This window comes from Flammeovirga pacifica (assembly GCF_000807855.2).
Classification (GTDB): domain Bacteria; phylum Bacteroidota; class Bacteroidia; order Cytophagales; family Flammeovirgaceae; genus Flammeovirga; species Flammeovirga pacifica.
The window spans coordinates 3,389,837-3,447,507 of record NZ_JRYR02000001.1; the positions used below are offsets into that span (position 1 = coordinate 3,389,837).

The 57,671-nt window shown below is 32.3% G+C and carries 42 protein-coding genes and 1 tRNA gene (1 of these 43 cut by a window edge); 20 read left to right on the forward strand and 23 right to left on the reverse strand.

All coding sequences use genetic code 11. The annotated features are described in order from the left end of the window. Window positions 1-803: 803 nt before the first annotated feature. Window positions 804-3,230, reverse strand: a complete 2,427-nt coding sequence (locus NH26_RS13250) for a M14 family zinc carboxypeptidase (protein WP_044226210.1) — start codon at window positions 3,228-3,230, stop codon at window positions 804-806. 329 nt (window positions 3,231-3,559) lie between these two features. On the opposite strand from NH26_RS13250, the gene NH26_RS13255 reads away from it, so the two are divergent. Beyond that, window positions 3,560-3,916 carry a hypothetical protein gene (locus NH26_RS13255; RefSeq protein ID WP_044226208.1) on the forward strand — a complete coding sequence of 119 codons (357 nt, stop codon included), beginning with the start codon at window positions 3,560-3,562 and terminating at the stop codon, window positions 3,914-3,916. Window positions 3,917-3,968: 52 nt separating this feature from the next. Here the strand turns inward: NH26_RS13255 and clpB are convergent, their stop codons facing one another. Both clpB and NH26_RS13265 read right to left on the reverse strand, forming a co-directional pair. Next, window positions 3,969-6,584: an ATP-dependent chaperone ClpB gene (gene clpB / locus NH26_RS13260; protein ID WP_044226206.1), complete on the reverse strand. Its 2,616-nt coding sequence runs from the start codon at window positions 6,582-6,584 to the stop codon at window positions 3,969-3,971. A 417-nt stretch (window positions 6,585-7,001) separates the two neighbouring features. Beyond that, window positions 7,002-8,789, reverse strand: coding sequence for a glycoside hydrolase family 15 protein (locus NH26_RS13265; RefSeq protein ID WP_044226203.1), 1,788 nt, complete (start codon window positions 8,787-8,789; stop codon window positions 7,002-7,004). A 345-nt stretch (window positions 8,790-9,134) separates the two neighbouring features. On the opposite strand from NH26_RS13265, the gene NH26_RS13270 reads away from it, so the two are divergent. Further along, window positions 9,135-9,521, forward strand: coding sequence for a DUF1573 domain-containing protein (locus NH26_RS13270; RefSeq protein WP_044226201.1), 387 nt, complete (start codon window positions 9,135-9,137; stop codon window positions 9,519-9,521). A 201-nt stretch (window positions 9,522-9,722) separates the two neighbouring features. Next, the gene (locus NH26_RS13275) at window positions 9,723-11,003 is read left to right on the forward strand and encodes a hypothetical protein (RefSeq protein WP_139263051.1); all 1,281 of its coding nucleotides are present in this window, start codon (window positions 9,723-9,725) and stop codon (window positions 11,001-11,003) included. A gap of 101 nt (window positions 11,004-11,104) precedes the next feature. Here NH26_RS13275 and NH26_RS13280 read toward each other — a convergent pair whose 3' ends face one another. After that, window positions 11,105-11,587 carry a tetratricopeptide repeat protein gene (locus NH26_RS13280; RefSeq protein ID WP_044226197.1) on the reverse strand — a complete coding sequence of 161 codons (483 nt, stop codon included), beginning with the start codon at window positions 11,585-11,587 and terminating at the stop codon, window positions 11,105-11,107. Further along, window positions 11,587-12,042: a nucleoside deaminase gene (locus tag NH26_RS13285; protein ID WP_044226195.1), complete on the reverse strand. Its 456-nt coding sequence runs from the start codon at window positions 12,040-12,042 to the stop codon at window positions 11,587-11,589. The genes NH26_RS13280 and NH26_RS13285 overlap by 1 nt, the downstream gene beginning before the upstream one ends. A 344-nt stretch (window positions 12,043-12,386) precedes the next feature. Between NH26_RS13285 and NH26_RS13290 the strand changes: the two genes are divergently transcribed. Further along, entirely contained in the window at window positions 12,387-13,007 is a 621-nt protein-coding gene (locus NH26_RS13290; RefSeq protein WP_044226193.1) for an RNA polymerase sigma factor, read from the forward strand. After that, window positions 12,967-13,227 (forward strand): hypothetical protein, encoded by a 261-nt coding sequence (locus tag NH26_RS13295; RefSeq protein ID WP_044226191.1) that lies wholly within the window; start codon window positions 12,967-12,969, stop codon window positions 13,225-13,227. The genes NH26_RS13290 and NH26_RS13295 overlap by 41 nt, the downstream gene beginning before the upstream one ends. Window positions 13,228-13,324: 97 nt before the next feature. Here NH26_RS13295 and NH26_RS13300 read toward each other — a convergent pair whose 3' ends face one another. From NH26_RS13300 to NH26_RS13325, 6 genes are all read right to left on the reverse strand, one after another. Continuing rightward, entirely contained in the window at window positions 13,325-14,440 is a 1,116-nt protein-coding gene (locus NH26_RS13300) for an outer membrane beta-barrel protein (protein ID WP_044226189.1), read from the reverse strand. After that, window positions 14,421-14,981: an RNA polymerase sigma factor gene (locus NH26_RS13305; RefSeq protein ID WP_044226187.1), complete on the reverse strand. Its 561-nt coding sequence runs from the start codon at window positions 14,979-14,981 to the stop codon at window positions 14,421-14,423. Before NH26_RS13305 ends, NH26_RS13300 begins: the two co-directional genes overlap by 20 nt. A gap of 344 nt (window positions 14,982-15,325) precedes the next feature. Next, complete coding sequence (locus tag NH26_RS13310) at window positions 15,326-17,059, reverse strand: BamA/TamA family outer membrane protein (protein ID WP_084812177.1); 1,734 nt, start codon at window positions 17,057-17,059, stop codon at window positions 15,326-15,328. 19 nt (window positions 17,060-17,078) lie between these two features. Then, window positions 17,079-22,460 carry an alpha-2-macroglobulin family protein gene (locus NH26_RS13315; RefSeq protein WP_052432144.1) on the reverse strand — a complete coding sequence of 1,794 codons (5,382 nt, stop codon included), beginning with the start codon at window positions 22,458-22,460 and terminating at the stop codon, window positions 17,079-17,081. A 101-nt stretch (window positions 22,461-22,561) separates the two neighbouring features. Next, the gene (gene porN, locus NH26_RS13320; RefSeq protein ID WP_158021939.1) at window positions 22,562-23,395 is read right to left on the reverse strand and encodes a type IX secretion system ring subunit PorN/GldN; all 834 of its coding nucleotides are present in this window, start codon (window positions 23,393-23,395) and stop codon (window positions 22,562-22,564) included. A gap of 233 nt (window positions 23,396-23,628) precedes the next feature. After that, the gene (locus NH26_RS13325) at window positions 23,629-25,446 is read right to left on the reverse strand and encodes a DUF349 domain-containing protein (RefSeq protein ID WP_052432143.1); all 1,818 of its coding nucleotides are present in this window, start codon (window positions 25,444-25,446) and stop codon (window positions 23,629-23,631) included. Between the two features lie 489 nt (window positions 25,447-25,935). Between NH26_RS13325 and ettA the strand changes: the two genes are divergently transcribed. Together ettA and mutL are read left to right on the forward strand one after the other, a co-directional pair. After that, the gene (gene ettA / locus NH26_RS13330) at window positions 25,936-27,624 is read left to right on the forward strand and encodes an energy-dependent translational throttle protein EttA (RefSeq protein ID WP_044226181.1); all 1,689 of its coding nucleotides are present in this window, start codon (window positions 25,936-25,938) and stop codon (window positions 27,622-27,624) included. 119 nt (window positions 27,625-27,743) lie between these two features. Next, complete coding sequence (mutL, locus tag NH26_RS13335; RefSeq protein ID WP_044226179.1) at window positions 27,744-29,753, forward strand: DNA mismatch repair endonuclease MutL; 2,010 nt, start codon at window positions 27,744-27,746, stop codon at window positions 29,751-29,753. Here the strand turns inward: mutL and NH26_RS13340 are convergent. The 11 genes from NH26_RS13340 to NH26_RS13390 form a co-directional block, all read right to left on the reverse strand. After that, the gene (locus tag NH26_RS13340) at window positions 29,745-29,978 is read right to left on the reverse strand and encodes a 4a-hydroxytetrahydrobiopterin dehydratase (RefSeq protein ID WP_044226178.1); all 234 of its coding nucleotides are present in this window, start codon (window positions 29,976-29,978) and stop codon (window positions 29,745-29,747) included. The two genes, mutL and NH26_RS13340, sit on opposite strands and share 9 nt — an antisense overlap. Before the next feature lie 44 nt (window positions 29,979-30,022). Further along, window positions 30,023-30,475, reverse strand: coding sequence for a GNAT family N-acetyltransferase (locus NH26_RS13345; RefSeq protein ID WP_044226176.1), 453 nt, complete (start codon window positions 30,473-30,475; stop codon window positions 30,023-30,025). A gap of 78 nt (window positions 30,476-30,553) precedes the next feature. Continuing rightward, window positions 30,554-32,095 (reverse strand): bifunctional phosphoribosylaminoimidazolecarboxamide formyltransferase/IMP cyclohydrolase, encoded by a 1,542-nt coding sequence (gene purH / locus NH26_RS13350; RefSeq protein WP_044226174.1) that lies wholly within the window; start codon window positions 32,093-32,095, stop codon window positions 30,554-30,556. 141 nt (window positions 32,096-32,236) lie between these two features. Beyond that, window positions 32,237-32,845, reverse strand: coding sequence for a dephospho-CoA kinase (gene coaE / locus NH26_RS13355; protein ID WP_052432142.1), 609 nt, complete (start codon window positions 32,843-32,845; stop codon window positions 32,237-32,239). 6 nt (window positions 32,846-32,851) lie between these two features. Continuing rightward, complete coding sequence (locus NH26_RS13360; protein ID WP_044226170.1) at window positions 32,852-33,898, reverse strand: YbbR-like domain-containing protein; 1,047 nt, start codon at window positions 33,896-33,898, stop codon at window positions 32,852-32,854. 93 nt (window positions 33,899-33,991) lie between these two features. Continuing rightward, on the reverse strand, window positions 33,992-34,324 hold the full coding sequence (gene yajC, locus NH26_RS13365; protein WP_044226168.1) for a preprotein translocase subunit YajC: 333 nt from the start codon (window positions 34,322-34,324) through the stop codon (window positions 33,992-33,994). Window positions 34,325-34,442: 118 nt separating this feature from the next. Next, window positions 34,443-34,907: a DUF1573 domain-containing protein gene (locus tag NH26_RS13370; protein ID WP_044226166.1), complete on the reverse strand. Its 465-nt coding sequence runs from the start codon at window positions 34,905-34,907 to the stop codon at window positions 34,443-34,445. 218 nt (window positions 34,908-35,125) lie between these two features. Further along, window positions 35,126-35,446, reverse strand: a complete 321-nt coding sequence (locus tag NH26_RS13375) for a YtxH domain-containing protein (RefSeq protein WP_044226164.1) — start codon at window positions 35,444-35,446, stop codon at window positions 35,126-35,128. 15 nt (window positions 35,447-35,461) lie between these two features. Further along, window positions 35,462-36,616, reverse strand: coding sequence for a transcription antitermination factor NusB (gene nusB, locus NH26_RS13380; RefSeq protein WP_052432141.1), 1,155 nt, complete (start codon window positions 36,614-36,616; stop codon window positions 35,462-35,464). A 223-nt stretch (window positions 36,617-36,839) separates the two neighbouring features. Further along, a tRNA-Met gene (locus NH26_RS13385) sits at window positions 36,840-36,915 on the reverse strand. Window positions 36,916-37,001: 86 nt separating this feature from the next. After that, on the reverse strand, window positions 37,002-37,706 hold the full coding sequence (locus NH26_RS13390; protein ID WP_084812179.1) for a ComF family protein: 705 nt from the start codon (window positions 37,704-37,706) through the stop codon (window positions 37,002-37,004). Between the two features lie 131 nt (window positions 37,707-37,837). Here NH26_RS13390 and NH26_RS13395 point away from each other — a divergent pair, with 131 nt between their 5' ends. The 11 genes from NH26_RS13395 to yiaA all read left to right on the forward strand — a co-directional run bounded on the left by NH26_RS13395 (window position 37,838) and on the right by yiaA (window position 54,206). Further along, on the forward strand, window positions 37,838-38,197 hold the full coding sequence (locus tag NH26_RS13395; protein WP_044226162.1) for a hypothetical protein: 360 nt from the start codon (window positions 37,838-37,840) through the stop codon (window positions 38,195-38,197). A 1-nt stretch (window position 38,198) separates the two neighbouring features. Next, complete coding sequence (locus tag NH26_RS13400) at window positions 38,199-38,966, forward strand: exodeoxyribonuclease III (RefSeq protein ID WP_044226160.1); 768 nt, start codon at window positions 38,199-38,201, stop codon at window positions 38,964-38,966. Between the two features lie 140 nt (window positions 38,967-39,106). Next, the gene (locus NH26_RS13405) at window positions 39,107-40,867 is read left to right on the forward strand and encodes an ABC transporter substrate-binding protein (RefSeq protein ID WP_044226158.1); all 1,761 of its coding nucleotides are present in this window, start codon (window positions 39,107-39,109) and stop codon (window positions 40,865-40,867) included. A 170-nt stretch (window positions 40,868-41,037) separates the two neighbouring features. Then, complete coding sequence (locus NH26_RS13410) at window positions 41,038-44,415, forward strand: DUF4175 family protein (protein WP_044226156.1); 3,378 nt, start codon at window positions 41,038-41,040, stop codon at window positions 44,413-44,415. Between the two features lies 1 nt (window position 44,416). Continuing rightward, window positions 44,417-44,833, forward strand: a complete 417-nt coding sequence (locus NH26_RS13415; protein WP_242427329.1) for an ATP-binding protein — start codon at window positions 44,417-44,419, stop codon at window positions 44,831-44,833. Continuing rightward, entirely contained in the window at window positions 44,833-45,267 is a 435-nt protein-coding gene (ybeY, locus tag NH26_RS13420) for an rRNA maturation RNase YbeY (protein WP_044226155.1), read from the forward strand. The genes NH26_RS13415 and ybeY overlap by 1 nt, the downstream gene beginning before the upstream one ends. Before the next feature lie 366 nt (window positions 45,268-45,633). Beyond that, entirely contained in the window at window positions 45,634-47,508 is a 1,875-nt protein-coding gene (gene mnmG, locus NH26_RS13425; protein ID WP_044226153.1) for a tRNA uridine-5-carboxymethylaminomethyl(34) synthesis enzyme MnmG, read from the forward strand. A gap of 133 nt (window positions 47,509-47,641) precedes the next feature. Continuing rightward, entirely contained in the window at window positions 47,642-49,402 is a 1,761-nt protein-coding gene (locus tag NH26_RS13430; protein ID WP_044226151.1) for an Ig-like domain-containing protein, read from the forward strand. A gap of 95 nt (window positions 49,403-49,497) precedes the next feature. After that, the gene (locus NH26_RS13435; RefSeq protein WP_044226149.1) at window positions 49,498-50,577 is read left to right on the forward strand and encodes a hypothetical protein; all 1,080 of its coding nucleotides are present in this window, start codon (window positions 49,498-49,500) and stop codon (window positions 50,575-50,577) included. A gap of 1,163 nt (window positions 50,578-51,740) precedes the next feature. Continuing rightward, window positions 51,741-53,588 (forward strand): tetratricopeptide repeat protein, encoded by a 1,848-nt coding sequence (locus tag NH26_RS13440; RefSeq protein WP_044226147.1) that lies wholly within the window; start codon window positions 51,741-51,743, stop codon window positions 53,586-53,588. Window positions 53,589-53,807: 219 nt separating this feature from the next. Further along, window positions 53,808-54,206: an inner membrane protein YiaA gene (gene yiaA, locus NH26_RS13445; RefSeq protein WP_044226145.1), complete on the forward strand. Its 399-nt coding sequence runs from the start codon at window positions 53,808-53,810 to the stop codon at window positions 54,204-54,206. Between the two features lie 54 nt (window positions 54,207-54,260). Here the strand turns inward: yiaA and NH26_RS13450 are convergent, their stop codons facing one another. After that, the gene (locus NH26_RS13450) at window positions 54,261-54,998 is read right to left on the reverse strand and encodes an SAM-dependent methyltransferase (protein WP_044226230.1); all 738 of its coding nucleotides are present in this window, start codon (window positions 54,996-54,998) and stop codon (window positions 54,261-54,263) included. A gap of 327 nt (window positions 54,999-55,325) precedes the next feature. Between NH26_RS13450 and metG the strand changes: the two genes are divergently transcribed. Next, the gene (metG, locus tag NH26_RS13455; protein ID WP_044226228.1) at window positions 55,326-57,389 is read left to right on the forward strand and encodes a methionine--tRNA ligase; all 2,064 of its coding nucleotides are present in this window, start codon (window positions 55,326-55,328) and stop codon (window positions 57,387-57,389) included. 142 nt (window positions 57,390-57,531) lie between these two features. Then, window positions 57,532-57,671 carry the 5' portion of a hypothetical protein gene (locus NH26_RS13460; protein WP_044226143.1) on the forward strand. It continues 85 nt past the right edge of the window, so 140 of the gene's 225 nt are visible here — the first part of the coding sequence; the start codon lies at window positions 57,532-57,534; its stop codon lies off the right edge, out of view.

The following is a 57,671-nucleotide window of genomic DNA, read 5'->3' on the forward strand; positions in this document are numbered from 1 at the left end:
CACCAACTAGCTAATGGGACGCATATCCATCTCGTACCGATAAATCTTTAATCATTAAACAATGCTGTCTTATGATACCATGGAGCATTAATCCGAATTTCTTCGGGCTATTCTCCAGTACGAGGCAAGTTATATACGCGTTACGCACCCGTGCGCCGGTCGTCATCAATTTGCAAGCAAATCATGTTACCCCTCGACTTGCATGTATTAGGCCTGCCGCTAGCGTTCATCCTGAGCCAGGATCAAACTCTCCGTTGTAAAAATCTTTAGATCTACAATCAGATCAATGTTGTTAAATACCTGTCTCTACGAATAAAAGAAATTTTCTTTTTTGGGATCCGCTTTCGCTGATCTTGTAATTACTTTTCAATACATCAAAAGAACGTCTGAGATTTTACTCTCAATGAACTATGTTTCAAGTTTTTAAAACTCCCATTCAGAGTTTTTGTGTACCTCTGTTTTCCAGAAGCGAGTGCAAAGGTAAGAACTTTTAATTTAAACTTCCAAATGTTTTTGAGAAAAAATTTGAAGTTTTTTTGAAGCGTTTTAAAATCAATCACTTAACTCTAAAACTGTATTTTTAAGTATCTTTTGACCACTTTAAAATAACATCTATCTCCTTTAATCAGCACTTTTCAAAAGCCCTTCCGTTGAAAGGCGAGTGCAAAGGTAATAATAGAAATTTAATCTGCAATAGCTATTAAAATTTATTTAGATCTTTATACAGATAATTTTAAAAACGGGCTAAACAATAGTAAAAATAGGGTTTAATAAAATGAAACAGTACAACTCTAAACGATATATTAGTTATAAGGGAAGAAAATGGCATTACTCAATAAATGCATTCCACTCCACCAAAAACCTCTGAATACTGGAGATTCTACAAAATAGATCACAGTACCACTTTTTACTTGTTCAGCAGTAATCATAGATGTATTAGGCATTTTAGACTGTAGGTCGCTTCCCATAAATCCAGAAACAAGAGCATCTTTTTGCAAAACACCCAAATTCTTTCCCTGATCTATTAAAGGAAGAAAGGTTTTATTCTGCTTTAAACTAAAATATACAGGAATCCCATTTGATATATGACTTGATGAATCTATACTAACTTGTAGCACACAACCCGCGGCTCTAGTTACTGTGGCTTTTCTTCCGGATACTCTAGACGATCTTGTTTCTTGAATAACTGATTTATGCAATGATTCATACAAAGATGTCAAAGCATTTTCTGACATAATCTTAATAGCATTTTCAAACAAGATTACTTTACCACCCGATTTCACAAAGTTATCCACTACCTTTTTTGTACTAGGACTGTATATACCATCACTTATTATCAATATATCTGACTTCAATACTTTTGATGTAGTCAGGTTTTGCGTATCAATGATGTTTACAGGTAAATGAAGTATCTCATCAAAATAATACCATAATGCACCGAAATCTAATGCACTTGTTTCATCTCCTCCGAGGATACTAATCTTGGGTTTCTTAAATACACTTAAGCTATTATTAAAGTCTGCTTCAGTAATCGATAACCATTTATAATTACAACTTTTTAGTCTTTCCTTAATAAGGTTTTTATTGGTTTGAAAAATAAGAGCATCTCCTCTTTTGAATTCTTCTTTACCTATCGTTGTATCTCTTTCTAAATAATAGACTGACTGTTCACTCATTAATTGCGTCACCACCTTAATATTATCAACACTTGACCAAGGAATAAATAATGTAGAATTACTTGTAGGTTCAATTTCTTTTTCTTCAACCTCGTCCACTAATAGATGATGATTAATTTTATTTTTAACTGCAATTGCATCTAAACCATATGCATAAGGTAAAGCCCATGCAGTTAGATCATACGTTAAGGAATCAGTTCTTTCTGCAAATGGTTCTAATAATACTTGTAATGCTCGACCTTTTGGTTGATCTATATTAAAAATTATATCTCCCTTATCTACTTTATACTTTCCGGATTTGTTAGTAGGATAATGATATCCATTTACATGAAAATCTTCAGCTGTATATTGATGTTTGATTTGATGACGATCCATTAAATCTAATAATCTATCAATGTCCTTCTCTTTTCTAAATGATTTTTTAATAATAAAATATTGGTATTCCCCTTTAGGTTGATCTTCAAAAAAGTTTTGAAATTGATTTAATAGATCTTTTTTGTTTTCATCAGCAGAGTATATGGTCACTAAAGATGTTTCAAAGTGTTTTTCAATTCTGTTTTTCAACGTTAGTGGTTGATCTAAATTCGAACTCTTAAGCTCTAAACCGGCTACTCCATGACCTCCCTGTTCAAAAGTAAAACCTACAGCTCCATTAAAAGAGGTCCAACTATCTCCGTAAGACGGATAAAGTAAATCAAAAATCTCTTCAGTAAAATAATCCCACTGATTTTCATTAAACAGGGTTTCATAGTTATCAGAAGCAATTTTTTGATATTTTCTTTGCCAAGCTGTAATGGATTGATGTACTGGTTCTGCAGGAGGACCAAAGAAATAGGAATATTGAGGCATCATTTCATGAAAATCAACATATATATGAGGCATATACTCTTTATATACCTCATACCTTAATTGAGATTCTTTTTGTGTTTGCCAAGCCCAATCTCTATTCAAGTCAAACAAATAATGATTGTATCTACCCGAAGGCCATTTTTCTTTATGTGTCCAATGACTTAATGAAGAATTAATGAACCTCCCTTTTTTCATTCTATAATCATTGACATAACGATCCCTGCCGTCGGGATTTAAGCAAGGGTCAATAACAATCACAAGGTTTTCTAATGCTTTTTTTAATTTGATTTCATCAGAAGATAAAAGGTGATGTATTACTTTTAAAGCTACTTCTGTTCCTGAAGCTTCATTTCCATGAACGTTATAGCCTAACCAAACTATTGGGATGTTTGTATTGATTTTTCCTGATGTCAATTTAGTTCTTACTAAATTATCAGATTTGATCTTTTCTAGGTTATTTATATTGCTTTCTGATGAAATGACCATCAAAGTCAATCTTCTCCCTTCTGTAGTTTTTCCATACTCATGTATTAAAGTATTCTTTGGAAATACTCTATGAGCTTCTTCTATATAATCAATCATTTGATGATGGTAGGTAAAATTACTACCTAACTCATAGCCTAAAAATCGACTTGGAGATGATAATTGAGCAAAAGAAGAAAAATTGAAAAAAAATAAAACGAAAAGAAGCGAAAGACTCCTCATGTGAAAAAGCTTAATCCTTGAATTATAATTAATTATAGTTCAAGTTATGAATTTTGTTTAGAATGAGGATTAATTTATTGTAAAAAAAGAAGAATACATATGAAACAACTAACGCTCATAACACAACTATCTGATAAGTAATCAGTTAGTTATACTATAAAAATCGTAAAATATACACTTAGAAATTTTATATAATAAATATAAATGGCTATAATTGTGTATAAGGTATCCCCCTTAGAACCAAATAATTTCATTTACTACTATTTTATTTTTTCATGCGACTATTCAAAATGTTTTTTACCCTATGTTTTGCTCTATTAATGATCAGCATGGGGTCATCATTTGCAAATGACAACAATGGACCTACTTCAAAGTCTAATGTTAGTACCACTTCAAAAGCAACAACTAGATACATCTTTTTAAAAGCTGTAAGAAAGGATTGTTTAGATGGTGATACTGAAATTCTCTCTTCTATTGTAGAAATTGATATCACAAAATTCTCTAAGGAAAAATTTCAACTTCTAGCAGAATTTCAACAAGAAATTCAACAGAAGTATCCTAAGAATGTGATTCATGTAAATTTAGGTTGTATTGAAGGTGTTTATACTAACCTTCGTGAAGCAACAAGTGCTAAAAAGGATATTATTGACAACGTCAGAGAAGTTCGTTCAATAGTTCTTAAGTAAAAAGAAAGCGATGTAACCTTTAGGATACATCGCTTTTTTATTTCTAATAAGATTATCTGTTTTTGAATATCAATTGATCAGAAGCAGCATTGTAATCTATTAAAACAATACTGTCTTTTTCGATATCACCACTTAAGATAGATTTTGATAAATCATTCAAAATATACCTTTGAATAACTCTCTTTAATGGTCTAGCTCCAAATTCAGGTTCATAACCTAAATCTGCTACTTTACTTAAAGCTTCTTCAGTTATTTCTAACTCTACACCATTATTTCTAATTCTTTGTTTAATATCCTTAAACTGAATTGAAGCAATCTTTGTCATGTTCTCTCTTGTTAGAGGTTGGAACATCATAATTTCATCTATTCTATTTAAGAACTCCGGACGAACGGTTTGTTTTAACAACTGAAGTGCTTTGTCTTTACTCTCTTCAAGAATTGCCTCTTTCTCAATTGTTGTTGTCGCATTTTCCAAATCACCAATTTTATCCATCATGAAATGAGCCCCCATATTTGAGGTCATAATCACAATTGTATTCTTAAAATCAGCAAGTCTTCCTTTATTATCTGTTAAACGACCGTCATCTAGAACTTGTAGTAAGATATTAAACACATCGGGGTGTGCTTTTTCTATCTCATCTAGTAAAATAACAGAATAAGGTCTTCTTCTTACTTCTTCAGTTAGTTGACCACCTTCATCGTAACCAACATAGCCCGGAGGCGCTCCAATTAAACGACTTACGGCATGTCTTTCTTGATATTCTGACATATCAATTCTTACCATTGCCTTTTCGTCATCAAAAAGGTATTCTGCTAATGCTTTAGCTAATTCTGTCTTACCAACACCTGTTGTTCCTAAGAATAAGAATGAACCAATAGGTCTCCTTGGGTCTTGTAAACCTGCTCTACTTCTACGAACAGCATCAGATATTGCGGTGATTGCTTCGTCTTGGCCAGCTACCCTTTTTCCTAATTCAGATTCTAAATGAAGTAGTTTTTCTCTTTCACCCTTCATCATTTTAGTAACAGGTATTCCAGTCCAACGTGCTACTACTTCAGCAATATCATCAGAAGTCACTTCTTGTTTTAGCATTAAATTTCCGCCTTCTGCTTCTTTTTCTGCTTCAGCTTGAAATTTTTCTAACTGTTTTTCCGATTCGACAATCTTACCATAGCGAATTTCAGCAACTCTACCATAATCTCCGCCTCTTTCTGCTTGATCAGCTTCAATCTTATATTTATCGATATCTACTTTTAACTGTTTAATGGTATCAAGAGTTTGTTTTTCTCTTTTCCACTCATCTTCAAGTTCGTTTAATTTACTTGTTAGCAAACGAATTTGATCAGTTATTATATTTTCTTTCTCTTTATCATTTTCTCTTCGAATGGCTTCCCTTTCAATTTCAAGTTGCATCACTTTACGTTTGATCTCATCGACTTCTTCAGGCATTGAGTTCATTTGTATACGCATTCTTGCAGCAGCTTCATCCATTAAATCAATGGCTTTATCAGGAAGAAAACGATCAGAAATATATCTATTGGATAATTCTACTGACGCTATAATTGCATCATCTTTAATTCTTACTCCGTGATGTACTTCGTATTTTTCTTTGATACCTCTTAAAATAGAAATCGCATCATCTACAGTAGGTTCACCAATTGTTACCGGCTGAAACCTTCTTTCAAGAGCTTTATCTTTTTCGATGTATTTTTGATACTCTTTTAATGTAGTTGCACCAATTGATCTTAATTCCCCTCTCGCTAAAGCAGGTTTTAATAAATTAGCTGCATCCATAGCACTATCACCTCCGGCACCCGCACCAATTAATGTATGGATTTCGTCGATGAATAAGATGATTTTTCCTTCCGCACTTTGTACTTCTTTGATTACTGCTTTGAGTCTTTCTTCGAACTCTCCTTTATACTTTGCTCCAGCAACCAACGCCCCCATATCTAAAGACGCAATCGAAATATCTTCTAAATTTTCAGGTATATCCCCTGCCACTATCCTTTGTGCTAACCCTTCGGCAATAGCTGTTTTTCCTACTCCAGGCTCACCAATTAACATTGGATTGTTTTTAGTTCTTCGTGAAAGTATTTGAAGTACTCTACGAATTTCCTCATCTCTGCCTATAACAGGATCAAGCTTACCATCTCTAGCTAGTTGAGTAAGGTCTACTGCATATCGTTCTAAAGATTGATATTGTCCTTCAGCATTTTGGTCTGTGACTTTACCTCCTTTACGAAGTTCAGTAATCGCCTTTTTCAAATAGTCATTGGTAAAACCCGATTGCTTTAAAAGTTGAGCAACTTTATCATTTCCTTGTAAAAGACCTATTAATATATGTTCTACAGCGACAAACTCGTCACCCATTTCTGACATATATCTTTCCGCATCCTGAAGCGTTTTTGCTGCTTCGTTGGATAAGTACGGATTATCTCCAGAAGATTTTGGATAAGTAGAAACAATACTATCCAATTGTTGATCTAAGGCTATTTTATCTGCTTTTATCTTATTAGTCAAGAAAGTAATCATATTATCTTCTTGTTCGATAATTGCTTTTAAAATGTGTCCTTTTTCAATAATTTGTTGTTGATATCCCTTCGCAATAGTTTGTGCTTTTTGCAATGCCTCTTGAGAACGGATTGTATATTTTTCAAAATTCATATTCTTTGATTATTAATTTAAGTTATAGAGACTCAATTAAATTTTACATATACCCATTGACCAATAACCGTTCAAAAATGCTTTTTAAGACATAATTTCCACATCGCATCAATTATTTAATAAAACTTAAGACAAAAAGTCACTAACTCACTTAAAAACAACTCATTACACTGACATCTAGACAGATTAAATAGCACAAAAGAAAATAATACTACTATTTCCTGTCCACCTGCTTCATTCATTTGTCAATTAAACATAGCACTACTTAAAATAATTACCCTCATCTCATGAAAATAATCGAATATATCGGATTAACTGTTTTAGCTGTTGTTGTAATATTTAAATCCATCCTCCTCGGAAAATAAAAAAGGCAATTGTATTGCTACAACTGCCCTTAACTTTAAGTCCCCCTATTTATTACAAGAAATTAGGAAGGTCTAATTTCTTCGAAATTCTGTAAGCGGCATTCATCAAACCTACATGACTGTATGTTTGAGGGAAATTACCCCACTGGCTTCCATCATTAGAATCTACATCTTCTGATAACAAACCAACATGGTTAGCATAGCTACTTACTTTTTCAAAGTATTCAATTGCTTCTTTCACTCTTCCTACGCAAGCTAAAGCTTCAATGTACCAATAAGCACATATTAAGAAAGTAGTTTCAGGAGCTCCAAAATCATCAACGTGACGGTAACGATAGAATAATCCATCTTTGGCCATCAATTCTTTTTCCATTCCAGCAAGATGTCTTTTTGCTCTTTCTGAATTAGGATCAAGATAGTTCATAGTAATCAATTGCAAACAAGAAGCATCCATATCTTTAGAGTTTGCTGCTTGCATATATACTCCCGTTTCTTCATCATAACAACGTTCGATCATTTCTGCAGCTCTTTCCTTAATTTTTAAGGCTTTGTCTGCCATCTTTACGTCGTCAAAATATTGAGCCATTTTATAGGCAGCTGATGCCCCTGCCCAGTGGAATAAGAAAGTATAACAGTAATGTCCAGGTCTATCTCTAAATTCCCAAAGTCCTGCATCTTTCTCCTCCATAGTATCAGCAATTTTCTGTAAAGTATGCTCTACCAAATTCTTTGTGTGCATACGATACTTATTTGTAAATCGCTTATCGGCATAAAGAGGTAATAATGATGTTAATACCTGTCCATATACATCATTTTGAATATGAGTATAAGCATCATTACCAATTCTTACTGGTTTATTTTCTCCCAAATACCCTTTTAAAGGCATTTCAATTTCTGTAATCTGCTTTTGAGCAGTAATAGTATATAGTGGCTGGTAACGGTCTTCCTCTTGTCGAGTAACATTCTCGATATATTTGAAGTAAGCTTCTACTTCTTCAAAGTGACCAATATTGTTAAAGGCATTCAGTGTATAGAAAGAATCCCTCATCCAACAATATCTATAATCCCAATTTCGAGTACTCTTATGGTATTCAGGTAATGAAGTTGTTCCTGAGGCGATAATAGCTCCAGTATCTTCATATTGATGAATTTTAAGAATTAGAGAAGAACGAATTAATTTTTCTTGATGGAAGAAACTAATAGATGTTGATTTCACCCAATTTCTCCAATATCTTTTGGTTTTAGTAAAGAAAGCCTCCGATGTTGCTTCAATAGCAGCTTCTAATGGTGCTCCATAAGTTAAAACCGTATAAACTGCTCCACTCAACACAAATGGATTTTCTTCCATTACATAAGAAAGCGGAATATTTGTAGTTAAGCGCATATGTTGATCATATCCCAGATATCTGATATGATTAGACCCTTGAGATTTTTCTGGTGTAAACTCACCATATTCACCTGTTGGATTACAAACTACTTTAATTGACGGAGTACCTTTTAATGGTTCGATCTTTCTGATCATCATTAAAGGCTTATAATAACGGTCGTCTTGTTCAAAACGTGGAGCAAAGTCGGTTACTTTAAAGTTACCTTCTTCTGTATACACTTCTGTAACAAGAATATTGGTGTTGGTAATATAATATTGTTTCGTTTCTATGATTTTCGCAGTAGGTTTAACAGAGAACTCTCCACCCTTTTCATCATCAAGTAAATCACCGAAAATAAAACTACTATCAAATCTTGGCCAACACAACCAACGCACACTAGCTTTTGTATCAATATAGGCCATAAACGCACAGTTACCTATAACGCCCATATCGTACTTATGAGTTTTTTTCATGTTTAGTATTAAAATTATTTGTCATTTTGGATGTTTGTCTGTTTTCAATTTAAGAATAAAAACATCAAAAAATAAATTTCTGTCTATAGCAATTTTGAATTAATGTAATTTAGAATCAGATATTTTGAAGTGAATTTTAGATTTACGAATTGATTTAGTGATTAAATTATTTAAAATAGAAAAGATGACAAGGTTTTTGCTTATTAATTATCAAATCAATTATTCTATGCTTCAGAGTTAATTCTCTTTTCTATGAGAAATTCCTAAATTGTGAATCAAAATAACTTTTAGGAAATAGTAAAATTCAAGAATAAGAATTAATTTTTTGATTAACATTTATATATCATGAAAAAGGTTTTATTTACTTTTTTAATCAGTTTATTTGCTCTTGCTGTAAATGCACAAGATGCAGCAGGACCTGTAATAACATTTGCAGAAAACACTTATGAATTCGGAGACATCCATCAAGGTGATGTTGTAGAGCACACTTTTAAGTTTACAAATACAGGAGACGCACCTTTAGTTGTTACTAATGTTACTACTACTTGCGGATGTACTGCTCCAAAATGGCCAAAAGAACCAATAGCTCCAGGCGACGAAGGACAAATTTTAGTAAAATTCAATTCTCGTGGTAAAAGAGGTGTTCAGAATAAACCAATTACTGTTTATTCCAATGCAAAATCAACAACTAGAATATCAATCACTACAAACGTATTGGTAGATAATAACTAGTCTTGAATATATTTTTTATGAAGAAGGCTTCGATACTCGAAGCCTTTTTTATTGTATTTCAAAAAGTTACAAACTATCAATAATTTAACATTGATTGTTAAACATATTTAAATAAGGAGTCAAAACACGTCCTATGAGACAAATAGACTCGTTATGATTATTATATGATTTAACATTATAAAATATTAACTATCTAAAATTATGACTCTCCTATTATACCTTATCGTCTTTTTGTGTATTGTCTATAGTGTATTGAGCGTGATTCCATCACTAAGTAAAAACTATCCAGTACTTAAACCCAAAATTGGCGGTCTAACATTCGTTTCAGCTCTGATAATTATGGTATTATCTAATGCTATTATGTGGTCAGAGCCAGGATACCAGTACTTTGTTACCTATCCTAACGGTCAAAAGTCAGCATTTATGTCAGAAGGTTATCACTTTACTTGGTTTGGTAAAGTTCAATCTTGGAGTAAATACATTGATATTACAACTGAAGATGTTGAAGATGATGACAATTCATCCATGAAGCCAGTACCTATTCGTTTTATTGATCAAGTAACGGCTTTGGGTTATCCTTCTGTAAGAGTACAAATGCCAACAACAGAAGAAGCATTTATAGAAGTGGCAGTAAAATTCAGATCTCAAGAAAACTTAGTGTCAATGACATTAATTCCTACGATTAGAGAACAACTAGTCAATACTGCTTATATGTATGCCGCACAAGATTATATTTCTGGTGATGCACAATCATTTCGTCAAACTTTTGAAGAACAATTAAAAGATGGTTCTTATGAAGTAAGAAAGATTGAAATGGCTGATACTCTTTTTGATAGTTCAATTCAAAAAAGTAATCGTGAAATCAAAGAAATTAGAAAGAAGTACATGGTAGAGAAAATCGTAGATAATCAAGGGAAGTACAAACGTATACCCAACGAGATTTCTGATAACCACATCTTAATTTCTCAAGTAGTATTACCGTCTATCGATATGGAGTCTTCATTTAAAAAACGATTGGAGACACAAAGAGATGAATCGGCAAAACGTCAATTGGAGATTCAAAGAATTGAAACAGCTAAAGCGGCACAGTCTCGTATCCTTGCAGAGGGTGAAAGAGACAAAGCAGAAGAAAGAGTAAAAAGAGAAAAAGAGCAAGTTTCAAGTTTAATTGCTATTGAAACGCAATTAAAACAAGAAGAAACCAATAAAAAATTGGCGAAAATTAAATATGAAACAGCTCAATTGGAAGCAAAAACTGAAAAGGTAAATGCAGAAACAAAAGCATATGCCAACAAGCAGTTAGTGAACTCTGGTCTTACTCCTGAACAAAAATCATATTGGGAATTTAGAAAAGATTCAGTAAAATGGGCCAACATTAGTAAAATCAAATTACCTGAGCAATATTTCTCAGGGCAAGGAAACGGTAAAGGAAGTGATCTTTTACAATCTATATTGGCAGCTCAAATTGCCACACAAAAATAACCTTTCCTGACTAACATTACTTACAGCGGTTAATTATTGGGATTCTTTACCCCCAATACCACTTCTCATTTTTGGGAAGTGGTTTTTTATTGTTTACAATTTTAGTTGAATTTTTGATCAATAAAACTGAAAGCATCTTGAGCTTCTTTTTCATTGAATTTCTTTAATGACTCTGCATATTCTCTACATTTAGGTTCTCCACCAAACATTGCAGGTGCATTTCCATAATACCTGAGTAATCCCCAATGTGCCGGTACATGTTCTGGATCTAAATTTAAAGCTGTTTCAAATGCGGCCTTAGACTTAGGTGCAATACTCATCAGCTTTAGCATATTTGCTCCTTTAGCCTGTTGACCTAAACTTGCTCCATAATAATAATGATAATCAGCTATTTCAGGAAAATCTAATGTTAGCGATTCGAAAACAGTTTCAGCTTCTTCATTTTTCCATTGTCCTAAATAACAAAGGCCAAGAAGTTCTCTTCCTTTCTGCTCTCCCTGAAAAGCTTGAAGTTTTTCTTCTAAACCATCAAATTTTTCCTCTTTGATTAGATTCTCTATTTCATTAATGATTTCTTTTTCCATTATTTTTTTCTTTTCAGTCTAAGTTGTTTAAAAAAATCCATCAGTAATTGATGGCATTCTTCTTTCATAACACCTATTGTATATTTTGATTTTGGATGAGCTAATTTAGAAGAATATGCATTAAATCCACGCTTTTCATCAGTTGCACCATATACAATTCTTCCTACTTGTGCCCAGAATATTGCTCCTGCACACATAGCACAAGGTTCTAGAGTAACATATAAAGTACAATTCTGTAAATGTCTACTACCTAAATAATTTGTCGCTGCTGTTATTGCTAACATTTCAGCGTGAGCAGTAGGATCATTCAACTTTTCGGTTTGGTTGTACCCTTTACCAATCACTTTACCCTCAGCTACTACAACAGCTCCTACAGGAATTTCATTTTCTTTAAATGCTTCCTTCGCTAATTGAAGAGCCATCTTCATGTACTTATCATCTTCTGATAAAACCATCAATAAATTGTACTTTTTAAATATTACATCATTTTTATGCGATACTAATAATCAAAATTAAAATATAAAAATACTCAGAACAAATTGTATTAATTATTGATTGCAATTGATTATCAGAGGTATCTACACCCCTACTTAGATGAATGTACACATTTTTTCGATGAACACTACTTTTCCTTAGATAAAGAAATTTGAATATTACCAACATTTTCAAATATTTACATAAGTCAATAAAAGAACTTACTACTAAAAATTGAAAACGCAGACTAATTGTATTTTTTCAAAAGTTATCATAAAGCGTTTACAATAAGCAATATATTATCAACGTTATAACAATGCGAGGCATGAACAATTATACTATTTCTGATCAAGATTTAATATCACAATATCTGAATGGAAACGAAGCAGCATTTGAGCAGCTATTAAATAAGTACAAAAACAAATTATTTACTAGTATTCTACTTATTGTAAAAGATGAGTTTGTTGCTGAAGACCTTTTGCAGGATACATTTATAAAAGCCATCAAAATGATCCGTGCTGGTAAGTATAATGAAGAGGGAAAATTTATGCCTTGGATTTCTCGTATTGCACACAACATGGCAATTGATCATTTCCGTAAGCAGAAAAGATATCCAACAATTGTTATGGAGGATGGAAGTAGCGTTTTTGATACTTTAGATTTTTCTGAAAACTCTATTGAGGATCAAAAAATATTAAAAGAAACACAAGCTAATGTAAAAGCATTAGTGGATATGTTGCCAGATTCTCAACGTGAAGTTTTAGTGATGCGTCATTACATGCAAATGAGTTTCCAAGAAATAGCAGATTCTACAGGAGTTAGTATTAATACTGCTTTAGGTAGAATGCGTTATGCCCTCATTAATCTTCGCAAGATGATGGAGCAACAAAGTGAAAACGCTAATCATGCAATTAGACAAAAAACAAATTACCAAAGAGTGTCTTAACAAAGCTGTATTATTAGTATACAAAAGTGATCAAGACATTCATTTTTCAGCGAAAGAACTTGAAAAAGTTTTGTCTGAACCCAATTGCGAAAAATTTGTAGACGACAGTTTACAAGTAAAAGAAACGTTGAATAAACTAGAGATATCGCCTCGTTCCCAAACGATAAAAAATATAATGGATTTTGCCAGACAGGCAAATGAAGAAGGAAATTCTAATTGATAAACTAAATTGCTTAAAAAAAAAGGCTACCAATATCGGTAGCCTTTTTATGTTTGTTGTTTAGTTTATTAATGCTCTTGAAAGAGCTGATAATTTTTTATATGATATTATATTTTAAACCCATACTTAGCGTAAGTGCACTATTACTTGATGTGATTTCATCGTGTTGACTGTTATCAAGTAATTGACTTCCATACATTGTTCCAACAGAAATAGAAGTCTTTGGAGCTAATTTATAATTTAAAGAAGCACCCACATTAGCAGAAATATTAGAGGTATTACTTACAGCATTTCTTACTAGGGTATTTTCTTCAATGGTTCCTCCCTCTACTTTCTGATCAAATACAAAATCTGCTGCAACACCTGCGAAAACATCTAAGTTTACTTTTTTACTTACGTTTACTTTATAGCCAACAGCTACAGGTATAGAGATTTGTTTTTGATTAACTGCAACATTTTGATCGTTTAAGGATGCATTTAATGAATATTGTATGAATTGAGCACCAAGTTCAATAAATACATTTTCATTCATCTTAATTCCTCCTTTAAGAGCAATTGATGTTGTATTTGTTTTTTGACCAATATTGTGGTCATTCCATTTTAAATTAGGATCAACTTGCACTGCTCCTACTTCAACCTTTAAATATTTTTCCTTTTTTACTTTCTTTTCAATAGATGATGGGGATTGTCTGGCCATCAATATTTGATCAGAAAAATCTTTAGGATCTTCTTCTATTGATCCAAGTTCTGTGTAATAAACTTTTTTCGTCTCCTTATCGATTACCCTACTATTTACCTTAGCAACCGTAAATGGGTTTTCTATTTCTTTAATTAATTTCTTTGATGGAGCAATATACTTTTCTTTAAAAAGCTCAATTGTTTCTTTGCTATCATCAAATGATGAAGAGAAAAAATCTGTAGGAAGCATTGATGCTTCTTGAATATTTCTTGCAGTTGAATAAGAGATTGATCCTAACTCATAGCCACTAGCTACGGGCACATCGTACTTTATTAAGAAACTAGAAAGTAAACCAAACGTAATAATAGCGGCCGCTGCTCTAAATATATTGAAGGTGTTTTTCTTCTCATTTATTTTATCGACCTCTTCTTCTATATCATCCCATAAATCTAAAGGTGGATTGATCTCTTCATTTTTAAAAGCATCAGCCCATACTTCATTAAATTCATCTTTTTTATCCTCTTTCTTTTGCATAGCTGTATCTTTCTATTTCTGATTCTTCAATCATGGCCTTAAGTAACTTTCGAGCTCTTGCAAATTGAGATTTTGAAGTTCCTTCTGTTACTCCTGTCATTTCAGCAATTTCTTTATGCTTATATCCTTCAATAGCATATAAGTTGAAAATTACTCTACAACCATCGGGCAATTTTTGTAGCAATTTTAATAATTCCTGAAAACTGTAATCATGTAAAGCCATTGCCTCTTCCTTTAAATCATACATATCATTTACATCCATCATAGGATATAAATACAGTTTTGATCTTTGGAAATTGATTGCTGTATTGACTACAATCCTCCTCATCCAGTGTTTTAATGAGGATTCATTTCTGAAAGTATTGATATTCTTAAAAATCTTGACAAAGGCTTCTTGAAGAATATCTCTTGCATCTTCTTCCGTTTTGGCATAGCGATAAGCAACGGCCATTAATACGCCGCTATACTGTTCATAGAGTTTTCTTTGAATACGCTTATCACCATTTCTACATCCTTTGATTAATAATTCATCTTCTAACATGTGGAGTAGGTGTTTAATTTCCTAAATGGACCAAAAAGTTTTTTATCAGTACTCCTTAATAATTTAATTTGACACTTATCATATTTGAATACTATAGAAAGAAAGTTGACAAATATGTTTTTCAATTTGTACTGAATGAGTTAATGTATTTTGCCTATTCATATAGACACCCGATAGGATCAATCGGAGTGAATGAATATAAATTCAATGTACACAAGAAGTATTAAACACTGATAATAAGTAGTTTATATTTTATAAAATTTCACATCAATTAATGTTATGAGGTGTACACAGTGTTAATTCAGCTTAAAAAAAGGGGTAAATGTTAATTATGGATTTCAGTTTTAGAATACACCTATAAATCCAAAGTGGATTTTTGCTAATTGAGTACTAAATGGGATTTGATTGTTTTTACCTATCGCATAAGCAATAGAAAAAATACCTGTCTTTGTTTCTAAGCTTGCTCCTGCTCCAATACCAATGGGAATATCCGTTTCTTCATTTTGACTGGTGATACCAATATCTGAGAAGGCAAATAAATAAGAATTTCCTCCCATATTGATTCGAGGTTCAAATGTGATATAAGCATATTTATCAACAAAAAATTCTCCTTGAATAAACCCTCTGATAGAATTAAAACCTCCTAAACGATATAATTCGTTTTTAAAAAGCTTTTCTGTAATCATTTGAGCACCTTCTACTTTCAAATAAGCATCCATCCATTTTAAAAGTCCAAAGTAATATTCTATTTCAAGATGTAAATCAAACATTAAAGATTGTTCTGGTATACCTTCATACACCGCTTGATCAAATGATGGATTATATATAATGTTTCTTTGTCCTGCTGCTCCTTTTAGAAAAAATTTAAATCCTCTAGTTGGAAACATTAAATCATCTAAGTCTTGCCACATATATCCAACAGAGTATAGTGTACTTTTCGTATCGTTTAAAGTATCAACAGCTTGTTCATTCAACTCTCTAAGTAATCTACTACTTTCCCATTTTACTCCTAATTGAACTGCTCCTTTTACTCCTACTCTTCTTTTCAAGAGAACTTCATTGGCCACTTTTATAAAGGTTGAATCTTGAATTTGAAGGTTAATATTATAACCTACATCCATTTTTGATTTGAAAAAACGTGGATGTTCATAACTACCTTTAAACCATTGAGAATGTTGATCTGGTTTTTTCCAATCAATAAAAAAGCGTTTACCTGTACCAAACGGATTATGTATATCTAATAAAACCTGTCCAGTGACTAACACACTTCCATCATCCGATTCATTAGGAGCTAAACCAATTAGGCCGTCTGCTCTACTTGCTTTTCTTTTTTCTAATGGAATTTCTACCATTGCCCTACCATACTCAAAAACTACATCAATAGAATCTGTAAGTTTTAAATAAGGAGTTTGTTTAATAATTACCTCGGCTCTATCTACATTTCGTTGACTAAAAGATTCGCCTTTTTTTAAACCCAAATACCTTTCAAAAAACTGTTTATGAACTCCAAGTGGACGATCTCTTTTGACGATTAGTGTATCAAAAATCACTTTATCTCCAAGGTCAATATTTAAATTTGAATAGAGGTCATTTCCTTTAAAATACATAGAATCTGTCCATACTTTTGTAAATGGATACCCTTGATTTTCGTAATATTCTACTACCTGATATTTAGCTTTTTCTAAATGTCGAGGTACTACTTTTTTAAATTCAGAGTTTCCTTTCCAAAGTCTACTATTCAGTATCTGATCACCTACTTTTCCTGTATTAATAAACACATGATCGTATTTAGGACCTAAATACAAACTATAGATTCTCTCTTTATTTTTTTGAACCACTGTATCAATGGTACAAAATAAATAGCCCTCATTTTTTAAATGGAATAAGGTAGAATCAACATGATGAACTAAATGAGTGCTATCCTGAAATATTTTTGAATCGTTATTTTTTATGGGTGATTTAATAGTATAATCACTGATATCCCATTTTAATGAAACACTATCTTGAGCGCTTAAATCCGTATACATTAAGAACAATAAAAGTAGGGCAAAAAGATTTACCCTACTTTTAAAGATCATTTGATATGTAATTTTGAAATTAATCAACTCTTATTGTTTTTGCTCCATGATATGAGTGGTATGCAGCATTGTACATTGCATCTGCACTTACAGGACCTTGTTTAAAGGTACCTTTACTCACTGCTCTTACAACATAATAGAATTTCTTCTCATTTGCTGTTGCTTTTACAAAAAAGTTCACTCTATCATCTCTAAAATCAACATGTTCAGGATATGCGGATTTATTTTTTGTCCATTTCAAGCCAGGAATATCACCTAAACGAGGGTTTTCAATTTCAAACCCTGCAGGTAACATATCCGTAACTACAACATTTTCAATATCTGATTTAGCAGACTTCAAAGTCACCTCCACAACAATCAAATCATTTTGTTTGAAGCTGTTAGAAAATAATTGTGTCCCAGATCTAGAGTAATAGTTTCTTCTTACCATTAAGCCCTTATCCTCTTCTACATAATTACCTGAATTATTAATTCCTTCTAACTCCCAGAAATAATACATCTCACCACTTCCTTCTGTTTGAATATTTACTTCTTGTCCAACTACATTGTTTGAAGTAATAATCAAATCGTCTCCCATAGTACTTTTAATGGTTTTACCATTCACAACTACTTTAGCAGAAACAGATTGGTTTGCAGCTTTTTTCAACACCTTACCAAGGGCAAGTAATCCAAATGCTCTTTCTTGAGTTGACATATATTTCTCTCCTTTCATAGCTTCAGAAAGCTCTTTAGTTAAAGTACCAATCTGACTATTTTGAGGATCATTTTCGATCATTGAATTTAAAGCTAATGCTAAATCTCTAATGTATGAAGAGAAACTACCGCCAAATTCTTTTTCTGGATTCGTATTTTCAAAAGCTTTTGGTAGTAACAAACGATAGGTCTTTTGATCTCCAACCCTTAAGAAAGCTGATGCTAAAAGATATTGAGATGAAATATCTAAATCCGCTTTATACTTCTTAAAATAATTCATTGATGCAATATCCCTAGAGCCAGATTCAGCAAGGACATACAAAGCATAAATAGATGTTTTATCAAAAACTGTAGTTCTTGTTCTACTACCGTTAGTATAATAGTAATAAGGCTTCTTCCCTTTCTTAGCCCCTAACTTTCCTACATAAGATAGTAATTTACCAAGTACATTTCCATCTACATCGTAGCCTTGTTTTTTCGCCTCAATTAAGAAATGTGCTGCATATACAGAACCATATTCACTTACATATGTACCACCCTGCCAATAAGACAAGCCTCCAGAATACATTTGCATACTTTGTAGCTTTCTAATCGCCTCGTTAATGTTGTAATCTCTTGTACCTTTATTATCTGCTTTGTTAAACTTATCTGCTAATTCTCCTAAATACAATTGAGGGAAGACTGCAGAAGTTGTTTGCTCTACACATCCATAAGGATAACGTATCAAATAACTCAAGTCTTTTGAGAAGCCCACTAAAGGTGATTTAGATAACATCAATTTACCACTAATTGATTCTTTGATATAATCTTCTTTTAAATCCACTTTCACAGATTGTCCACCTTTAATAATGCCATTACCATCCGATTTCAACAAACCTGTCGATGGTCTCACATTGATATTTGTAGATGATATAAACTCTTCATTTTGAGCTTTAGCAGTCACTGTTACTTTACCTTCTCCTACTGTGTTTTGTGCCTTTAACTTAAATGTTAACTGCTTTTCTGAATTAGCAGGAATACTTACTGATGAGAATTGCGTCTTATCTACCTCTAAAGCACCCTCTATTTTAATATTAGTAGTTACCGTAAGTGGCTTTTCTGTTGTATTGGTTAATGTAATACTCGCATCATTTTCATCAGAAGGGCTTAAGAAACGAGGTAAAGCAGTACTCATTACCAAAGGATCTCGTACTTTCATAGCCTTATCTGCACTACCAAAAGCATTCCCTTTAGAAGCCACTGCCATTACTCTTAGTTCTCCTGAAAACTCTGGAATATCAAAAGTATATTTTACCTTACCCTGATGATCTGTTTTTAGAGTACCCGACCAATACGATAACAATTTTACACGATTATTTACCATTGGATTGGCTCTCGCTCCCAAATTAGCCATATCAGAACCAAAACTATTGGCTTGTTTCTTAAACTGCATCACTTTCGGATACAAATCAAAAGTACTTACTTGTAAGGCTCTATTTTGATAAAAATACCCTAATGGATCTGGAGTTTTATAGTTTTTAATCTGTAAAATTCCTTCATCAACTACTGCTACAGTTATTTCAACATCTTTCTCTTTCTGTTGTGTTTGAACCTCTACAGTTTGCCTTGTTCTAGATCTACTGACCTCAGTAGCTTTAATTTCTAGCTGAAGATCTCTTTCAATACTGTTTACTTTTATCGATTTAAAACCATGTGCTACTGTAAGTGGCAATTCATTATCTTTTGCTCCTTTTATTAAAGTAGCTGTAACGAATATATTGGGTAAATGCTCTTCTTTGATAGGAATTTCTAAAGAAGCCATTCTATTATTTGTCTCAATTACTTGATGAGAAATGACTTCATCTTTTTCAATTGTCACTAATAATTTACCAGCAAATGGTGTCTTAAATACTATTTTAGCCTTTTCGCCAACTACATAAGAATCATTTTCTGGTTCAATGATTACTCTTCCTTCTTTATCTACTTCAAAAGCTGTACTTGATACATCTCCCCAACCATAAGCATAATAATTCATACTTGTATAGGTACTAGCACCCGGAATAGAAACTTTCAATTCATATTCACCAGACACCTTAGGGAAGAAAGTATATTTAGAATTGCTTCCTAATTTCATCTTTTTAGATTCCACTAAGATTTCTTTATATCTAGAGACATATCTATAACGGTTATTATACGACCTTTCCATAGCTGAGTGCCATTCATAACGGTACAATTTAACCTCTACTTCTGCATTGTTTACTTTTTTCTGATTGGCATCTATTGCAACTAATGGAACATCTATATTAGATCTTGTTTTTACATAATGTTCACCGTACTTAATACCAATGTAATAAGGTTGTGTAGAAACATTTGCCTTATTTAATCTTCTAACGGGTCTACCTGTTTCATCAAAAGCAGTTGTGTATACTTTTGCTTTTAGTAAACCGCTATTTTTTAAATATTTTGGAAGGTCGAAAGATTCTGAAAATTTACCCTCTGCGTCTGTTTTACCTGTTCTTAAATGATCGTCTAAATGAAGTGAAATTTTGCCTTCAATATTAAACTTATAGTCATTAAAATCTTTTGCTACCATATTTATCCTTGATAAGGATAAATCCACTTCATAATTTCTATTTGCTGCTGGAGGGCCAAACATATTTAGCACTGTTGATGAGGTGTTCAACTTTTCAGATACTTCATAAGTTTGTTTATTTAATGTAGCGTTCACCTTAATCCTATCAGGCATAAACTCTTCTACACTAATTTTTTTTGATGATAAAATGATATTATTACCTGTTGCTACCTCAATACTGTAACTACCCGTTACAGATGCATCCATTAATTGAACATTACCTTCAAAAGAGCCTTCATCATTTAGCTGCGCTCTTTCTGATTTTAATAAATTTCCATCCGGCAAATAAATATTGACATTGATAGGTTGTTTAACTACTTCCCAATTGTCCGTTCTTACAATGGTTTTATAGTAGAGTATTTCACCTGGTCGGTATAAATTTCTATCTCCATACAAAAAGGCCATTAAATTTGATGTATTAGAGTATCTTCCTCCAACATCATATCTTGAAGTAGAAATTCTAGATTGCATGAAACTCATGTAATTGAAATCTTCACCTTGATCAGCATAAAGCATTTCAATATCAAACCCTTTTACATTTTTATCTAGATCTTTAAAATTTGCTACACCTTTCCCATCTGTAGATAAAGAATATACTTCTTGGTTGTTTTGAGAAACTAAAGTGACTTTCACATTGGATAAAGGAGAGGCATCTGCAATAGAATTGGCATAGATCAATAAAGAGTTCTTCCCTTTTTTAGCAATTAGGCCAATATCAGATATTGAAATCATTTTACGAGCCAACAAATACCTTTTGCTAGAACTTCTAACTTCTACAACATAAACTCCTTTAAATTTACTTTCATCTAGAAAATCTAATGATAACGACTTTATATGTCCACTAGACTTCATACCACTTACAGACACGTTATGATTAGAAAATACTTTATCGCCTAGCTTTCTAAATTTTGGACCATAATATGAATATGAGCTTTCAGAATATAGGTTGTTATCATCAAAATAAGAGTATAAGTTATTTTTGTAAATCTTATACACATCAATATCAACATTACGAACATTGACAATTTTTAGGTCAATTGCTTTTTCACTTTTCGGCGACATGTACAATGACTTCTTATCAACAAAAGAAATTACTGGATCCACTTCACCGAAAACAACAGTTCTTTTTACCTGCTCTTTTAAAGACGTATTAAAAATACCTTTTATGCCTTTTTTAAGTGTAACCGTATAGTTATACCCTAACTTAAAATTACCTTTTAACTGTATACCTTCATTTAATTTTTCTACTTCAAAGCTAACTCTAGGTAAAATTAAAATATTCGATTTGATATTCTCTACCACTAATTCTTGATTGGTTTTTATGATGATACTCATCTCATCACCATCAATATTAGTATCAACATTGTTAATTTTTAACTCATCTACTTGAGGTATAAAGCTTGATGACGCTAATTCGTAATCCGTTTTTATATTCTTAGTAATACCAACGCCTTTTTTTATTTCTATATGTAACGGCTGATTTTTTGTTTCTGGAGATACTCCTTTCAACTTAAACTGAACCTCATTTGATTTACCAGAGGTCAGTAATTCCGTTTCAATTTTTTTCCCTTCTTTAGATTTTACTGTTAGTTGTTGATGTACACTTTCAGGATCAATCATAAAATTAAAATTAAGGATTAAGGTAGGGATTGGCTTACCTTGTAAACGATTCGTCCATCGTCCTAGAGATTCCTCGATTTTTAGTTTAGGGGTAGCAAAAGAATATTTTAATTCATCATTATTTAGGTGAATACCTTCTTTAGCTAAAGCTTCTTTTGATAGTGTTAATGAATATGATGTACTTGGTTCAAAACCTTGTTCAGGAGAAAAGACCAAAGTATTTCGTGCAGTCCATTTGTATTGACCTTTTACTTCTGGAGTAATTTGATAATACCCCATTTGCTGATCTAACCATTCATTGGTTTTATCCTCTAGAATACTCTCTCTAAAAGTGAAAGATATATTTTGTTTTAATGATATTTCATCCAAAAAATTTCTGAACCCCACATTCTTACTACTGTCAGAATTAGAAGTTGTATCACATGAAATTAAAAAAGACAAAAAAGTAAAAATGATTAAAAAGGTAAGTTTTTTCATTGTTAGCTTATAAGTATGTATGACATTATGGAATGTAAATTACAAAAAAAGGTCATACCTTTAATAAGATATGACCATATATATATTGAATGTTTTATTATCTAATACTCCCAAAGAAGAGCTTCGTATTCCATTAACTTGTATACAGCTTCTTGAGATTGATATAAAGACCTTCTATCATTACCATACATCATGATAATTGAATTGTCTTGAGGGTTTTCAAATTTTATTAGCCTTCCGTCCCATAACTCTAGAGCGAAAGCTTCACCTAAGTTTCTATGCTGGGCAGGGTTAACACCATTATACCAAATAGCATCTGGGTCATTTACTAAACTACCATCTTCTGCTTTGGCATGGAATACTTTATCATTTAATTCTCTGAAAGAGAAAGAACCTAAAACAATATCAATTCCTTTTGGATTCTCTTGAGCAGGAATAATTAAATTCACTGCAACAAGGTCATTATACATTTTAGATCTTCTTTTATCAAAAATTCTATCCACTTTTAATTCGATAACCCATAGTCTTGTAGGATCATATTCATCACCTGGCTTTTGACCATCATTCTTTTTGATAGTAATTCCATTCACATCTCCCCAAGCTGCGTCATCATCTTCATATTCATCTTCACTATTAACTGTTTGAGGAATAATAAGACGTTTCAGAAAATCTTCTTTTGTTATTCTGATATCTAATGAGTCACTAGAATAAGGTATTATTTTATCATTTTTGACTGCATCAATAATGACACGAGTTACCTCATGATTTCTAGCAAAAAAACCATTATTAATTTTTGTACCCAAGTTCACTCTATACCAAAGAGATTTTTTCCACATCATTTCATAATTCTGAATATTCATCATGGAATGTGGATTACTTAATGTATCTGCCATTTGAGCATTTACTTGTACTGTCACGGCTAAAATTAGGCTCAAAAAAAGAATCTTAAATCTATTAATATTTTTCATTTTGGTAGTGTATCATGAAATTTAAGCAACTCAAAAAATTAATATTAAAATATCATGCCATAAATTTCATTATGTATTTTGATGGACTAATATGGTAGGTCTATTTAATTTACTGATTGTAAAGATAGTAAGGTTTGTTCTGTATAAAAAAAGGTACTCTGGAAATTATCCAAAGTACCTTTTTTAAATTGTGATTAAGCTTACATAGCTAATAACTTATCCTCTAATTTCTTAAGGATACGTTGTTTTGTTTTCAACTTATTCACGTAGTTATTTCTTTCTTGGTACAAGGCATAATTCTCAGAATTTTGCTCTGCTGCTGCAGAAGAAAGAATAGAAGAGTATTTTGCATTGAATTCAAATAAATCTTGCTCATCCTTACGGATTGATTCTCTCAAGATGTCTAATTTTACTTTCAATTGCTCAAAATCAGATAAGCTATACAAATCTGGCTCTTCATTCTTTGCAGTGCGCTCTAAGAAGTGAGATTCGAAGATTTCGTTACAAACGATACGGAATCTTAAGTTCATCTCTTTGTCTTCTTGAGAAGGCTCTTTACCTAGTGATTTCCAACCATTTTGTAATTGCTTAATGTTAGCAATGTTGAATGGAGCTCCGTCGCTTAAGTAAGTTTCTGCTGTATCTAATAGATCCTTCTTAGACTGTAATGGTGTCTTTGAAGGAGACATTTCTCTAGTGCTGTAAGCTGGACGATCTTGACCATAGCTTTCACGTTGCTGATAGTTACCACGTTGTTGGTAACCTCCGCCACCACCTTGTTGGCTATATCCGCCACCGCTTTGTTGATCATAACCACTACGTTGAGGTCTATCACCATAGCCACCACGTTGAGGTCTATCACCGTAACCGCCACGTTGTTGTTGGCCTCCGCCATAACCACCACGATCTTGTTGACCATAACCACCACGTTGTTGTTGGCCTCCGCCATAACCACCACGTTGTTGGCCTCCACCATAGCCACCACGATCTTGTTGACCGTAACCACCACGTTGTTGGCCTCCGCCATAACCACCACGATCTTGTTGACCGTAACCGCCACCACGTTGCTGACCGTAACCGCCACCACCACGTTGCTGACCGTAACCGCCGCCACCGCGTTGCTGACCGTAACCGCCACCACCACGTTGCTGACCGTAACCGCCACCGCCACGTTGCTGACCGTAACCACCGCCACCGCGTTGTTGACCGTAACCACCACCTTGGCCACCATTTAGTGTACCAAAGAATTTAGCAGTTTCACGTTTGAAGTCACTACCAATGAATCCCATTTTTCTTTTAGGAACCATAGGTACATTTCTCCAATCGTCTTGTATTTTCTTAACGTCATCTACGAATTCTTGACCACCACCATTTCTGTTGATACGTCTTACTTTAATTAATAAAGCTTCGTATTGATCGATACTTTGTTCGTGTAATTCGTTTTGTTCTGCATAGAATGCTGTTCTACTTTGGTAGAATTCATCCATTGCAGCATTAAACTTCTCTGAAAGATCCTCTTCAATTTCTTTTAGAGCTGAACCAGTTTTAATCCAGTTCATTTTAATGTCTTTGAAACGTAGAGAAGCTTCTTTCCAATCAGTACTACCTTTCCACTCTTCAGCTTCTTTTAGTAATGCTTGCTTAATTTCTAAATTTTTATCTCTGTTTACAGCAATATATTCATTGATTTCATCTTCTAAAACATTGATGATTTCATATAATTCTGTAAAGTCTCCTAAACCATTGAAAGAAGCAAGATAAGTTCTCATGTGAATCAGCTTCATCAAGAAAGAACCTTTGTTCTCAGCTGTTTTTACAGCCTCTTGAACAGCCAATACTTTCTCTGTTACCATTTTAAAACGGTCGACAAAATATTGTAAACTTTCTTCGTTACTTTCTCTAACTACACCGATTTCTCTGTCTTGGAAGTGGTAATATCCTCTTAAAAATACTTTACCATCTTGTACATAGCCGTACTCTGTTATTTCCTTGTGCTCGATAATTTGGGAATCTGACATCGCTATTTTTTTGCTTGTTTGATTTTTAAATGATAATAAAAGCTGTTGATTAATTATTAAACTAAATTGGTGAAGGATTATCTTTAATAATAGGGCAATCAACGACCTGCCATATTAATTATTAAATGATCAACTTTTAAATAAATGTATGATCAATAGTTGTGATAGTCTCTTTCAAACCTAATATAATGTTAATGATTATTAATACTTATATAATTTGGTACAACAATAAAATCTATAGATTCTAATATTTTAATGATTAATACTTTGTTCTTGTACAAACTAAATGGATGTTAACAACATTCATCAACGAGTAGCCCATTAGTTTTTATTCAATAAAGTTATGAATTAGTATGCAAAATGCTATGATACTTTGTGTTTTGCAAATTTTTATTGATTAAATACAGGTAAATTATTAGTATTTAAACATTTCTATCATTTACATTTACGTATTAAGAAGAAATAAAGTTCAAATTATCATTAAATTGTATGAGTAACAACAACGAAACCATCATCTTTTCGATGGCTGGAGTCTCTAAAGTATACCCTCCCAATAAACAAGTATTAAAGAATATCTACCTGTCTTTCTTTTATGGAGCTAAGATTGGTGTTTTAGGTTTAAACGGTTCAGGTAAATCTTCTCTTTTAAAAATTATTGCAGGTGTAGATAAAGAATACCGTGGAGAAGTCGTTTTTTCTGATGGATATAGTATTGGTTATCTTGAACAAGAGCCTCAATTAGATCCTGAAAAAACCGTGAAAGAAATTGTTCAAGAAGGTGCTCAAGAGACCGTTGATCTTTTACAAGAATTTGAAGAAATAAATTTAAAATTTGCTGAACCTGAGATACTTGAAGATCCTGACGCAATGAACAAACTCATTGAAAGACAAGGAGAAGTTCAAGAAAAGTTAGACCACTTAGATGCTTGGGAATTAGATAGCAAATTAGAACGAGCAATGGACGCCCTTCGTTGTCCTCCTGAAGATCAAAAAATTGGTGTTTTATCAGGTGGAGAAAAACGTAGAGTTGCATTGTGTAGATTATTATTACAAGCTCCTGACGTTCTTTTATTAGACGAACCAACCAACCACTTGGATGCCGAATCAGTATTCTGGTTAGAGCAACATTTACAACAATATCAAGGTACTGTTATTGCCGTAACTCACGACCGTTACTTCCTCGATAATGTTGCTGGATGGATTCTTGAATTAGACCGTGGTGAAGGGATTCCTTGGAAAGGTAATTACTCTTCTTGGTTAGATCAAAAACAAAAGCGTTTAGCTCAAGAAGATAAGAAAGAAAGTAAACGTCAGAAGACTTTAGAAAGAGAGTTGGAATGGATTAAAATGTCGCCAAAAGGTAGACATGCAAAACAAAAAGCCAGACTTAATTCTTACGAAAACTTATTAAATGAGGAAGCTAAGGAAAAAGAACAACAATTAGAGCTTTATATTCCTGCTGGTCCTCGTTTAGGTGGTAAAGTAATTGAAGCCAAAGATGTTACCATGTCATTTGGTGATAAAGTTTTATACGAAAACTTAAACTTTACTCTTCCTCCAGCTGGTATTGTAGGTATTGTTGGACCAAACGGTGCTGGTAAAACAACCCTTTTCAAATTAATTACAGGGCAATTAGCTCCTCAAAATGGTACATTTGATGTAGGTGATACAGTTGAAATTGGTTACATAGATCAAGAACATGCACTCATGGATCCTAACAAAACTGTTTGGGAAACTATCTCTGAAGGGAATGAGTTAATGGAGATTGGCGGAAAACAAGTCAACTCAAGATCTTATGTTTCTAAATTTAATTTTGCTGGGAACGATCAATCTAAAAAAGTAAGTGATTTATCTGGTGGTATGAGAAACCGTGTGCAATTAGCTATGACGCTAAAAGCAGGTTCTAACCTTTTACTTCTTGATGAACCAACCAACGACTTGGATGTAAATACTATGAGAGCTTTGGAAGAAGCACTTGAAAACTTTGCGGGTTGTGCAGTTATTATTTCTCACGACCGTTGGTTCTTGGATCGTTTAGCAACTCACCTTTTAGTATTTGAAGGAGATTCTAAAGTGAGATATTTTGAAGGTAACTTCTCAGAATACGAAGCGAAGAGAAAAGAGGAAGTTGGTGATATTACACCAAAAAGATTGAAATATAAGAAACTGATGAAATAGATTTCTTGTTAAACTTACAAAAGATGCTTCGATTACACTTCATTAGTGTTCGAAGCATTTTTTTTCCTCCAAAAAGACTTTATTTTTGTAACTAGAAAAGTGTTTCTAAAAAAGTTTATATGCAAGACGTCATTCGTTTATTACCTGAATCATTAGCTAATCAAATCGCTGCCGGCGAAGTGGTACAAAGACCTGCCTCTGTTGTAAAGGAGTTGGTAGAAAATGCCATCGATGCTGGAAGTAAATCCATTGTGCTTTCTGTCAAGGATGCAGGAAAAACTATTGTTCAAGTAATTGATAACGGATGTGGTATGTCAGAGACTGACGTACGTATGAGTTTTGAAAGACATGCGACTTCAAAAATCCAACAATCAAATGATTTGTTTAATATCAATACTTTTGGATTTAGAGGTGAAGCCCTTGCTTCTATTGCTGCTGTAGCTCAAGTAAGTGTAAAAACAAAAAGAGAAAATGATGAATTAGGTACTCTTTTAGAAATTGAAGGTTCTGAAATTAAAAATCAAGAGCCCATTCAATGTAAAAATGGAACTACCTTTTCTATTAAAAACCTTTTCTACAATATACCTGCAAGAAGAAAATTTCTTAAATCCAATCCTGTAGAATTAAAACATATCATCGATGAATTTCAGCGTGTCGCTCTAGCCAACCCTGAGATATCCATGACTATGATTTCTGATGATAAGGAATTATACAACTTAAGAGCAGGTAATCTTGCCAAAAGAATTGTTCAAATGTTTGGTAGATCATACCAAGAACAATTGTATCCATGTCAAGAAGACATTGATGTAATCAAAGTAAAAGGATACATTGGTAAACCTGAAAACGCTAAAAAGACAAGAGGAGAGCAATTCTTTTTTGTAAATGGTAGATATATCAAACACTCTGCATTAAATCATGCAATAATGAGTGCTTATGATGGAATTTTACCAGACAACAGTTTTCCTTTTTATCTCTTATACATAGAATGTGATCCAGCAGATGTAGATGTAAATGTTCATCCTACAAAAACAGAAGTAAAATTTGCTGATGAAAGAACAACATACGCAATTGTTAGTGCTGCTGTAAAACAAGCATTGGCAAGCTATGGAATAACACCTTCCATTGATTTTGGCATTGATGTCAACTTTGCCAAAGACCGTTCAACTCATTCTATTCCTTCTTCAATGATGCCTCCTTCTGAGGATCAGCTGACCTCTAATGTACCTGATATTCCTAACGTATCTTCTAATGGTACGTTTACCAATACAAATTCTCAAGAGAAAGAAGTTGGAGATTTCTCAATTAATGTTCCTTTTGAAGGTGATGATACCTCTTCAGATGATTTTGTAAAAATATCATCTAAGATAAACTCATGGGAGGACTCTCCTTCTGATTCTAATTCTTCAGATTTTTCATCATGGAACCCTATCGAAAATCCATCATCGGCTAATAACTTTTCTTCTATGGACAATGAAAGTGAATCTATCACTTTTAGTTCTAGAGCGAATGATTTGACTGAAGCTACAACGACTACTATAAAAGATGATAGCGTTCCTTCAGACAATGTTATTCCTATACAGATTCATCATAAATACATTATGTATCAAGTGAAATCTGGATTAATGCTGATGGATCAAGAAGCTGCTCATGAAAGAATTTTATATGAAAAATTCTTGAACCAAATGGAGAATAGTACAGGTGTTTCTCAGCAATTACTTTTCCCTAAGAAAGTAACGTTAAACCTTGCTGACTTCACTATATTCACCGAGTACAGTCAAGAAATAGCAGCCTTAGGTTTTGGTTTTCAATTAGAAGATAACCACTCGATCTTAATTAAAGGAGTTCCCACTTTAATTCAAGGTAATGATGAACAAGAAATTATTGAAGAGTTAATCGAACAGCTAAAGTATAACAAAGAAGAGCTTCGTATTTCTGCCAATGAAAACATCGCTCGTTCATTAGCCAAAAGAGCAAGTATAAAAAGCGGACAAATTTTAGAGCTTCAAGAAATGAAATCTATGATAGAACAACTGTTTTCTTGTTCTTCGCCTAACTATACTCCAGACGGCAAGAAAACAATTGTCTTAATGGATTATGCTCAAATTGAAGGACTTTTTAATTTAAGATAGTAAAGCATCTATCGCTTCTGCTAGTTTCCTATCCTTTTCAGTGATTATATTACCCGCATCATGAGTTGTAAGAGCAATCTCAACTGTATTCCACACATTAGACCAATTGGGGTGGTGCTGATGTTGTTCCGCTAAAAACGCTACTCTTGTCATAAAAGCAAACGCTTCAGAAAAATCTTTAAAAGTAAATGTCTTTTTAAGTTGATTGTTATCTTCTTTCCACATAATCATTAGTATTTTATTGGTTGATGATTTTTTATAACTAGAGTTTAATTGAATTTCTTTTCAAAACACTTACTCTCTTCTACTCCTTGATATTGCCCATAGTTACTTATCAATTCATAGTTGTTTTTTTGATATAATCTGATTGCTTCTGGCTGTTTGATACCAGTTTCAAGAATACATTTCTGATAACCCAATTCTTTGGTCCATTGTTCTAATTCTTGTAATGTTTTTGTAGCGATCCCTTTTCCTCTAGACTCAAGTAAAGTAAACATTCTTTTTACTTCCATGGTATTGTCATCGTAAGGTTTAATTGCCCCACAACTTACAGCTACATTATTATCGTAAATTATAACAACATGTTTTATTTTATCTAAAGTATTGAATTGGGCATAAAAAGCATGATCCTCCCCATCCCTCTTAGCTAATTCTTGATCAAGAAGCTTTACTAAAGCAATAAAGTCTTTATTTTCTGAATTGGTTCTTTTGATGTTAATCATAAGTTAGTTGTTGAATTTTGAGATAAAAAAAGCCGACACCCTAAGGTATCGGCTTCAAATATATAAAATATCTATATTTTAGTGCTTAAAGTGACGAACTCCTGTCATCACCATTGCAACACCATTATTGTTACAGAAATCTACTGATTCTTGATCTTTGATTGATCCACCTGGCTGAATAACAGCTTCGATACCTTCTTTTTGTGCTAATTCCACACAATCTGGGAATGGGAAGAATGCATCAGATGCCATTACTGCTTCTGATAAATCAAAACCAAAACTCTTTGCTTTTGCAATAGCTTGATTTAAAGCGTCTACTCTTGATGTTTGTCCAACACCACTTGCAAACAATTGTCCATCCTTAGCTAAAACGATAGCGTTTGATTTTGTGTGCTTACAAATTTTATTCGCAAACAATAAAGCATTGATTTGAGAATCTGAAGGAGCTTTCTCTGTAGCTACAGTCAAATCTGTTGCTGTCTCAGTTTTCAAGTCTTTATCTTGAACTAAAACACCATTCAATAAAGATTTGTATTGAACAGAACCTGTAGAAAGTTCTTTTCTATTTAAGATGATTCTATTTTTCTTACCTTTTAATACTTCTAAAGCATCAGCATCAAAACCTGGAGCAATTACTACTTCACAGAATAATTTATGAATTTCTTCTGCAGCACCTAATGTAATTGGTTGGTTGGCAATCAATACTCCACCAAAGGCAGAAACAGGATCACAAGCCAAAGCTTTTACGTAAGCATCTTTGATGTCCGATCCTAAAGCAACACCACAAGCATTTGTATGCTTAAGGATAGCAAAAGCAGCTCCATCAGTAGCAGGGAATTCATCAATTAAGTTTACAGCTGCATCTACATCAACTAAGTTGTTGTAAGAAACATCTTTACCATGTAACTGATCAAACATTTCTGAAAGATCTCCATAGAATTTACCGTTTTGATGAGGGTTTTCGCCATAACGCATCGCTTTAGCTGAACGTTCTGACACTTTGAATGCAGGAATTTCTTCTTCTTCTTTAGCAACTACACTATTAAAGTAGTCGAAGATTTTAGAATCATAATGAGAAGAAATATCAAATGCTTTTGCAGCAAAACGCATACGATCTTTAAGGTCTGTTGCACCATTCTTTTCTTTAAGAATAGAAGCTACGTCATCGTATTGTTCTCTTGACGATACAATTAAAGTATCTTTGTAGTTTTTAGCGGCTGCACGAATTAGAGAAATACCTCCAATATCTACTTTTTCTACGATAGCTTGATGTTCAGCATCAGAAGCTACTGTTTCTTCAAATGGATACAGGTCTACAATTACAAGGTCGATATTAGGAATACCAAACTCTGCAATTTGTGCTTGATCTTGTTCGTTGTCTCCTCTGTTAAGGATACCACCAAAAATTTTAGGATGAAGTGTCTTTACTCTACCTCCAAGGATTGAAGGGTAAGACGTCAAGTCTTCAACAGCCGTTACTTCGGCTCCTAGTTCTTCTATAAAACTCTGCGTTCCACCTGTAGAATAGATAGTTACGCCATTCTCTTGAAGGAGTTTTACAATTGGCGCTAGATTGTCTTTGTAAAAAACCGAAATTAAAGCTGATTCAACCTTTTTCATATGAGTGATAATCTTTGTTTGTTTGATTATCCGGCAAAACTAATCATTTCGGTTAAAAAAGTGACTACTTTAATAAAAAAAGGTCAAAGTAATCTATGAATAGGTTTTATTTATCACCTATTCACAGAAAATAATAATCAATTAACTTTTAGATACAAGAGAATTCATTTCAGAAAACTGCCTATGCAATTCAATTACTTGAGGTATAATAAGTTTAGAATCATCATTACTAACAAAGTAATCTCCAAGAACAGAAAGTTCTTCTTCCTTCCTCTGTTTATTAATGATTTCTTCAATTTGTTGTTTTGGCCTTTTATCTCTTTCCAAAACTCTTTTTATTCGGTCTTCATAAGGGGCCTTAACAACAATTACTTTATCCAGTTCTTTGTAATGGTCATTGGTAAACATTAAAGCAGCTTCTTTAATAATGTAATCGTTTTTCCTTAATTGGATTTCAACCCAATCGTTATAGTGCTTCCTTACTTTAGGGTGAACGATCTCGTTCATCATTTGTAATTTACTTTCGTCTGTAAATATTTGTGTTGCTAAATACTTACGGTTTAACATTCCATTGGGAAAGTACGATTGCTTTCCAAAATTGGTAGTGACGAGTTCAATGATTTCGGGGTCCTCCACCATTAACATTTTAGCGGAATTATCGGCATTGTAAATTGGAACACCTAATACTTTGAATAGTCTGCAGATGTAACTTTTACCAGCACCAATTCCTCCTGTGATGCCTACTTGCATAATTATTTAATTTTTGTTTTTGAGTACCCTTAACTTTTGGGGCGATAGTATGATATTTTCGTAATAATCGTTGTCTATAAACACCTTAGGTGTTACAGTAGAGTCATTCCAGTCTATATCCTTGTAATCAATAATTACAGGTATAGTATCTACACTGTTAATCAGATCCTCTCTGATAACGTAACTAATATACACATCTTCAGTTTCTAATAAAAATAAAGGATCATTAGATTTACCTCCATCAGGGAAATTTACTTTATAAATTTTAGTTTTTTCTGTTGATGAGATAAAATAATAAACATCAAAAGAAACTTTCACCTCATCATATTGAGAGAATACTAAACTGTTATTAAACTTAGATGGGACACGTACAGGAATGTATTCATTCAAATTTTCTGCGATAGGTTCAGAATCTTCAGAAGATAAAATTAATTTATCCGGGAATTGATTTAATTCTGTTGTTGGTCCTCTAAATATGATACTATCAGGGTATACTTTAATTGGCCCGACTCTTCTATATCCATTTTGGTAAACAAAAGAACTAGTATCAATTTCTACTGCTATCTTACGATTAGTAAGTGTATCATAATTAAATGCTAATGTATCTTCAAGAATGTAGTTAACCTTTAAACCCTTTAAAACTTGAGAAAGTTCTTTTAATAAAACTTTCCCTGCTAAATATTTTACTTCTACAGGGTCTTCAAGATTGATATTCAATTTAGAATTACCAATACCTAAAGATTTACTTAATAACGTCCAACCATTGCCAGAAGCGTTGACACTGACATGATTTGGAGGTTCTTTAAGGGCTACTACATTTTCATCTTTGATTTTTACTTTTACAGGAATTTCAATCGTTGATGTATGGTCTTCATTTAAAGAATGAAAAATCCAAAAAATAAAAGCTGTCAAGAAACAAATGGTCATGGCACTCCAATCCCATTTTTTCATATCCTTTGCAAAAGAACTGTTCTTTGTTCTATTATCGAACTGTTCTTTTAACCACTTAACAAGTAGTTTTAGGTTGGGCATATGATAATTTCTATTTGGCATATATTTCTTTTAATGCATTACTTATTCAAAAATAAAAAAACCGTTGAGATTTTTATCAAGCTCAACGGTCTTCTATCAACTATTACGGTAAGATTAGTCTTTTTTCTCCTTTTTACCGTAAACTATGTCAGTATTTTCTGCAGAAATTGAAGATTTCTCAAAAGTAACTTTCACTCCTCTGTCTATTTCTAATACAACAGCATTCGCTTTTACCTCAACAATTTTACCATGCATTCCACTTACAGTGACTACATTTTTGTTTTTCTTTAATTCGTCAGAAAATTTTTGTTGTGCTTTTTGTTTCTTTTGCTGTGGTCTTAACATGAAGAAGTAGAATACGGCAATCATACCTACTAAAAATAAAATATTCATTGCTCCACCAGCATCTCCACCCATCTGAAGTAAAATATTATTCAAAATACTCATCTGTTTATTGTTTAATTGAAGTACAAAAATAGAAAACCTCTGCTAGGTATCTGCCTTACAGAGGTTTTTTTTTGTGAATTAACACCTTATGTGATCAAGTTCATCCTGTAATAGGATACTACATTGTTTGAGCTTGGTCTTTTGGATTCACTTTAGTCTTAATTACAACAGCATCCATACCATCTTCAACGTTAGCAAGGATTGTAATTTTTTTAATTTGTTTTCCTTTCTTACCTCTTGAGTTGAAAGTTACTTTCAGATCAGAAGTTTCTCCTGGAGCCAATGGTTTTCTGTCCCAGTTTGGTGCAGTACAACCACAAGTAACTTGAACATTTGTAATCGTTAATGGCACCTCTCCTTCGTTTTTATACTTAAAGATATGTGTTACTACATCACCTTCTGTAATATCACCAAAGTCAAATTCTGTCTCTTCAAATGCAAATTTAGCTTTAGGGCTAGTATTTTCATTCGATGATTGAGTTGTTGACTTTTCACTTTTTGAGCTAGACTCTTTTTTATCACCACAAGATGTAAATAGTACTACTGAGATGATTAAAACTGATAATGTTTTTAAAATTTTCATTGTAAAAAATATGTTGAAGAATACAAATATAAGCTTCAATAACCTGTCAGTTATAAATAAAGAAGCTTAAGAAGTTTTATAAATAATTCTATGCTACTTCAAACAGTTTGATGTAACTGAGAAAGTAAATCTAAAATTAAAATTGTTTTCAAAAAAATAAAAGGGCAAAGAAGTTTACTCCTTTGCCCTTGATGTATTGTTAAAGTAAAGAATTAGTCTTAATCCTCTTCTTCTTCCAATTCTGGTGTTGCAATTCTTTCTTTTAAAGCATCTACTTCACCCATTAACTCTTCTGCATGCTTAATAGCTTCGTCAATTACTTTTTGACCTTCTGATTTTGCTGCAGTAACGGCTTCTTTTCTTTCTTCCATTAAATCTTCTACAAGATCTTCAAGTTCCTCACGGTACTTGTCTAATTTGAAAGTTAAACGCTCTCTAGTGTTTTTTCCCTTGTCAGGTGCAAATAAAACGCCTAATAAAGCACCTGCTGCAGCTCCAGCTACAAAGCCTAGTAATGTATTTCCACTATTTTTTGCCATGTCGAATGTGTTTAATTATTTGTTATCTAGTAAGCCTTTTCCAGATTTTTTAATTTTTCCTTCTGCTTCAAGCTCTTCAGATATTGAATCTAACATACCATTAATAAACTGCCAACTTTTTGGCGTACTATATTGCTTAGAGATTTCAATAAACTCATTTATGGTTACTTTAACAGGGATGTTTCTAAAATTCAACATCTCGGCTAAGGCCATGTTTATTAAAATACTGTCTACTTTAGCAATTCTGTCGATAGCCCATTTTTTGGATTTCTTTGCAATGATTTCCTTAAACGAACCTTCTTGTTCTAATGTATATTTATATAGATCCTCGAAGAACTCTTTATCTTCCTCCCAGTTTTTAGAAATCGATAAAATTTCTGTACCCGTATCAGGAGAGATATTTTTTACAGTTTTCAATACCATACTGCGAAGAATACGTTTATTCTCCGACCAGTTAAGGTCTTCTCCTTCAAACTGAGATTCTATTATCTCGTTCTTGAATAAGAAGTCTCTAACTATAACACGTAAAATCTCTTTTTGTGTTTCAAAATCGTTACCTTTTTGTGCAATCTCTTCGATAGCGTCTTGAAGTTCGCCATCTCTTTTAAGAATACGTAACCATTCTAAAACGCGTTCATCATCCTCTCCTCTACGAAGTTTATTACCTGATAATAAATCGTTTAGAGTATCATCTTCTCTTAAAACTTTAAAAGCAGAGTTATGATAAAACCATTCTGTAAATTTTTGATCAAATTCTATCTGACGAGCATTGCTTTCTAATTTTCTTTGCAGCTCTTTGTTTGATAATTCAGAAATATCAATCAGATAAGAAAGTAACTTGAGGTATTTTGTAAACAATTCTTCTGTCTCTGTAACCATAGAGATTTTGAATTGTCTTTTGCTAGATGCAATAAGATTTGTATAATGATTCTTGGCATTAGAAGCGATCTTAAGAAGCTTTACATCCAACCCTTCCGTTGATGCATCTTCTTTATCTTCATCCATTACTGTGTTAAGGTATTCAATTACCTTATTTTGCTCCTCGTCAATTCTTGCTTTCTCTTCCTGACCAAATTCTAAAAATTCATCTCTGAATTCATTTTTAACCACATCGAGAGTCAATTCTTTGTTTGACAATTTATTTTGCTTAAAAGCATAGATACTTTGCATTACTTTAATGCGTAACAATCTTCTATTGAGCATGGACTTCTAATTTACCGTTAATTTCTAAAGAACATATTACACTTAGTTTCACGAGAACCTTAACTTCAAGGTTTTCGCTAATTAACTTTATTAAGATACTGCTAAATTTCTGATTAACAGAATTTTCCAACAAAATAAATCTTAAGAAAGTCAAAGAAAAAGGCTAACCCAATAATTGGGTTAGCCTACTTGGTAGCGGGGACCAGACTCGAACTGATGACCTTCGGGTTATGAGCCCGACGAGCTACCAACTGCTCCACCCCGCACTGTTTTCCTAAATGCTGTGCAAAAGTAGACCTTTTATTTTTGTAAACCAAATAATATCAAAAAATACCTAGTTAATAAAAATCAACTACACCACAATTGCGAGTACTAATACATTAATTGATTTAGGTTGGTATTCTTCTATTTCTTGTGCAATTGCTTGTATAGTTGCTCCTGTTGTTAATACATCATCTACAATCAATACATTCTTTTGATAAAAGTTTTGATGGGAATTAACACAAAACACTCCTTTCATATTATTCATCCTACCCATTTTAGATTTTTGAGTTTGGCTATTGGTGTAAACATCTCTAATAACTGATTGATTATCAATTTCAATATCCCATCTTTTCGAGAGTGCTTTACATAAAGAATCCACTTGATTATATCCTCTTTCTTTTCGCTTTTTGGGATGTAAGGGCACAGGAATGATCACATCCATCGGACGAAAAAACAATGTATTATTAGCGTCAAAAAAATTATTCTCTATCCATTTTCCTATATTTTTAAACCCTCTATATTTTAAATGATGAATTAAAGTTTGAGGTATTCCATCCTCTTCATAATAAAAATAAGAAGCTGCAAAATTAATTTGATTTACCCTGTGTTTTAATTGCTCTGTGATAAGATTTTTTTCAGGAGACACCCATGATGCTTGGTATAAAGGCAGCTTCGAATAACATGAAAAGCATAAGTTTTCTTCTCCATTACCCAATAATGCTTTACAGTGTAAACATTGTTCAGGAAATAATGAATAGAAGAGATTTGATATTTTTTTAGTCAGAAGAGACATTTGTTTGGGATAGTATGAATCGTGTATTTAAATTTGAATCGTGTAATTTAGATGCAATAATAAATTTCAATCTATTGAATTTCTATTGTATCCAATCGAATATAACAATTAATTAAAGTTATACTACCGTGATGGACGAAGAATTTGAACAATTAGAGAACGATTGGAATCGTTTAAAAATTGTTTTAACTGAGGTGATAGGAAAACAACCTTCTGATCTAAATAGTGTCCTATTTATGATTGGTGTACAAGAATTAGGAAAAGGTCCTATTCCATTTTCTAAAGAAGAAAAACAAGACCTTATTCATATTGCCACCTGTAAAGTATTAAGTTATAGTGGCTTTTATATATTAGAAGGATTAGATAAAGATGGGTGGCCTCATTGGAAGTTAAATAAAAAAATTCCGAGTATGGATTTGGCTGCTCAAGAAAAAATGATGAAAATGCATATCCTTCAATATTTTAGAGAAGATACCGACCTATTAGATTAATATGAAAATTATTTCGTACAACGTTAATGGCATAAGAGCCGCAATAAAAAAAGATTTAGCTGAATGGGTTAAATCTTGTCAGGCAGATATCATTTGTATCCAAGAAACTAAAGCTCAACCCGAACAGGTTGATCTGTCTGAATTTGAAGATTTAGGTTTCAAATATCACTATTGGCACTCGGCTGAGAAAAAAGGTTATAGTGGAGTAGCAATTTTATCTAAAATTGAGGCAATTTCCATTAAAATAGGTATGGAAATTGATACATACGATAGCGAAGGTCGAACAATACTGTGTGAGTTCGAAAATTTCACTTTAATCAATACTTATTTCCCCTCTGGTACTTCTGGAGAGGAAAGACAAGAGTTCAAATATCGATTCTTAGACGACTATTACAAATACATCTCAAACCTAAAAAAGAACTATAAAAATCTTGTGATTTGCGGTGATTTTAATATTTGTCATAAAGCGATTGATATTCATAACCCAGATAGAAATAAAAACACTTCTGGTTTTCAACCTGCTGAAAGAGCTTGGGTAACCCAATTTATTGAAGAAGGTGGTTTTGTTGATGCTTTTAGAAAGTTCGACGAATCCCCACATAAATACAGTTGGTGGACCTACAGAGCTGGAGCAAGAAAGAAAAACTTAGGTTGGCGTATTGATTATTTTATGGTACAAAAAGAATTTGAAAATCAATTAGTTTCTTCTCAACTTCACAATGATGCTGTTCATTCTGACCATTGTCCTGTTGAAATTGTACTACAATAAAATTATTTGATTAATCTTTAGGTTAATCAATCATTTTTTTGGAACTTTTAATTACTCACGCAAATTATTGAGTAACTTTTTTTTTGAAATCAATACTACGCCTTTTTAGGCAACTTATATTTAAAGAAAATTCATTGCAAATGAGAAAGCTTACCGCTATTATACTCTCTTTTTTATTCCTATTCCTATTAGGATGTGGAAATAGCAACAATGAAAGAGATGATGCTCAAATGGTACTCACTCCCGCTAAAGGAGGGAAATTCTATGGAGGTGTTTTTAAGGTAAATGAAGCAGAATACATCAAAAACCTTTTCCCTCTAAGCATTATCGACATTTATTCTTACAGAGTCGCCTCACAAATCTATGAAGGTCTATTCAAGTTTGAACAAAAAACTCTTCAGGTTGTTCCTAGCCTTGTAAAAAGCTATGCTAAGTCTGATGATCAATTGGTTTATACTTTTAAGTTAAAAGACAATGTCTATTTTCATGACGATAAATGTTTTGATGATGGGAAGGGTAGAAAACTTACAGCACAAGATGTGTTTTATAGTTTCAACTTGATTACTACTTATAATAAGAATAATCAATATTCTCATTTATTCAGTGGCATCGTTAAAGGTGCTGATAAATATTATGAGGCAACAAAACACGACCCTTCATTCTTTAACTCTCCTGAAGGTTTAGCCGGTATAGAAGGTTTTAAAGTATTGGATGAATTTACTTTTGAAATTACTTTAGTAAAACCTAATTCAATGTTCTTATATAACTTGGCTCGTCCAGGTGCATTTATCTTTCCTAAAGAAGCATATGAAAAATATGGTGAAGATATGAGAACTAAATGTGTAGGTACTGGTCCTTATCAAATCGCAAGTGTAGATGAAGATATATCTATCATACTTTCAAGAAATGATAATTACCATGGTAAAGACGAACATGGTAATCAACTTCCTTTCTTAAAAGCTATTGATATCTCTTTTGTAAAAGATAAAAAAATCGAGTTCTTAAAATTCAAAAAAGGAGAACTTGATATGATGTATAGAGTACCAACTGAGGATATCATCAATATCTTAGCAGAATCTGATGAGACCAATCAAAACTTTAAATATCACTTACAAAGAACACCTGAAATGTCAACTCAATTCCTTGCTATGAACAACATGGGTAAGGTATTTAACGACGTCAACATTCGTAAAGCTTTTAACTTCGCTGTAGATCGTCAAAGAATATTAGAATTGATCCTTAATGGAGAAGGATATATGGAAGGTTATTATGGTATTACCCCTCCTGTATTTGACAATTATAAAATTGATGACATAAAAGGATATAGACATAACATTGATTCAGCTAAATACTATTTAAGCAAAGCTGGATATCCTGAAGGAAAAGGTTTTCCTAAAGTTACTCTTGATTTAAACACAGAGGGAGAACAATATAGCAATGTTGCTTTGGAAGTTAAGAAGCAATTAAAAGACAAGTTGAATGTAGATATTGAATTAAAAATTTCTCCATTTGCTCAAATTGCTGAAAAAAGTATCATGGGTAGATATGATTTCTTACGCTTAGCGTGGATTGCAGATTACCCTAGTCCAGAAAACTATCTTTGGGCTTACTATAGCAAAAACCTTCCTAAAAATCCGAATGATAAATCTTGGCCTAACTTAATTAGATATAAGAATCCAAGATTTGATGTAGAGTACGAGAAAGCATTATTATCTAATAATGAAAAAACAGCTTTACAACATTTTAAAAATGCAGAGCAGATTTTAATGGCGGATGCTCCTTTTATTGTACTATGGTATGACGAAGGATATCGTCTAATTCAAAGACATATTAGAGATTTCCCTAATAATCCGATGCAATATCGTGATTTCAGTACGGTTTATTTTGACAAAACTCATTAATATTGATTATATTAATAAATAGAAAATAAGACTGATTCTTATATTTAGGATCAGTCTTATTTTTAAAACCATTTTTACACTCAAGTACCCATTTAATTATGGCAATTGTTGATAAAAATGGTTTAATCGTAATTTGATTTTAGTTCTACCCATTCAACAAAAGACCTACAATGTTTGATCATAAAATTCAAGCTTATAAACAAAAACTATATAAGAATACTGCTTTAAAAGGCCTTATTCTTACTATGGCTGCTGTGTTAGGACTTTTTTTATTGATCAATGTTTTAGAGTATATCAATAACTTTGGTACAACAGCTAGAACGGTTCTATTCTTTACTTATATCTCCACCTTCTTATATACTTTCTATATCTGGATTATTCGTCCTATTGCTCAATTAAAAGGGTTTAGAAAACAAATTACAGATGAAGAAGCGGCAAAAGATATAGGTGTTTTTTTTCCAGAAATATCTGATAAACTGATTAATTCAATTCAGTTACAAGCAAAAGGAAAAGATAATAGTTTAATTCAGGCTACTTTAAATAAAAGAAATAGTCAGTTTGACCCCATCAATTTTAGTCATGCTATTTCTTATAAAGAAAATTTGAAGTATTCTTATTGGTATCTTTTACCTGCTGTAATAATACTATTAGGTATTTTACTTTTCAAGCCTCAAATTATTACGGATACCACTCCTAAGATAGTTCAATTCGATAAGGAGTTTTTACCTATCGCTCCCTTTAAATTTGAATTACTCAATAACGATTTAAAAACTTTCCAGGGAGATGACTTTGATTTATTACTAAAGTTAAGTGGAGATGTTATTCCATCAGATGTTTATTTAGAAACCAATAAAGGGTCTATCATCAAGTTACAGTATAACCCAACACAAAAGACTTTTACTCATACTTTTAAAAAGATTCAACATGATGTTCGCTTTAGATTTAAAGCTGCAGGGTATTTCTCATCAGAACATCATATAACTGCTCTCACAAGACCTTCTTTATCTAAGTTTAGTGTACAGGTGGAATACCCAAGATACACTGGTAAAAACAATGAAACGCTATCTAACACAGGTAATTTGTTACTTCCTGAAGGATCTAAGATTACTTGGTTATTCGATACAAAAACAGCCGACTCTATCAATATTCATTTTAAAGAAGAAGATAAAACAGTTAGTGCGGAAGAAATCAATAAGGACGTATTTAAGTACGTTCAAGAAGCTTCATTATCTACAGCTTATAGTGTAAGTCTAAAAAATATTTACGGAAGTAATAGAGATAGCATTTCTTATTATCTAAATGTAATCCCAGATAAATACCCTAGTATTAATATGAAACAATACCAAGATACGGTGATGTTTGATTATTTAGTCTTTGGAGGTAACATCAGTGATGACTATGGGATAACACGTTTAAGAACTAGATACAGAATTAAAAGAAAAGCAGATGAAAAAGCTCCTAGAACTTTTGAAAAGATGGATATACCGTTTAACAAAAGAGCTATTGATCAAAGCTTTTATTACAAACTAGAAACCGAACAATTTAAATTAGGTGAAGGTGATAAACTAGAATATTTTGTAGAGGTATATGATAATGATGCTGTCAATGGTAATAAAAGGAGTAAAACTCCAATCTATACTTTTACATTACCTACTAGCGAAGAATTAGAAAAAGAAATTGATCAATCTAAAAAAGAAACTGAAGATAAATTAGATAAAACTTTATCAAAAGCGGATGAGTTAGAAAAAGATCTAAAGAAATTAGAAGAGAAGCTTAAAGGGAAGAGACAACTGAGTTGGCAAGACAAAAAAGATATTCAAAAGCTTATTGATAAAAGAAAAGAATTAGAAGAACAACTTAAGTCCTTACAAGAAGAAAGTCAACAATTACAGAGTAAGCAAGATAAGTTTACTAAGCAAGATCAAAATACTGCAGAAAAGTCAGAACAGCTTCAGAAAATCATTAATGATATTAATGATGAAGAAACTCAAAAACTTTATGAAGAATTACAAAAATTGATGGAGCAAAACTACATCAATCAGAACCTTCAGGAAAATCTTCAAAATATTGAAAACAAACAAAAGAATTTAAAGAACGAGTTAGAACGTACTATTAAACTCTTTAAGAAATTGCAGATTGAACAAAAAGCAAAAGAAGTTTCTTCAAAATTAGAAGATCTTGCAAAAGAACAACAGGACCTTGCTAATCAAACTAAAGATCTAGAAAAGAAAAAGAACGAAGAAGAAGAGGGATTATCAGAAGAAGAAAAGGCCGAGAATAAAAAAGAACAAGAAGACCTTCAAAAGAAACAAGAGGAGTTAAATGAGAAGTTTGATAATATCAAAAAGGAGATGGAGGAATTGAGGAAGATGGATAAAAAAGAACAAACTAATCAAGATTTTGAACAGTTTACTCCTAATGAAAGACAAATTCAGAAAGAACAACAAAACGCTAGTGAACAGCTAAAACAAGATAATAAAAAAGACGCTCATCAATCTCAGAAAAAGGCTGCTAATAAAATGCAGCAGATGGCACAAAAAATGCAGCAAAGTATGCAGTCCTCACAGATGGAACAAATCAGTGAAGATCATGAAGCATTACGTCAAATTATGGAAAATCTTCTTAAACTTTCCTTCGATCAGGAAAATCTTATGGAATCATTCAAGGAAGTTAGAAGAATCGACCCTAAATTTGTGGAGTTGTCACAAACTCAACTTAAATTGAAAGATGATGCTAAATACGTTGAAGATAGTTTAATTGCATTATCAAAAAGAGTTTTCCAAATTGAGTCTTTCGTGACAAGAGAGGTGACTCAAATGAACAAGTATATGGACGAAAGTCTAGATGCTATTAAACGTAGGGTTCCAGAAATTGCGGCTTCAAAACAGCAATTCACAATGACCTCTATAAATAATTTAGCATTACTCTTAAATGACATATTAGAGAACATGCAACAGCAGATGAGTCAGAATATGGCTGGTCAGCAAATGAATCAACAACAACAGTCTTCTTCACCAAGCATGAGTCAGATGCAACAACAGTTGAATCAACAAATGCAAAATTTAAAGAAGTCTGGTAAGTCAGGAAAAGAATTATCCAAGGAATTAGCCAAATTAGCAGCTCAACAAGAAATGATCAGAAATGCTTTACAGCAAAGTATGGGAAAAGGTGAAGAGCAGATGCAAGGCCAAGAAGAAGAAGGTGGAGAAAAAGGAGGAGGAAATGGCTATGGTAAACTCCTGAAAGAAATGGAGAAAACTGAAGAAGACTTGGTCAATAAAAGATTGACAGATAAGTTGATTAAAAGACAACAAGAGATACTAACAAGAATGTTAGAATCTGAAAAAGCAAAGAAAGAAAAGGGTAAGGATGAAGAAAGAAAAGCGGAAACTGCAAAGCAGCAAAAGCAAATACCTCCACCTGATAGCTTCGATGAGTATTTAAAACAAAAAGAAACACAAATTGAGCTATTAAGGACGATCCCTACTTCCTTAAATACGTATTATAAACAAGAAGTAAACAAGTACTTTGAAAATATAAAAGATTGAAATGTCTACAAGTACAATGAATAAACCATTCAAATTAAAAATACCTTCGCTAATAGAAAACGTTCGTATAGCGGAGAGCTTTATTGATCAAGCTCGTGATGAGTTTAATTTTAATGATGATATTTATGGTAACATCATGATTGCCGTTACTGAGTCAGTAAACAATGCAATCATCCATGGTAACAGAAATGATAAAGAAAAAAATGTTCATTTAGAACTTAATGTTACTGATAAAGAAATCGGCTTTACTATAGAAGATGAAGGTAAAGGTTTTGATTATGATGCCTTACCTGATCCTACTGCTCCTGAGAATATTGATAAGCCTGGAGGAAGAGGTATTTTCTTAATGAAACACTTAGCTGATGAAGTTGAGTTCTCAAAAGAAGGTAGAGCTATCACTTTAACGTTTTACATTTAATGGGTGATATTACTTTTTTTAATGAAGATATTTCCTTTGATGTAGAAAATGAAGCATTAGTAAAAGAATGGATTCAAACTGTTATACAAGACCATAATTATAGTCTTGTAGGTATCAATTATATTCTTTGCTCTGATGAGTATCTTCATAAAGTTAATGTTGAGTATTTAGATCATGATACTTACACCGATATAATCACCTTCGATAATTCAGAATATGAAAACGAAATCGAATCTGATATTTTTGTGAGTATTGAAAGAATTTTAGAAAACTCTAAAAATCTAGGTACTAAACAATTGGATGAATTTCATAGAGTTTTAATACATGGTATTCTTCACCTTCTTGGTTTTAAAGATAAATCAGAAGAAGAGGCCGTACAAATGAGAAAACTTGAGGAGGATCAATTAGCAAAAAGACCTTTAGGGTTGGTTTAATTTTTAAACTTTAGATTTTATCACGTTCCACGTGAAACATTATTTAATACAAAATGTTTCACGTGGAACTTTTGTTTATAATAGATCATAAAGATTATAATTAAAAAAGATTGATCGAATTATAAATTATAAATAACTAGTTGAAAACATTAAGGTTTAATATTCAATGTATTATGTATCTTTGCATTCGGATTAGAAATTATAAAAATACTAACACAATAATTATAAAAACTTCTTGTGTTAAGTATTGATTTTTAGTCAAATCACTTTAGGAAAAGATTGTATAAGTATTTCCTTTCCTAATGTTTTTCATTGAAGCATTATCAGTGTTCCACGTGGAACAGTAAAAAATAAAAGGAGAAAATAATGTATCCATCTTATGACGTCATTGTAATCGGCGGAGGTCACGCAGGATGTGAGGCCGCTAACGCTGCTGCTACTTTAGGATCTAAAGTCCTATTGATTACTATGAATATGCAAACCATCGCTCAGATGAGTTGTAACCCAGCAATGGGTGGTGTTGCTAAAGGTCAAATTGTAAGAGAAATAGATGCTCTTGGTGGTATGTCTGGTATTATAACAGATAAAACCATGATTCAGTTTAGAATGCTAAACAGATCAAAGGGACCTGCTATGTGGAGTCCAAGAGCACAAAGTGACAGAATGATGTTTGCTCAAGAATGGAGAGATACCCTTGAGGCAAATATGAATGTTGATATTTGGCAAGAAATGGCAACCGAACTTGTTATGGATGGTGATAAAATCACAGGAGTAAAAACAAGTTTAGGTGTAGTATTTAATACCAAATCTGTAGTACTTACTAACGGAACTTTCTTAAATGGTTTGATCCATATTGGTGAAAAACAATTTGGAGGTGGCCGTAGTGGTGAGCACGCTGCAAAAGGTTTAACAGAACAATTAGTAGCTTTAGGTTTTGAGGCAGGTAGAATGAAAACCGGTACTCCTCCAAGAGTAGATGGTCGTTCTTTAAATTGGGAAAAACTACAAGAACAAGCAGGTGATGAAAACCCTGAGAAGTTCTCTTTCTCTGATCAAACAACAACTCTTACAAAACAAAGAAGTTGCTTTATTACCTATACTAGTAATGAAGTACATGATATATTAAAAACAGGTTTTGATAGATCTCCAATGTTTAATGGTAGAATCCAAGGTTTAGGACCAAGATACTGCCCATCAATTGAAGATAAAATCAACCGTTTTGCAGAGAGAGATCGTCATCAAATATTTGTTGAACCCGAAGGTTGGAATACATGTGAAATGTATATCAATGGTTTCTCAACTTCACTTCCTGAAGATGTTCAATACAAAGCATTGAGAAAAATTGAAGGTTTTGAAAATGCTAAAATGTTCAGACCTGGATATGCTATTGAGTATGACTTCTTCCCTCCTACTCAATTGAAACCAACATTAGAAACTAAGTTGATAGAGAACTTATATTTTGCTGGTCAGATTAATGGTACAACAGGATATGAAGAAGCTGCATCACAAGGTTTGATGGCAGGTATAAATGCTCATAATAAGGTAGTAGAAGCTGAGCCTTTTATCCTTAAAAGATCTGAAGCTTATATTGGTGTTCTTATTGATGACCTTATCAATAAGGGTACAGACGAGCCATACAGAATGTTTACTTCTCGTGCTGAGTATAGAATCTTGCTTAGACAAGATAATGCTGACATTAGATTAACACATTTAGGTCATCAATTAGGTCTAGCAACTGATGAACGTTTTAATGCTGTTCAAAAGAAAAAAGAACAAATTGAAACTACTATTGAAACTTTAAAAGAGACTAGTGTTAAAGTAGTAAATGCGAATCCACATTTAGAAGCGAGTGGTTTACAAACTATGTCTCATGGTTTAAAGGCTGATAAGTTTTTAAAGAAGACAAAAGTAGGAATGGCTTTAACTATGGAATGTGCTCCTTCATTAAAGGAAACATTTGCAGAGTTTGATATCAAAGCTTTAGAAGAAGCAGAGGTACTATTAAAGTATGAATCTTATATCGAGAAAGAAGAAAAAATTGCAGAGAAGTTAACCACATTGGAAAACTATAAAATTCCAGAAGGGTTTAACTTTAGAGAAATTACTTCTCTTTCATCTGAGTCTAGAGAAAAATTATCTAAAGTAGGTCCTTTAACATTAGGTCAAGCATCAAGAATTAGTGGAGTTACTCCTGCAGATGTAACTATACTAATGGTTTATCTTGATAAGAAAAAGGCATAAAAAAGGATTAAATTTTAATAAAAGGCATATCTCTTATTTAAGAGATATGCCTTATTTTGTAAATTGAAATTTCAGAAAAATCAACACATGAAATCTTTTATTTTCATGTGCTTTTATTAGTCACTTACCACTAATGAACTTATTTAAAAAATCTATTCTTGCTATTGGAATTGCCTCAAGCCTTTATGGTTGTGCGGTAGTATCATCTCCTACAGGTGGTCCAAAAGATGAGATTCCTCCAAATTTTACAGCGAGTACTCCATTTGATGGACAAACAAATGTGGATAGTACTAAGCTAAAATTAACGTTGTATTTTGATGAACCTATACAAGAAGAAAAATTAAAACAGAATCTTATCATCACTCCTTATAAAAGTGATCTGAAGTATAAGACAAAGATTTCTGGTAGGAAGGTCATTATGAATATAATGGATACACTACAATCGAATACCACTTATTATTTTGATTTTGGAAAAGCTATTGTAGATGTAACAGAAAAAAACCCAGCAAAAAATGTTCGATTTTCTTTTAGTACAGGTTCTTACTTAGACTCTATTGAGGTAACAGGTACTGTTAGAGATTTAATGACAAACGAACCAATAGAAGAAGGGATCATTGCTTTATACAATCCGTATGATTCACTTGATGTAAATACTGATCCTCCATTATATTTTTCTAAAACTGTAAAAGAAGGTTTATTTATTTTAGAAAGATTTAAACCAGGGTATTATACTATCTATGCCATCAAAGATGCTAATGAAGATTATAAATATACTTTGAGAGAGGAAAAAGTAGGCTTCTTCCCTGACTCTATTCTTCTAGATCAAAATATTGATGGTGTTACATTATATGTTAGAGATTATGATTTAGTAGATCTTAAATTTAATCGTCCTAAAAAAGAAAAAGAAGATATTCATCTTCAGTTCAATAAATTTGTTGTCGATTATAGATTAGAGTTGCCAGATAAAAACTCTTATACAGATAGTATTTTTAGTATGCCTTCTGGCACCGGAGAAATCAAATTATTGTATACAGGTTTAAGAGATATTGAAGATTCCGTTCATGTCAAAGGTTATGCAATAGACTCTTTAAATACTAAAGTGGAATACGATACTTTGATTTTATTTCCGAGTAAATCAGAATTTTTAGCAGAGCAGAAAAGAGAAGAAAGAAAAAAGAATGGAGGTTTAATTGGTGGTGCATTAAAGCAAGTAGGTAATGCTTTAGGCGCAGAAAAAGAAGAAGAAGAAATTGTAAGAATTAGTTTTGATAAATTCTTACCTATTGATGCTGATATAAAAGAAAAAGATTCTGTGGATGTAGTTCTGAAATTTCCACTACCAATGAAAGAATGGAATCTTGATAGTATGATGTATGTATGGAGTACCGATACAGTACAACTAGATAGTTTGTTAGATGTAAATAATGTTGATTTATCATTTAACCACGATCATACTCAGTTAACTATTCCTGGGTTTTATGCTGACTCTGCTTTTAGTATCATCTTTAAGGATAACTCTTTTGTTTCTGTAAAAGGAGATTCAACAAAAAATAAAACTGTATCCTTCACTATCAAACAACCAGATAAATATGGAATTATTGAAGGCGAAGTAAAAGGTAGTCATGATCATTTTACAGTTCAACTATTGGATAGTAAAAATGAACCTTATATGGAAGTACATAATGAAAGAAAGTTTTCTTTCGAATTTGTAAAACCTGCTACTTATAAAATTAGAGTTCTTATTGATGAAAATGGAGATGGTGAATGGTTCCCTGGAGATTTTAAAAATAGGATTCCACCAGAACCAACTGCTTTTTTTCCTTCACCAATCAAAGTAGAAGCTAATTGGGAAATAAGACGAGAGGATACTATTATTGATACAGATAAAAGATAAATATTCTTTGGTGTAAAATTTTTTAAAAACTAACTTAAGTTGAAATTACTTAGGTTAGTTTTTTTTTTGCAAACTAAAATCTTGAAATAGAATAAATGGATATTAAACAAACTTCTGAAAACTTAACGATAGAAATTAAATGGTTTCGATCATCAATATTATTCGAAATGCTTTTTGCCATTCCTTGGATTGGTTTTATATTTTTTTGGTATGGTAATGCAATAGAGTCAAATAATCTTATCGGTATGATTTTTCCACTTGCTCATGTAGGAGCTGGAGCATTCTTAATTTATAGAATTGCTACAAGTATATTAAATAAGACTACCATAACTGTTGATCACAAAAAATTAAAAATATGGACCTCTCCTATTCCTCCTATCAACAATGGTGGAGCTTTTGAAGTTGAAATCCAAGACATCAAACAATTTTATGTAACTGAGGAAATTAAAAAAATTCAAAAAAATAATGACTCTTTTACTAAAGTCTATTCATTAAATATTGCATATCACAACTCGAATAAAGACGACCAAGTTATTAATGGGAGTTGGTTTGAAAAAGAGAGTTATGAAATGAAGAATTTAGAAAATGTACTAGAGGAATATTTAGGTATAAAAAATGAAGTGATTGCTGGAGAATATAAACCTAACTTGGAAATAAAAGCCACACCAACAAAAAAATATTATGATCCTACCAACGTAGGAATTGAAAGTATAGAAAAAGGTGGGGTGATAAAAATAAGTTTAGAAGATTATACGATTACAAAAAAACAGCAATATGAATGGGACGATAATTCTATTGTTTATGAGTTTGTAGGAAATCATATAGATGGTGTCTCTATATTTCATCATTTAGAAATTGAACATCAAAAAGTTTTATTGAAAAGTAAACCTATTCGTTTCTTTAGTTTAAAATCAGAAAATAATATTCAAGAGGATATCACTCTATCTCCTATCATCTTAAAATATAATGATCAGAAATACGATAAAATAAAAACGCAGAAAGGAATCTTATTTTCTAATTCGAACAATACACAATCTATGATGACGTTATATCAATCATTAGGAAATGAAACTGAGTATCTCTTATTGTTTAAAAATGGTAGTGAAAACTACTCTGCTTACTTAAGTGATCATATCAAAGAATCATTTATTAATCTGATTTTACCTAGAGGGTAAATAACTTCTTGTTGATCTATCGAAAAGCCTTTTAAATATCAATTATTTAAAAGGCTTTTTTACATACAATACCTACTATTAAATTACTAATTTGATAATGAACTCATTGTTAAAGCACCTATACAGTACAGAATGTGTGAATAAGTTTTTATAAAGTTGTAAAATCCATAATCTTATATAAATACTTCTTAAAAAATATTAAAAAAACTACGTTTAAAGCATAGTTTTAAAGGTTTTGGGCAATAAGACTATAGTTTAACTCAAAGCACACTTTAGGTACTCATTATAAGGGATTTATGAGTTTTACACATTAATATTCACACCTCATTCTTAAAACTGTTGATAACTTAGGTAGTTATCAACAGTTTTATCAACAAAAGTTAAGTTTCAATGATTATCCACTAAGTAACAAACAGCAAATGGGTTAATCACAAGGGGTAAATACACTCTTATATATTGATTATCAGACAAATAACACTTAATATATATCCCTAAATTCACATATCAACAAAAGTGCTATTCACAGGATGTTTAATAATTAGGTTGTTTTAAGGTATTTATAATTGGAGTAACTATGTTTATAGAGAATTAGAAAATGTGTATTTCTTGATGAAATCAAATCAAAAAGCTATTCACATAGCTCGATTAATTTTTAATCAATAAAATGATTTAAAAAAGGTAAGATTGTGTATATTCATATAAATAATGTATCAAAACTTGACATCAGAAAGGCTAAAGTTTAGTAATTGTACATTTAGAAGATATAACTGTATCTTATCCACATTATTCACACAGTAAATGTGAGTTAGTGTGATTAGTGAGTGAAATTATTGATAAGTGGTGTTTTTATCCACATTAGTTCACAAATTGGACTTATTCACGCTCTTCACAGAGGTGTGGATAAGAATATTCACTTCAAAAGGGCGCTTCTAAACACAGTATTTAACTGAATAACTTTAGTAGGGTGTTTTGTGTTAGTTATGTTGAAAAGCATCATAAAACACTGTTATTGTATACATTATACTACAATTGACTATTGAATAGAAATGTGTGTAAGCTTAATATTCCTGTGAGTAAACCGTTTTATCAACTTATACACAGCCCTAATAACAATAAGAAAGAATTTAAAATTTTTATTTTTCTATTATTTATCTTTTAAGGAAATGTTGAAAACCTCCATATCTCAAAAAATCAGATTACTCTTCCTTTTTCTCGGAGGTCTATTTCTTCTAACTCAAAATGGGTGGGCTCAAAATAAAACGGAAGAGAAATTAGAACTGGCCCAGGAATATTATAAAACAGAAGAGTTTGATAAAGCTTTGGAGTTGTATCGTGATCTTGTAAAACAAAAAGAGTTGATCAGTCAAATCCATGAAAACTATTTAAGTATTCTTTTAAAAAAGGAATTATTGAAAGAAGCAGATAAATATTTAAAAAAGCTGGTAAAATCAAATTCTGAGAATTCTACGTATCAGGTGGATTATTGTAGAGTAAAGTTGATAGAGAAAGATACAGTGCATGCGGATAAGTATTTTCATACCTATGTCAAACAAATTGTGAACAATACCACTAAGCTTAGATATACGGCTTTGTATTGTGCTGACCTAGGTTTATACGATTATGCTGAATACAGTTACAAAGAAGGTGAGAAAATAACTGGAGAGATGTTCTTCTATGAGTTGGCAGACCTCTACAATAAATCTGGGAAAAAAGACTTGATGATCGATGAGTACCTTAAATTGCTCTCTGTGAAACCCGATCAGTTAGAGTATGTCCAAGTCGCTTTACAAGACAGACTAGTCTCAGAGGAAGAATTTGACCTATTAGAGCCGAAATTACTTACGAAGGTCCAGAAGAATGCAGACATGACTGTATTTAATGAGATGATTGTATGGTATTATCTTCAACAAAAGAAATTTTATGGTGCGTTTATTCAAGCAAGAGCCTTGGACAAGAGGCTAAGATTAGAAGGTTATAAAATTTTAGAGATTGGTCGATTAGCCAAGAATAATCAAGATTATAAAAATGCACAGAAGATCTTCCAGTATTTGGTAGACAGATATAAAGAATATGCGGTTTATCCTGTGGCTAGAAAATTTCTAATTGAAACGAAAGAAGAAATAGTAAAAAGCACCTACCCTATCGATAGAAATCAAATTGAATCTCTAGTCAAAGATTACCAACAAATTATAAAAGAAATTGGGTTAAACGCTCAAACTGGAGATGCAATGAGGAATATGGCTTTGTTACAAGCTTTCTATTTGAATCAAAGAGATTCAGCCATATCAGAATTAAAACAAATTATTGACAATCGTAATATTCCTAAGTCTTTGGTGTCACAAGCAAAACTAGATTTAGGAGATATTTATCTTTTAAAAGATGAACCTTGGGAGGCTTCTTTACTTTATTCACAAGTGGCTAAGAGTAATCGTGAATTAAAGATTGGACATGAAGCAAAACTAAAAAATGCCAAACTTCATTATTACACAGGAGATTTCAGATTAGCACAATCACAATTAGATGTTTTAAAATTGGCTACATCAAGAACGATAAGTAATGATGCGATGGCACTTTCACTTTTAATTGCCGATAATTTAAATCTTGATACAACTTCTTTAGCAATGGAAGCTTATGCAAAAGTTGATTTGTTGGTTTTTCAGGGACAATATGAAAATGCGTTGAAAAGTTATGATCAAATGTTAGCTAATTTCAAAGGACACCGTTTAACAGATGAAATTCTTTGGGCTAAATCACAATTGTTGATAAAGCTTGGAAATTATGAAGAAGCTGTAGAACCACTAAAAGAAATTTTAGAGTTCCACGGTTATGATATTTGGGCTGATGATGCTAATTATCTACTTGGGGTCATTTATCAAGATCATCTAAAGAACAAAGAAGAGGCTATGCACTACTTTAAAGACCATCTGATCAAATATAAAGGCTCAAGCTATGAAGTAGATGCTAGAAAGAGATTTAGACTCCTGAGAGGCGATAATATCAATAAATCGTAAGTTGAAAATTCGGAGTTTATGTAATTTTTATCAACAATTTGTTGGTAAATGTTAAATAATGATTGAATATTCATTTTCTTATTCAAGATTACAACCTATTTAAAATCATTCACGTTTCAAAGAACAATTAAACTCATCAAGGTAATACGTATTACTCTTTCAAGCCTTGATGTACGACAGTTTTTCCAAACTGTTGATTTTTCACGAAACATTTGAATTATGAGTGCTAAACCATCTAATGCCTATACTATCTCTTCTTGGGTAGCTTTTATCGCTGGCGTTGCCGGATATTTTATTGGTTTATTTAGAGCAGAAATGGAATTAAACGAAAAAGGATATTATTTAACAGTAATGCTTTTTGCTTTATTTTCAGCTATTTCCGTACAAAAATCGGTAAGAGACAAAGAAGAATTTATACAAGTATCAAACTTGTATTATGGAATAAGTTGGTTCTCTTTGATTGCCTCAATAGCCTTGTTAACATTAGGTTTATTTAATGCAGAAATACTACCAAGTGAAAAAGGTTTTTATGCTTTTGGATTCTTGTTAAGTATTTTTAGTGCAATCACCATTCAAAAAAATACAAGAGATAAAATCAGTTATGAAAATAATAACTAACTGATGAATTTTATAAAAAAGGCGTCAAATATCAACATTTGACGCCTTTTCTGTTTATAACTTTTCTACAACGAAGATCATTCGATCAGATTTCTCTCTTTCGAACTTATTCAGTTGATAATCTCCAAAAGTGTGAACAATTTTTAGATTTACAGCTTCAAAAAGGTATCTAAAATCTTTATTTTTCAACGCTTCTACCCTTTCTGTGAATAAGTAATCTTTTCCTTCATCAGTAAAAGCAATTTCTTTCATTACATGACGATTTTTCAAATACTTGTGCACATGAAAAGTCATATCTTGACGATTTATCTCCGACTTTTCCGGTAAACTGTTGATGACTTTATAAGTATTGAAATAATCGAGAACAAACTTCCCCCCTTTTTTCAAACTGTGAGCAATCATTTGTAAAGCTTGTAAATCTTCTTCTTCTGTCTCAAAATAGCCAAATGATGTGAATAAGTTGAAGATATAATCATATTCTTCTTTCTTATACAACTCTCTCATATCGTGAGTATTGAATTGGAGGTGATCATTCTCAAATTCTTTGGCATATTGAATACTTTCTGTGGATAAATCAATGCCTTCAACATCGTATCCTAACTTGTTTAAAAAGATAGAATGTCTTCCTTTTCCACAAGCTAAATCGAGTACTTTATCGTTAGTTTTTAATTCAAGGTGAGAAGATAAAACTCTCATAAACTCTTCAGCTTCCTTAAAATCTCTATTAGAATATAGAATATGATAATAAGGGGTATTAAACCACTGATCGAACCACTCCTCTCCTTTTTGCATCACCTTTTTCATTAATAATAATTGAATGATTATTTCACATAAGGTAAACGCAAAAGTAAAGTAAATGATTTATTGTACAAATAAATGTTTAGAACTAAATGAAGCTTGAGGAGCTATAGCTCTTAAAAACGAAAGAAAACTAAGGTGATTTATCAATTAATTGAGATAGATAAGAGTTTCAATTCTTTGAAATCATCCTATTTATCAAAACATCTGTTATTCAAAGGACAAACAAGTGATAAACTTGATCAAATTATTTAACTTTGCCATCGACTTTGTCGATTAATGGAAAAAGTCGTTGGATCTGTAAAAACAAGAAGACACTACATGTCAAAACATTATAATAGATACACAGTAACTGCAGCATTACCTTATGCGAATGGCCCCCTTCATATTGGGCACATTGCTGGTGCATATTTACCAGCAGATATTTATGTAAGATCATTACGTCAGAAAGGAAAAGATGTCGCTTTTATTTGCGGTAGTGATGAGCACGGAGCTGCCATTACGATTCGTGCACAAAAAGAAGGCATAACTCCTCAAGATATTATTGATAAATACAATAAGCAGATAGGTGATACTTTTGAAAAGTTTGGTATATCATTCGATTTATTTCATAGAACATCCTCTCCTGTTCATCATGAAACTGCTCAGGATTTCTTTAAGAAACTAGAGGAGAATGGAAATTTTGATTTAAATGAATCAGAACAATATTATGATGAAGAGGCAAAACAGTTTTTAGCCGATCGTTATATCATGGGTACTTGTCCAAAATGTGGCAACGATAGTGCTTATGGTGATCAGTGTGAAAAGTGTGGTACTTCTTTGAGTCCTACAGATTTGATCGATCCTAAATCGACAATTACTGGAGCAACACCAACTTTAAAAACAACTCGTCATTGGTACTTGCCAATGAATAAACATGAAGATTGGGTACGTGAGTGGATCGTTGAAGGTAAACTTGACGGTAGAGAACACCATGATCCATCGGAGTGGAAAAACTCAGTTATGGGGCAATGTAAATCTTGGTTAGACCAAGGATTACAACCAAGAGCCATGACTAGAGATTTAGATTGGGGTGTAAAAGTTCCTGTTAAAGGTGCAGATGGAAAAGTATTGTATGTTTGGTTGGATGCGCCAATTGGATATATTTCTGCTACAAAAGATTGGGCTTCAAAAGAAGGTAAAAACTGGGAAGATTATTGGAAAAAAGCGGATACTAAGCTTGTACACTTTATTGGTAAAGACAATATCGTATTCCACTGTATCATTTTCCCAATTATTCTAAAAGCACATGGCGACTTTATCCTTCCTGATAACGTCCCTGCCAATGAGTTCTTAAACTTAGAGGGTGCAAAATTATCGACATCAAGAAATTGGGCAGTTTGGTTGCATGAATACTTAGAAGATCTTCCGGATAGAGAAGATGAATTAAGATATGTGTTGACTTCGATTGCTCCTGAAAATAAAGATTCAGAGTTTACTTGGAAAGATTATCAAGAACGTGTGAATAACGAATTGGTAGCTATCTTGGGTAACTTTGTAAATAGAGCTGTAGTATTAACTCATAAGTACTTTAAAGGTGAAGTTCCTGTTGCTGGGGAGTTTACTGAAATGGAACAAAACATCATCGCAGAGATGAAAGCAATTCCATTAAGAGTTGAAAAACTAATTGGGCAATACAAGTTTAAAGAAGGATTAATTGAAGCAATGAAATTGGCTCGTTTAGGTAACAAATACCTTGCAGATACTGAGCCTTGGAAATTGTTCAAACAAGATCCTGAATTGGTAAAAACTATTCTGAACATGGCGCTTCAAATTGCTGGTAATTTAGCGATCACTATTGATCCTTTCTTGCCAAATACAGCAAAGAAGCTTCAAAATATGTTAGGAATGGAATCATTAGACTGGTCTCAAGTGGGTAACCCCGAATTGATAACAGCATATGATCGTCTTGCTCCTGCTGAATTATTATTTAGCAAAGTAGATGATAAAACCATTGAAGCACAAATTGAAAAATTAGAGAAAACTAAAATCGCTCAACAACCTGTAGAGCCTCAAAAAGAAGAAACTTCTTTCGATGATTTCCAAAAAATGGATATTAGAGTGGGAACAATCTTAGAAGCTGAAAAGGTAAAGAAAGCGAAGAAGCTTTTAAAACTTACTGTTGATACAGGAATTGATAAGAGAACGATTGTAAGTGGTATTGCAGAGTTCTTTGCTCCTGAAGATATTATTGGTAAACAAGTTTCTGTATTGGTTAACTTGGCTCCAAGAAAAATTAGAGGAGTAGAATCTCAAGGTATGATTTTGATGGCTGAGGATAAAGACGGAAGTTTATCGTTTGTATCACCAACAGGACAATTATCTGAAGGTTCTATCATTCGATAAGTAGTTAAGACTTCTCTTAGAAGAAGCCTCAATAAAAATAGAAGGAGTAAGTGGGAAGGTTTTTAACTGATCACTTACTCTTTTTTTTGTAAGTTTATGCTGTAATCATGAACTCAAATAATCAATAAATAGACTAAACAAAATGGGAAAAGGATTTGATTGGTTAGTGAATTTTATTTTTGCTATTGCCGGAATTTCATTTTTAATACTGGCTTACTACGACTGGAAAAAAGGATTAGATTATACTGAGAATTTAAAGTTAGGTGGATTTTGCTTTCTTTT

Bases quoted from the DNA above. Each gene is read 5' to 3' on its own strand.
- NH26_RS13250 (WP_044226210.1), bottom strand. From the start codon at position 3,230: ATGAGGAGTCTTTCGCTTCTTTTCGTTTTATTTTTTTTCAATTTTTCT.
- NH26_RS13255 (WP_044226208.1), top strand. From the start codon at position 3,560: ATGGGGTCATCATTTGCAAATGACAACAATGGACCTACTTCAAAGTCT.
- clpB (WP_044226206.1), bottom strand. From the start codon at position 6,584: ATGAATTTTGAAAAATATACAATCCGTTCTCAAGAGGCATTGCAAAAA.
- NH26_RS13265 (WP_044226203.1), bottom strand. From the start codon at position 8,789: ATGAAAAAAACTCATAAGTACGATATGGGCGTTATAGGTAACTGTGCG.
- NH26_RS13270 (WP_044226201.1), top strand. From the start codon at position 9,135: ATGAAAAAGGTTTTATTTACTTTTTTAATCAGTTTATTTGCTCTTGCT.
- NH26_RS13275 (WP_139263051.1), top strand. From the start codon at position 9,723: ATGACTCTCCTATTATACCTTATCGTCTTTTTGTGTATTGTCTATAGT.
- NH26_RS13280 (WP_044226197.1), bottom strand. From the start codon at position 11,587: ATGGAAAAAGAAATCATTAATGAAATAGAGAATCTAATCAAAGAGGAA.
- NH26_RS13285 (WP_044226195.1), bottom strand. From the start codon at position 12,042: ATGGTTTTATCAGAAGATGATAAGTACATGAAGATGGCTCTTCAATTA.
- NH26_RS13290 (WP_044226193.1), top strand. From the start codon at position 12,387: ATGAACAATTATACTATTTCTGATCAAGATTTAATATCACAATATCTG.
- NH26_RS13295 (WP_044226191.1), top strand. From the start codon at position 12,967: ATGCAATTAGACAAAAAACAAATTACCAAAGAGTGTCTTAACAAAGCT.
- NH26_RS13300 (WP_044226189.1), bottom strand. From the start codon at position 14,440: ATGCAAAAGAAAGAGGATAAAAAAGATGAATTTAATGAAGTATGGGCT.
- NH26_RS13305 (WP_044226187.1), bottom strand. From the start codon at position 14,981: ATGTTAGAAGATGAATTATTAATCAAAGGATGTAGAAATGGTGATAAG.
- NH26_RS13310 (WP_084812177.1), bottom strand. From the start codon at position 17,059: ATGATCTTTAAAAGTAGGGTAAATCTTTTTGCCCTACTTTTATTGTTC.
- NH26_RS13315 (WP_052432144.1), bottom strand. From the start codon at position 22,460: ATGAAAAAACTTACCTTTTTAATCATTTTTACTTTTTTGTCTTTTTTA.
- NH26_RS13325 (WP_052432143.1), bottom strand. From the start codon at position 25,446: ATGTCAGATTCCCAAATTATCGAGCACAAGGAAATAACAGAGTACGGC.
- ettA (WP_044226181.1), top strand. From the start codon at position 25,936: ATGAGTAACAACAACGAAACCATCATCTTTTCGATGGCTGGAGTCTCT.
- mutL (WP_044226179.1), top strand. From the start codon at position 27,744: ATGCAAGACGTCATTCGTTTATTACCTGAATCATTAGCTAATCAAATC.
- NH26_RS13340 (WP_044226178.1), bottom strand. From the start codon at position 29,978: ATGTGGAAAGAAGATAACAATCAACTTAAAAAGACATTTACTTTTAAA.
- NH26_RS13345 (WP_044226176.1), bottom strand. From the start codon at position 30,475: ATGATTAACATCAAAAGAACCAATTCAGAAAATAAAGACTTTATTGCT.
- purH (WP_044226174.1), bottom strand. From the start codon at position 32,095: ATGAAAAAGGTTGAATCAGCTTTAATTTCGGTTTTTTACAAAGACAAT.
- coaE (WP_052432142.1), bottom strand. From the start codon at position 32,845: ATGCAAGTAGGCATCACAGGAGGAATTGGTGCTGGTAAAAGTTACATC.
- NH26_RS13360 (WP_044226170.1), bottom strand. From the start codon at position 33,898: ATGCCAAATAGAAATTATCATATGCCCAACCTAAAACTACTTGTTAAG.
- yajC (WP_044226168.1), bottom strand. From the start codon at position 34,324: ATGAGTATTTTGAATAATATTTTACTTCAGATGGGTGGAGATGCTGGT.
- NH26_RS13370 (WP_044226166.1), bottom strand. From the start codon at position 34,907: ATGAAAATTTTAAAAACATTATCAGTTTTAATCATCTCAGTAGTACTA.
- NH26_RS13375 (WP_044226164.1), bottom strand. From the start codon at position 35,446: ATGGCAAAAAATAGTGGAAATACATTACTAGGCTTTGTAGCTGGAGCT.
- nusB (WP_052432141.1), bottom strand. From the start codon at position 36,616: ATGCAAAGTATCTATGCTTTTAAGCAAAATAAATTGTCAAACAAAGAA.
- NH26_RS13390 (WP_084812179.1), bottom strand. From the start codon at position 37,706: ATGTCTCTTCTGACTAAAAAAATATCAAATCTCTTCTATTCATTATTT.
- NH26_RS13395 (WP_044226162.1), top strand. From the start codon at position 37,838: ATGGACGAAGAATTTGAACAATTAGAGAACGATTGGAATCGTTTAAAA.
- NH26_RS13400 (WP_044226160.1), top strand. From the start codon at position 38,199: ATGAAAATTATTTCGTACAACGTTAATGGCATAAGAGCCGCAATAAAA.
- NH26_RS13405 (WP_044226158.1), top strand. From the start codon at position 39,107: ATGAGAAAGCTTACCGCTATTATACTCTCTTTTTTATTCCTATTCCTA.
- NH26_RS13410 (WP_044226156.1), top strand. From the start codon at position 41,038: ATGTTTGATCATAAAATTCAAGCTTATAAACAAAAACTATATAAGAAT.
- NH26_RS13415 (WP_242427329.1), top strand. From the start codon at position 44,417: ATGTCTACAAGTACAATGAATAAACCATTCAAATTAAAAATACCTTCG.
- ybeY (WP_044226155.1), top strand. From the start codon at position 44,833: ATGGGTGATATTACTTTTTTTAATGAAGATATTTCCTTTGATGTAGAA.
- mnmG (WP_044226153.1), top strand. From the start codon at position 45,634: ATGTATCCATCTTATGACGTCATTGTAATCGGCGGAGGTCACGCAGGA.
- NH26_RS13430 (WP_044226151.1), top strand. From the start codon at position 47,642: ATGAACTTATTTAAAAAATCTATTCTTGCTATTGGAATTGCCTCAAGC.
- NH26_RS13435 (WP_044226149.1), top strand. From the start codon at position 49,498: ATGGATATTAAACAAACTTCTGAAAACTTAACGATAGAAATTAAATGG.
- NH26_RS13440 (WP_044226147.1), top strand. From the start codon at position 51,741: ATGTTGAAAACCTCCATATCTCAAAAAATCAGATTACTCTTCCTTTTT.
- yiaA (WP_044226145.1), top strand. From the start codon at position 53,808: ATGAGTGCTAAACCATCTAATGCCTATACTATCTCTTCTTGGGTAGCT.
- NH26_RS13450 (WP_044226230.1), bottom strand. From the start codon at position 54,998: ATGCAAAAAGGAGAGGAGTGGTTCGATCAGTGGTTTAATACCCCTTAT.
- metG (WP_044226228.1), top strand. From the start codon at position 55,326: ATGTCAAAACATTATAATAGATACACAGTAACTGCAGCATTACCTTAT.